54 protein-coding genes and 1 pseudogene (2 of these 55 cut by a window edge) are annotated in these 55,311 nt (G+C 72.3%); 23 read left to right on the top strand and 32 right to left on the bottom strand.

Going from position 1 to position 55,311, the window contains the following annotated elements; all coding sequences use genetic code 11:
* Window positions 1-1,316: the 5' portion of a sensor histidine kinase gene (locus ACH4G3_RS22025; RefSeq protein WP_397626092.1), read on the bottom strand. The gene continues 406 nt to the left of window position 1, outside the view; 1,316 of the gene's 1,722 nt are visible here — the first part of the coding sequence; the start codon lies at window positions 1,314-1,316; its stop codon lies off the left edge, out of view.
* Between the two features lie 247 nt (window positions 1,317-1,563).
* The gene (locus ACH4G3_RS22020; protein ID WP_397626091.1) at window positions 1,564-2,508 is read right to left on the bottom strand and encodes a GlxA family transcriptional regulator; all 945 of its coding nucleotides are present in this window, start codon (window positions 2,506-2,508) and stop codon (window positions 1,564-1,566) included.
* 72 nt (window positions 2,509-2,580) lie between these two features.
* Here ACH4G3_RS22020 and ACH4G3_RS22015 point away from each other — a divergent pair, with 72 nt between their 5' ends.
* A complete protein-coding gene (locus ACH4G3_RS22015; protein ID WP_397626090.1) occupies window positions 2,581-3,531 on the top strand; it encodes an NADP-dependent oxidoreductase in 951 nt (316 codons plus the stop codon).
* Window positions 3,532-3,637: 106 nt separating this feature from the next.
* Here ACH4G3_RS22015 and ACH4G3_RS22010 read toward each other — a convergent pair whose 3' ends face one another.
* Together ACH4G3_RS22010 and ACH4G3_RS22005 are read right to left on the bottom strand one after the other, a co-directional pair.
* Window positions 3,638-4,744 (bottom strand): NAD(P)-dependent alcohol dehydrogenase, encoded by a 1,107-nt coding sequence (locus tag ACH4G3_RS22010; protein ID WP_397626089.1) that lies wholly within the window; start codon window positions 4,742-4,744, stop codon window positions 3,638-3,640.
* Between the two features lie 24 nt (window positions 4,745-4,768).
* The gene (locus ACH4G3_RS22005; RefSeq protein ID WP_397626088.1) at window positions 4,769-6,223 is read right to left on the bottom strand and encodes an aldehyde dehydrogenase family protein; all 1,455 of its coding nucleotides are present in this window, start codon (window positions 6,221-6,223) and stop codon (window positions 4,769-4,771) included.
* Between the two features lie 103 nt (window positions 6,224-6,326).
* On the opposite strand from ACH4G3_RS22005, the gene ACH4G3_RS22000 reads away from it, so the two are divergent.
* The 3 genes from ACH4G3_RS22000 (at window position 6,327) to ACH4G3_RS21990 (ending at window position 8,143) form a co-directional block, all read left to right on the top strand.
* Window positions 6,327-6,764, top strand: coding sequence for a MarR family winged helix-turn-helix transcriptional regulator (locus ACH4G3_RS22000; RefSeq protein ID WP_397626087.1), 438 nt, complete (start codon window positions 6,327-6,329; stop codon window positions 6,762-6,764).
* A gap of 227 nt (window positions 6,765-6,991) precedes the next feature.
* Window positions 6,992-7,372 (top strand): anti-sigma factor antagonist, encoded by a 381-nt coding sequence (locus ACH4G3_RS21995; protein WP_397626086.1) that lies wholly within the window; start codon window positions 6,992-6,994, stop codon window positions 7,370-7,372.
* A 108-nt stretch (window positions 7,373-7,480) separates the two neighbouring features.
* Window positions 7,481-8,143 (top strand): DUF4230 domain-containing protein, encoded by a 663-nt coding sequence (locus ACH4G3_RS21990; RefSeq protein ID WP_397626085.1) that lies wholly within the window; start codon window positions 7,481-7,483, stop codon window positions 8,141-8,143.
* Here ACH4G3_RS21990 and ACH4G3_RS21985 read toward each other — a convergent pair whose 3' ends face one another.
* The 6 genes from ACH4G3_RS21985 to ACH4G3_RS21960 are packed head-to-tail and all read right to left on the bottom strand — an operon-like array spanning window position 8,144 to window position 11,927.
* Window positions 8,144-9,907 (bottom strand): complex I subunit 5 family protein, encoded by a 1,764-nt coding sequence (locus ACH4G3_RS21985; RefSeq protein ID WP_397626084.1) that lies wholly within the window; start codon window positions 9,905-9,907, stop codon window positions 8,144-8,146.
* Window positions 9,907-10,254 carry a sodium:proton antiporter gene (locus ACH4G3_RS21980; protein ID WP_397626083.1) on the bottom strand — a complete coding sequence of 116 codons (348 nt, stop codon included), beginning with the start codon at window positions 10,252-10,254 and terminating at the stop codon, window positions 9,907-9,909. The genes ACH4G3_RS21985 and ACH4G3_RS21980 overlap by 1 nt, the downstream gene beginning before the upstream one ends.
* 10 nt (window positions 10,255-10,264) lie before the next feature.
* Window positions 10,265-11,005, bottom strand: a complete 741-nt coding sequence (locus ACH4G3_RS21975) for an MnhB domain-containing protein (RefSeq protein ID WP_397626082.1) — start codon at window positions 11,003-11,005, stop codon at window positions 10,265-10,267.
* Window positions 11,002-11,262: a hydrogenase subunit MbhD domain-containing protein gene (locus ACH4G3_RS21970; RefSeq protein WP_397626081.1), complete on the bottom strand. Its 261-nt coding sequence runs from the start codon at window positions 11,260-11,262 to the stop codon at window positions 11,002-11,004. The genes ACH4G3_RS21975 and ACH4G3_RS21970 overlap by 4 nt, the downstream gene beginning before the upstream one ends.
* Before the next feature lie 24 nt (window positions 11,263-11,286).
* The gene (locus tag ACH4G3_RS21965; protein WP_397626080.1) at window positions 11,287-11,748 is read right to left on the bottom strand and encodes a monovalent cation/H+ antiporter complex subunit F; all 462 of its coding nucleotides are present in this window, start codon (window positions 11,746-11,748) and stop codon (window positions 11,287-11,289) included.
* The gene (locus ACH4G3_RS21960) at window positions 11,745-11,927 is read right to left on the bottom strand and encodes a hypothetical protein (protein ID WP_397626079.1); all 183 of its coding nucleotides are present in this window, start codon (window positions 11,925-11,927) and stop codon (window positions 11,745-11,747) included. The genes ACH4G3_RS21965 and ACH4G3_RS21960 overlap by 4 nt, the downstream gene beginning before the upstream one ends.
* Before the next feature lie 207 nt (window positions 11,928-12,134).
* On the opposite strand from ACH4G3_RS21960, the gene ACH4G3_RS21955 reads away from it, so the two are divergent.
* The gene (locus tag ACH4G3_RS21955) at window positions 12,135-12,680 is read left to right on the top strand and encodes a VanZ family protein (RefSeq protein ID WP_397626078.1); all 546 of its coding nucleotides are present in this window, start codon (window positions 12,135-12,137) and stop codon (window positions 12,678-12,680) included.
* Between the two features lie 50 nt (window positions 12,681-12,730).
* Here ACH4G3_RS21955 and ACH4G3_RS21950 read toward each other — a convergent pair whose 3' ends face one another.
* Window positions 12,731-12,967: a hypothetical protein gene (locus ACH4G3_RS21950; protein WP_029181226.1), complete on the bottom strand. Its 237-nt coding sequence runs from the start codon at window positions 12,965-12,967 to the stop codon at window positions 12,731-12,733.
* 42 nt (window positions 12,968-13,009) lie between these two features.
* Window positions 13,010-13,819 carry an SDR family oxidoreductase gene (locus ACH4G3_RS21945; RefSeq protein ID WP_397626077.1) on the bottom strand — a complete coding sequence of 270 codons (810 nt, stop codon included), beginning with the start codon at window positions 13,817-13,819 and terminating at the stop codon, window positions 13,010-13,012.
* A 124-nt stretch (window positions 13,820-13,943) separates the two neighbouring features.
* On the opposite strand from ACH4G3_RS21945, the gene ACH4G3_RS21940 reads away from it, so the two are divergent.
* From ACH4G3_RS21940 to ACH4G3_RS21925, 4 genes are all read left to right on the top strand, one after another.
* Entirely contained in the window at window positions 13,944-14,984 is a 1,041-nt protein-coding gene (locus ACH4G3_RS21940; protein ID WP_397626076.1) for a PHP domain-containing protein, read from the top strand.
* Between the two features lie 51 nt (window positions 14,985-15,035).
* Complete coding sequence (locus tag ACH4G3_RS21935) at window positions 15,036-15,701, top strand: HAD family hydrolase (protein WP_397626075.1); 666 nt, start codon at window positions 15,036-15,038, stop codon at window positions 15,699-15,701.
* A 532-nt stretch (window positions 15,702-16,233) separates the two neighbouring features.
* Window positions 16,234-17,382: an FUSC family protein gene (locus ACH4G3_RS21930; RefSeq protein ID WP_397626074.1), complete on the top strand. Its 1,149-nt coding sequence runs from the start codon at window positions 16,234-16,236 to the stop codon at window positions 17,380-17,382.
* A gap of 254 nt (window positions 17,383-17,636) precedes the next feature.
* Window positions 17,637-18,665 (top strand): SDR family oxidoreductase, encoded by a 1,029-nt coding sequence (locus ACH4G3_RS21925; protein ID WP_397626073.1) that lies wholly within the window; start codon window positions 17,637-17,639, stop codon window positions 18,663-18,665.
* An 81-nt stretch (window positions 18,666-18,746) separates the two neighbouring features.
* Here the strand turns inward: ACH4G3_RS21925 and ACH4G3_RS21920 are convergent, their stop codons facing one another.
* The 3 genes from ACH4G3_RS21920 to ACH4G3_RS21910 form a co-directional block, all read right to left on the bottom strand.
* Complete coding sequence (locus ACH4G3_RS21920; RefSeq protein WP_397626072.1) at window positions 18,747-19,019, bottom strand: hypothetical protein; 273 nt, start codon at window positions 19,017-19,019, stop codon at window positions 18,747-18,749.
* 90 nt (window positions 19,020-19,109) lie between these two features.
* Window positions 19,110-20,096, bottom strand: a complete 987-nt coding sequence (locus ACH4G3_RS21915; RefSeq protein WP_397626071.1) for a phosphotransferase family protein — start codon at window positions 20,094-20,096, stop codon at window positions 19,110-19,112.
* Between the two features lie 30 nt (window positions 20,097-20,126).
* Window positions 20,127-23,309, bottom strand: coding sequence for a cytochrome P450 (locus ACH4G3_RS21910; RefSeq protein WP_397626070.1), 3,183 nt, complete (start codon window positions 23,307-23,309; stop codon window positions 20,127-20,129).
* A gap of 151 nt (window positions 23,310-23,460) precedes the next feature.
* Here ACH4G3_RS21910 and ACH4G3_RS21905 point away from each other — a divergent pair, with 151 nt between their 5' ends.
* On the top strand, window positions 23,461-24,105 hold the full coding sequence (locus ACH4G3_RS21905; RefSeq protein ID WP_397626069.1) for a PAS domain S-box protein: 645 nt from the start codon (window positions 23,461-23,463) through the stop codon (window positions 24,103-24,105).
* On the opposite strand, the pseudogene ACH4G3_RS21900 reads toward ACH4G3_RS21905, so the two are convergent.
* A pseudogene (locus ACH4G3_RS21900) lies at window positions 24,045-24,218 on the bottom strand (DUF3626 domain-containing protein); the annotation flags it as partial. The gene ACH4G3_RS21905 and the pseudogene ACH4G3_RS21900 sit on opposite strands and share 61 nt — an antisense overlap.
* Before the next feature lie 113 nt (window positions 24,219-24,331).
* Between ACH4G3_RS21900 and ACH4G3_RS21895 the strand changes: the two are divergent.
* From ACH4G3_RS21895 to ACH4G3_RS21885, 3 genes are all read left to right on the top strand, one after another.
* Window positions 24,332-24,826, top strand: a complete 495-nt coding sequence (locus tag ACH4G3_RS21895) for an FBP domain-containing protein (RefSeq protein WP_397626068.1) — start codon at window positions 24,332-24,334, stop codon at window positions 24,824-24,826.
* 86 nt (window positions 24,827-24,912) lie between these two features.
* Window positions 24,913-26,166: an FUSC family protein gene (locus tag ACH4G3_RS21890; protein WP_397626067.1), complete on the top strand. Its 1,254-nt coding sequence runs from the start codon at window positions 24,913-24,915 to the stop codon at window positions 26,164-26,166.
* Between the two features lie 118 nt (window positions 26,167-26,284).
* Window positions 26,285-27,481 (top strand): lactonase family protein, encoded by a 1,197-nt coding sequence (locus ACH4G3_RS21885; protein WP_397626191.1) that lies wholly within the window; start codon window positions 26,285-26,287, stop codon window positions 27,479-27,481.
* On the opposite strand, the gene ACH4G3_RS21880 is transcribed toward ACH4G3_RS21885, so the two are convergent.
* Together ACH4G3_RS21880 and ACH4G3_RS21875 are read right to left on the bottom strand one after the other, a co-directional pair.
* Entirely contained in the window at window positions 27,449-28,180 is a 732-nt protein-coding gene (locus ACH4G3_RS21880) for a DUF2470 domain-containing protein (protein ID WP_354742985.1), read from the bottom strand. The two genes, ACH4G3_RS21885 and ACH4G3_RS21880, sit on opposite strands and share 33 nt — an antisense overlap.
* A gap of 85 nt (window positions 28,181-28,265) precedes the next feature.
* Complete coding sequence (locus ACH4G3_RS21875; protein ID WP_306969613.1) at window positions 28,266-28,874, bottom strand: TetR/AcrR family transcriptional regulator; 609 nt, start codon at window positions 28,872-28,874, stop codon at window positions 28,266-28,268.
* 109 nt (window positions 28,875-28,983) lie between these two features.
* On the opposite strand from ACH4G3_RS21875, the gene ACH4G3_RS21870 reads away from it, so the two are divergent.
* Window positions 28,984-30,480 (top strand): cytochrome P450, encoded by a 1,497-nt coding sequence (locus ACH4G3_RS21870; protein ID WP_397626066.1) that lies wholly within the window; start codon window positions 28,984-28,986, stop codon window positions 30,478-30,480.
* Here the strand turns inward: ACH4G3_RS21870 and ACH4G3_RS21865 are convergent.
* The 11 genes from ACH4G3_RS21865 to ACH4G3_RS21815 form a co-directional block, all read right to left on the bottom strand.
* Window positions 30,442-31,284 (bottom strand): pentapeptide repeat-containing protein, encoded by an 843-nt coding sequence (locus ACH4G3_RS21865; RefSeq protein ID WP_397626190.1) that lies wholly within the window; start codon window positions 31,282-31,284, stop codon window positions 30,442-30,444. The two genes, ACH4G3_RS21870 and ACH4G3_RS21865, sit on opposite strands and share 39 nt — an antisense overlap.
* Window positions 31,285-31,314: 30 nt before the next feature.
* Entirely contained in the window at window positions 31,315-32,211 is an 897-nt protein-coding gene (gene sigJ, locus ACH4G3_RS21860; RefSeq protein ID WP_397626065.1) for an RNA polymerase sigma factor SigJ, read from the bottom strand.
* Between the two features lie 33 nt (window positions 32,212-32,244).
* A complete protein-coding gene (locus ACH4G3_RS21855) occupies window positions 32,245-32,988 on the bottom strand; it encodes a PIG-L deacetylase family protein (protein WP_033308606.1) in 744 nt (247 codons plus the stop codon).
* A 28-nt stretch (window positions 32,989-33,016) separates the two neighbouring features.
* The gene (locus tag ACH4G3_RS21850; protein ID WP_397626064.1) at window positions 33,017-34,318 is read right to left on the bottom strand and encodes an alpha/beta fold hydrolase; all 1,302 of its coding nucleotides are present in this window, start codon (window positions 34,316-34,318) and stop codon (window positions 33,017-33,019) included.
* Between the two features lie 109 nt (window positions 34,319-34,427).
* Window positions 34,428-35,453, bottom strand: coding sequence for a LacI family DNA-binding transcriptional regulator (locus ACH4G3_RS21845; protein WP_397626063.1), 1,026 nt, complete (start codon window positions 35,451-35,453; stop codon window positions 34,428-34,430).
* Window positions 35,454-35,541: 88 nt separating this feature from the next.
* Window positions 35,542-36,966, bottom strand: coding sequence for a BNR repeat-containing protein (locus tag ACH4G3_RS21840; protein WP_397626062.1), 1,425 nt, complete (start codon window positions 36,964-36,966; stop codon window positions 35,542-35,544).
* Between the two features lie 17 nt (window positions 36,967-36,983).
* A complete protein-coding gene (locus tag ACH4G3_RS21835) occupies window positions 36,984-37,304 on the bottom strand; it encodes an L-rhamnose mutarotase (RefSeq protein ID WP_059414378.1) in 321 nt (106 codons plus the stop codon).
* Window positions 37,305-37,321: 17 nt separating this feature from the next.
* Window positions 37,322-38,407: a rhamnose ABC transporter substrate-binding protein gene (rhaS, locus tag ACH4G3_RS21830; RefSeq protein ID WP_397626061.1), complete on the bottom strand. Its 1,086-nt coding sequence runs from the start codon at window positions 38,405-38,407 to the stop codon at window positions 37,322-37,324.
* A gap of 30 nt (window positions 38,408-38,437) precedes the next feature.
* Entirely contained in the window at window positions 38,438-39,448 is a 1,011-nt protein-coding gene (locus ACH4G3_RS21825; protein ID WP_397626060.1) for an ABC transporter permease, read from the bottom strand.
* A complete protein-coding gene (locus ACH4G3_RS21820; RefSeq protein ID WP_397626059.1) occupies window positions 39,441-40,481 on the bottom strand; it encodes an ABC transporter permease in 1,041 nt (346 codons plus the stop codon). Before ACH4G3_RS21820 ends, ACH4G3_RS21825 begins: the two co-directional genes overlap by 8 nt.
* Window positions 40,478-41,995, bottom strand: a complete 1,518-nt coding sequence (locus ACH4G3_RS21815; RefSeq protein ID WP_397626058.1) for a sugar ABC transporter ATP-binding protein — start codon at window positions 41,993-41,995, stop codon at window positions 40,478-40,480. The genes ACH4G3_RS21820 and ACH4G3_RS21815 overlap by 4 nt, the downstream gene beginning before the upstream one ends.
* Window positions 41,996-42,265: 270 nt before the next feature.
* On the opposite strand from ACH4G3_RS21815, the gene rhaI reads away from it, so the two are divergent.
* The 8 genes from rhaI (at window position 42,266) to ACH4G3_RS21775 (ending at window position 52,249) form a co-directional block, all read left to right on the top strand.
* On the top strand, window positions 42,266-43,426 hold the full coding sequence (gene rhaI, locus ACH4G3_RS21810) for an L-rhamnose isomerase (RefSeq protein ID WP_397626057.1): 1,161 nt from the start codon (window positions 42,266-42,268) through the stop codon (window positions 43,424-43,426).
* 111 nt (window positions 43,427-43,537) lie between these two features.
* Entirely contained in the window at window positions 43,538-45,577 is a 2,040-nt protein-coding gene (locus tag ACH4G3_RS21805) for a bifunctional aldolase/short-chain dehydrogenase (RefSeq protein WP_397626056.1), read from the top strand.
* The gene (locus ACH4G3_RS21800; protein ID WP_397626055.1) at window positions 45,574-47,022 is read left to right on the top strand and encodes a rhamnulokinase; all 1,449 of its coding nucleotides are present in this window, start codon (window positions 45,574-45,576) and stop codon (window positions 47,020-47,022) included. The genes ACH4G3_RS21805 and ACH4G3_RS21800 overlap by 4 nt, the downstream gene beginning before the upstream one ends.
* A gap of 71 nt (window positions 47,023-47,093) precedes the next feature.
* Window positions 47,094-47,849: a (Fe-S)-binding protein gene (locus ACH4G3_RS21795; RefSeq protein WP_397626054.1), complete on the top strand. Its 756-nt coding sequence runs from the start codon at window positions 47,094-47,096 to the stop codon at window positions 47,847-47,849.
* Window positions 47,846-49,324, top strand: a complete 1,479-nt coding sequence (locus ACH4G3_RS21790; protein ID WP_397626053.1) for a LutB/LldF family L-lactate oxidation iron-sulfur protein — start codon at window positions 47,846-47,848, stop codon at window positions 49,322-49,324. Before ACH4G3_RS21795 ends, ACH4G3_RS21790 begins: the two co-directional genes overlap by 4 nt.
* Window positions 49,321-49,968, top strand: a complete 648-nt coding sequence (locus ACH4G3_RS21785) for a LutC/YkgG family protein (protein WP_397626052.1) — start codon at window positions 49,321-49,323, stop codon at window positions 49,966-49,968. The genes ACH4G3_RS21790 and ACH4G3_RS21785 overlap by 4 nt, the downstream gene beginning before the upstream one ends.
* Window positions 49,969-50,036: 68 nt before the next feature.
* Window positions 50,037-50,894: an AAA family ATPase gene (locus tag ACH4G3_RS21780; RefSeq protein WP_397626051.1), complete on the top strand. Its 858-nt coding sequence runs from the start codon at window positions 50,037-50,039 to the stop codon at window positions 50,892-50,894.
* Window positions 50,891-52,249, top strand: coding sequence for a vWA domain-containing protein (locus tag ACH4G3_RS21775; RefSeq protein WP_397626050.1), 1,359 nt, complete (start codon window positions 50,891-50,893; stop codon window positions 52,247-52,249). The genes ACH4G3_RS21780 and ACH4G3_RS21775 overlap by 4 nt, the downstream gene beginning before the upstream one ends.
* A gap of 103 nt (window positions 52,250-52,352) precedes the next feature.
* Here ACH4G3_RS21775 and ACH4G3_RS21770 read toward each other — a convergent pair whose 3' ends face one another.
* The 3 genes from ACH4G3_RS21770 to ACH4G3_RS21760 form a co-directional block, all read right to left on the bottom strand.
* A complete protein-coding gene (locus ACH4G3_RS21770) occupies window positions 52,353-52,712 on the bottom strand; it encodes a cupin domain-containing protein (RefSeq protein WP_354742942.1) in 360 nt (119 codons plus the stop codon).
* 146 nt (window positions 52,713-52,858) lie between these two features.
* Window positions 52,859-53,830, bottom strand: a complete 972-nt coding sequence (locus ACH4G3_RS21765; RefSeq protein WP_397626049.1) for a pyridoxal-phosphate dependent enzyme — start codon at window positions 53,828-53,830, stop codon at window positions 52,859-52,861.
* Window positions 53,827-54,519: a helix-turn-helix transcriptional regulator gene (locus ACH4G3_RS21760; protein ID WP_397626048.1), complete on the bottom strand. Its 693-nt coding sequence runs from the start codon at window positions 54,517-54,519 to the stop codon at window positions 53,827-53,829. The genes ACH4G3_RS21765 and ACH4G3_RS21760 overlap by 4 nt, the downstream gene beginning before the upstream one ends.
* A 175-nt stretch (window positions 54,520-54,694) precedes the next feature.
* On the opposite strand from ACH4G3_RS21760, the gene ACH4G3_RS21755 reads away from it, so the two are divergent.
* Window positions 54,695-55,311: the 5' portion of a metal ABC transporter solute-binding protein, Zn/Mn family gene (locus ACH4G3_RS21755; RefSeq protein WP_397626047.1), read on the top strand. It continues 304 nt past the right edge of the window; the window shows 617 of its 921 coding nt (coding positions 1-617); it begins with the start codon at window positions 54,695-54,697; the stop codon falls past the right edge of the window.

Raw genomic sequence — 55,311 nt, 5'->3', positions numbered from 1 at the left:
CAGGGCGAGTCCGCGAAGGTGACCCGGATGCCGTAGCGGCGGGCGAGGGCGCCCACGACGCGCAGGCCGATGCTCGCGTCCTCGGTGATGCCGCCGAGGCCCGCGCCGGGCGCGGTGCCCGCGAGGGCGTGCTCGGCCTCGCGCTTCTTCTCCTCGCTCAGGCCCTTGCCGGAGTCCTGGATCTCGATGCCGACACCGTTGGGGACCTCCTTGCCGGAGATGAGCACCGGCTCGGTGGGCGGCGAGTAGCGGGCCGCGTTGTCCAGGAGGTGTGCCAGGATCAGCGTGAGGTGGTCGACGAGGCCGCCGTCGACGCCCAGTTCGGGCAGGTGGCGCACCTGGATCCGGTGGAAGTCCTTGATCCGGCCGATGCCGCCGCGCACCACGCTCAGCAGCCGCTGCGGCTCCTGCCACTGCCGGCCGGGCCGGTCCGAGCCGCCGAGCACACCGATGCTCGCGGCGAGCGAGTCGGCGGGGCCGAGTTCCTGGTCGAGCTCCATCAGGCCGCGTGCGACGGCCGGGAGCCTGCCGTGCTCGCCCTGCATCTCATGCAGCCGGCCGCGGAGCTTGCTGGTCAGGACGTGGATGCGGTTGCCGATGCTGATCACGGCCTGTTCGGCGGAGGTGGAGCGGTCGAACTCCGCCTCCAGGCCGATCAGCGAGGTGCGCAGCAGCTTGCGCAGCTCGGCCTGGAGTTCCGAACTGACCTTGGCGCACTGGTTGACGGTGGGCAGCAGGTCGTCGATGGCGTCGCCGGCCCGCAGCTTCTCCATCGCGTCGGGCAGCTGCTCGTCGGCGAGCCGGGCGACCGCGGCGAGCTGGTGGGAGAGCTGCTCCTGCCAGACCTCGGCCTGGTCGGCGAGCTGGGCCTCGTAGGATCTGGCCTGCTCGGTCAGCCGTTCCTCATAGGCCCGGGACCGGTCGGCGAGCTGCGCCTCGTACGTGGCGCTCTGCTCGGCGAGGCGCCGCTCGTACGAGGCGTTCTGCTCGGTGAGCTGGGACTCCAGGGTGGCGCGTTCGGCGGAGAACTTCCGTTCCAGGCCGGCGACATGCTGCTGCCACTGCTGGTTGTGCTCGGCCTGCGTGGTGCGGAAGGAACCCTCCGCCCGGTGCAGTTGGGCCCGGGTGCGCAGCAGCAGGCGTACACACATGGCACCGGCCGCCGTCGCCGCGACACCGGCGACGGCCGTGGTTATTCGCTCCGAGCTCATGAACGTGGCGGCAACGGTCCCGCCTCCCAAGCCCAGCGGCATCAACCACCAGCTGTACCAGGCGACAGGGGCCCGCGCCGCCGGTGGCGGAGTGGCGAGTTCCATCTGCATCCTTCGAGGCAACACGATCGAACGGGGGGTGTGGACCGCACTCATGAGTACGCACCGCGAGTCGACCGGACGCGATCGCGTCAACTCGCAGCGCCGTTCGGAACCTTATCGGGTTTCAACCCGAAAGGATCAACCTCGTCCACCGGTGGACGTGAGGGTTCCGTCACGCTCCGACAGAAAGCAACAGGTCGACAAATTGCTTTGCTGTCGGCCCAGTTGGCCGGACGCCGGTCCTGCCGGGTCAGCGGGTGGTCTGGAACGTACGGCGGTAGGCCTGCGGGGACACTCCGATCGCCGCGTTCAGGTGCTGGCGCAGGGAGGCGCCGGTCGCGAAGCCGACCCGGCCCGCGATCTGGTCGACGGTGAGATCGCTGGATTCCAGCAGATGCCGGGCCCGGGCCACCCGCTGCTGGATCAGCCAGCGGCCGGGGCTGAGGCCCACCTCGTCGTGGAAGCGGCGGGCGAAGGTGCGCAGGCTCATCCGGGCGTGGCCGGCGAGGTCGGCCAGGGTGAGCGGTTCACCGAGGCGTTCCAGGGCCCAGGAGCGGGTGGCCGCGGTGCTCGCGGCGCCCTGTTCGGGGACGGGCTGTTCGATGTACTGGGCCTGGCCGCCGTCCCGGAACGGCGGGACCACGCAGCGGCGGGCGACGGTGTTGGCCAGCAGGCTGCCGTGGTCCTTGCGGATCAGGTGCAGGCAGACGTCCACGCCGGAGGCGGCTCCTGCGGAGGTGAGGACCGGGTGGTCGTCGACGAACAGCACGTCGGGGTCGAGGTCGACGTGCGGGAACATGCGGCGGAAGCGGTCGGCGACCTGCCAGTGCGTGGTCGCCCTGCGCCCGTCGAGGAGCCCGGCGGCGGCGAGCACGAAGGCTCCGGTGCAGATGGAGACGATGCGTGTCCCGGGGCGGATGAGCCTGAGCGCGTCCAGGACGTCGCCGGGCACCCCGTCCGTCAGGTGGGCGGGCGCGACGGGCGCGATCACCACGGTGTCGGCCGTGGCCAGGGCACGCGGGCCGTGCTCCACGGTGACGCCGAAGTCCGCGTTCGTACGGACCGGACCGCCGTCGACCGAGCAGGTCAGCACCTCGTACCGGTCGTCGGCGGCGCCCAGGATCCGGCTGGGGATGCCCAGTTCGAACGGGTACACGCCGTCCAGGGCCAGGACCACCACTCGCTCACGTCGCATGGCACGATCCTATCGAAGGTTGACCATCCTGCCATTGGCGGGCCCGGGCGCGGGCGGGCACGCTGGATGACCATGAGCACACAGAACACGATGCGAGCCATCAGCCAGGACGTCCTCGGCGGTCCCGAGGTCCTGAAGGAAGTGGAAGTCGAGCGCCCGGCACCCCGGCCGAACGAGGTGCTGGTCCGGGTGCGGGCCGCCGGGGTCAATCCGACCGACTGGAAGCACCGCGCCACGGGCGGCTTCCTGGGCGAGCCGCCCTTCGTCCTCGGCTGGGACGTCTCCGGCGTGGTGGAGGCGGTCGGCATCGGCGTCGCGGCGTTCGCGCCCGGTGACGAGGTCTTCGGCATGCTGCCGTATCCGTTCGGGCACGGCTCGCACGCCGAGTACGTCATCGCTCCGGTTCGCGCCCTGGCGCGCAAGCCGGCCGGGATCGACCACGTCCAGGCGGGCGCGCTGCCGCTGGTGTCGCTGACCGCGTGGCAGGCCCTCGTCGAGCACGCGGACCTGAAGTCCGGGCAGCGGGTGCTGATCCACGCCGCGGCGGGCGGGGTCGGGCACGTGGCGGTGCAGATCGCGAAGGCGCGCGGCGCGTACGTGATCGGCACGGCGAGCGCGGGCAAGCACGAGTTCCTGCGGGAGATCGGCGTGGACGAGGCGGTGGACTACCGGGAGACGGACTTCACCGAGGCCGTGAAGGACGCCGACGTCGTCCTGGACACGATCGGCGGCGACAACGCGCTGCGCTCCCTGCGCGTGCTGCGCCCGGGCGGGATCGTGGTGTCGATCCTGCCGGGTGGTTCGGACGACTTCTACGAGGAGGCCGGGCGGCTCGGTGTGCGCGCGGTCCGGATGCTGGTCGACGCCGACCGCGCCGGCATGGAGACGATCGCGGAACTCGCCGGGACGGGCAGGCTCCGCGCCACGATCGCCGGAACCTTCCCGCTGTCCGCCGCCGCGGAGGCCCACGCCTCGGGCGACACGGGCCGGACGACGGGGAAGCTGGTCCTGGTGAACGACTGAGGCGAGCCCCGAAGGGGCGCGGGGAACTGCGCGACAAGCCACGGCAGAGCCGCACACGCCGGTCCCCCGCACCCCCGAGCTCTCATGCGAACCCGCACGACGGCCGTCAGAACACCAGAACCGGCTTGATCGTCTTGCCCGACCTCATGTCCTGCACGGCCCGGTCGATGTCCCCGAAGGGATACGTGCCGATCAGCCGGTGCAGCGGCAGCCGCCCGTCCTTCACCAGGCGGACCAGGGCCGGGATCATGGTCTGGGTCTCACTGTCGCCGAGGGTGAGGCCCACGATCCGCTTACCCCCGAGCAGCCCGTTCACGTCCAGGGCGACCTCGGTGCCGAAGGGCGGGGCCCCGACGACGACCAGGGTGCCGCGGGCGGCGAGCGCGTCGACGCCCTGGCGAAGGACGCCGACGTTGCCCGTGGTCTCCACGACACCGTCCGCGCCCTGGCCGCCGGTGATCTCGGCGAGGGCCGGGGCGAGGTCCGTCCCGCTCGTGTCGACGGTGTGCGTGGCGCCCAGTTCCGTCGCCAGGGAGAGGCGTTCGGCGACCCGGTCGACGGCGACGATCCGCGTGGCCGGGGTGAGGGCCGCCGCCATCACGGCCGACAGGCCGACCGCTCCGGCGCCCAGGACGACGACCGTGCTGCCCGTGTCCGGCTTCAGGACGTTCCAGACGGCACCCACACCGGTCTGTACGCCGCAGCCCAGCGGGGCGATGGACTCCAGCGGCACGTCCGGGTCGACCTTGACGAGGCTGCGCTCGTCGGCCAGGGCCCGCTCGGCGAAGGATGACTGGCCGAAGAAGTGCCCGCCCAGGGCCTGGCCCGCGCGGCTGATGGTGCTCGTGCCGTCGGCCCGGCTGCCACCGAGCAGGTTCAGCGGCAGCCAGGTCGCGCAGTACGCGGGGTGCCCGCCGCGGCAGTTGCGGCAGTCGCCGCAGGAGGTGAAGGAGAGCAGGACGTGGTCGCCTGGCGCGACGCCGGTGACGTCGGGACCGACGGCCTCGACGACGCCCGCGCCCTCGTGGCCGAGGACTCCGGGCAGCGGGAAGGGCAGTCCGCCGCTCGCCACACCGAGGTCGGTGTGGCACAGGCCGGTGGCGACCATGCGGACCAGCGCCTCGTGCGGGCCGGGCTCGTCGAGGACGACGTCGGAGAGGGTGAAGGGCGCGCCGCCGGACTCGACGACCGCGGCACGGGTGGTGGTGGGCATCGCAAGAACTCCTTGACGACTGTCTCAGTCGAGCGAGACGACGACGGACTTGACCTTGGTGTAACCGGCGAGGGCCTCGGGCCCGTACTCGCGGCCGTAGCCGGAGTCCTTCACGCCGCCGAAGGGCACCGCGGGGTCGAGCATCGCCCAGTCGTTGACCCAGACGATGCCGGCCTGGAGCCGGTCGGCGACCCGGTGCGCGCGGGCGAGGTTGGTGGTCTGGACGCCCGAGGCCAGGCCGTAGGGCGTGGAGTTGGCGAGGGCGACGGCCTCGTCCTCGTCGTCGAAGGGCTGGACGGTGAGGACCGGGCCGAAGATCTCCTCCTGGATCACGCGGGAGTCGTTCGACAGGTCGGCGATGACGGTCGGCTTGTAGTAGTAGCCGCCGTCCAGGTCGAGCCGCTCGCCGCCGCAGACGATCCGGGCGCCCTCCTTGCGGGCCAGGGCGACGTACTCCTCGACCTTCTTCAGGTGCTTCTCGGCCGCCATCGGGCCGATGACGGTGGCCGGGTCGCGCGGGTCGCCGACCGGTACGCCGGGCACGGCCTCGGCGAGGATGCCGAGCAGCGTGGGGTACACCGAGCGGGCCACCAGCAGGCGCGGGCCGCCCATGCAGAACTGGCCGGTGTTGAAGACGAAGCCCTTGATGACCGCGCCCACCGCCTTCTCCAGGTCGGCGTCCTCGAAGACGAGGTGGGCCGCGTTCCCGCCGAGCTCCATGGTGACGGGCTTGAGGGCCTCGCCGGCGACGCTCGCCACGTGCCGGCCGATCGCGGTGGAGCCGGTGAAGGCGACCTTGTCGACACCGCGGTGGCGCAGCAGCGCCTCGCCGGCCACCGGTCCGCTGCCGGTCACGACGTTGACCACGCCGTCCGGTACGCCCGCCTCCTGGAAGAGCCGGGCCATGTACAGGGCACTGAGCGGGGTCTCGTCGGCGGGCTTGTGGACGACGGTGTTGCCGGCCGCGAGCGCGGGGCCGAGCTTGCTGCCCGCGAGGATCAGCGGGAAGTTGAACGGCGTGATCGCGGCGACCACGCCGAGCGGCTCGCGCCTGGTGTAGGCGAGGGCGTTCATCGGGGTGTCGCGCAGGGCGCCGTCCTGGCTCTGGGCGAGGTTGGCGAAGTACTCGTAGTCGTTGGCCGCGTTCGTCACGTCGACCGCGCCGCACAGTGTGATCGGCTTGCCGACGTCGAGGCTCTCCAGTGCGGCGATCTCGTCGGCGTTCTCACGGATCAGCTGGGCGACGCGGTGCAGCACCCGGCCCCGCTCGCGGCCGCTCAGGCCGGACCAGGCGCCGTCGTCGTAGGCCTCGCGGGCGGCTCGTACGGCCGCGTCGACGTCGGCCGGGCCCGCCTCCGCGACGGTGGTGACGACCGTGCCCCGGGACGGGTCGACCACCTCGGTACGCGCTCCGTCGGCGGCCTCGCGCCACTGTCCCCCGATGAACAGCTGTCCGGGTTCCCTCTCGAAGGTGGTCATCGCCGCTCCTCAGCGTCGTCGCCAAGATTTCAACAAACAGGATTCCTGTTGGTTCGCAGTCTCATTACAGACAGGTTTCCTGTCAATGCTCTAACCTGCATCCATGCTCGACGCACAGGTGACCAAGGCGCCCCCTTCCCTGCTCTACATGGTCAAGCAGGTGGAGCTCGTCGTGCGCTCCCACCTGGACGACCTCGTCAGACCCTCCGGGATCACCGCTCTGCAGTACACCGCTCTGACCGTCCTGGAGCGGCACGACGGACTGTCGGCGGCGCAGCTGGCGCGCGACTCCTTCGTGACCGCGCAGTCGATCGCCGACCTCGTCCGCTCCCTGGAGGGCCGCGGGCTGGTGCGCCGGGAGCGCAACCCCCGCAACCGCCGCGAGCTGCTGATCCTGCTCACCGGCGCCGGGCGGGAGCTGCTCTCACAGTACGCCGGGCCCGTCCGGGAGCTGGAGGAGCGAATGGTGCGCGACCTCACGGCACACCAGACCGAGCAGTTCCGCCAGGCCCTGATCAAGGCCTGGCACGCCCTGTCGTAGCCCGAAGGCACTCTGTCGCGACCCGAGGCGCACGCCGAGAATCGCGCCCGCTCTCACTCCCGCGCACGCCCCGGCGCGAACCTCGGCCAACTCGGCCGCAATTCAGAGACATATGTCAATCGAACATGCTCAAATTCACTCGTTGGAGGGTAACTTGCAGTGCGGGGAACGGTTCGGAGGACCGCGGCCCCTCCCCACGCACGGAGCAGGCTGGAGGCGATCTCGTCGTGCGGCAGGAACCTGCACCGCTCACCCGGCATCTGCGCGTCCGCCAGGAACGGGGACACACGGTGCTGGAGTTCCGTGGCGAGATCGATCTCGCCGCGGCCACGGAGATCGCCCCGCACCTGGACCGGGAGACGAACCGCCGCGCCGCCCGGGTCGTGATCGACCTCAGCCGGATCGAGTTCTTCGACTGCTCGGGTCTGCGGCTGCTGTACCGGGCCAGGAGCCGGGTGCTCGACCGGAACGGGCAGCTCCTCCTCGTCTGCGCCCACCCGCTGACGCTGCGCATCCTGCGGATCACCGGCCTGTACCGGCTGCTGCCCCCGCAGCCGACGCTGGACGCGGCCCTGGAGCAGCCGGAGGCGGCGTCCGGCCCGGTGTGATGGCCGAGTGCGCCCTGCCGTGCTTCCGCTGACGACCTCCCGTCCTCAACCCGCCGGTCTGGCAAGGCCCGTGGCGGGCATCCGGACAGTAGGAAGGAGGGCCGTCGCATGACGACTCCCGTCAAGCGTCTCCCCCGGCGCGTGCCCGGCTGGGCGAAGGTGGTGGGCGCCCTCGTGCTGGTGCTCGTGGTGTTCTTCGCCGGGATCCGGCTGAGCGTGATCCCGGGCCTGAAGGACCTGTTCGGCACCGACACCCACGACCGGTCCGGCCCCGCGCTGCTGAAGTCCGTCCAGGACCTCAGCCGTTACGACGCCGCCTCCGGCAACTTCCAGGTCGTCGTGGACCTGGAGAAGGACGCCAAGTTCCTCCCCGACGCGATCCGCGGCACCCGCACCCTGTACGTCGGTGCGGGCACCGTCGACGCCTATGTCGACCTGGGCAAGGTCGGCGACGACGACGTGCAGGTCAACGGCGACCGCACGTCCGCCACGCTCCGGCTGCCGCACGCTCGACTGGGCAAGCCGGCCCTGGACCCCGACCGTTCCTACGCGGTCTCCAAGCAGCGCGGTCTCTTCGACCGCCTCGGCGACCTCTTCTCGGACAACCCCAACGGTGAACAGGCCGTGCAGAAACTCGCGGTACGACACATCGGCGACGCGGCGAAGGAGAGCGAGCTGACCGCCCGCGCCGAGACCAACACCAGGGCCATGCTCGAAGGCCTGCTGCGTTCCCTGGGCTTCAAGGAGGTGCGCGTCTCGTACGGGAGCTGATCAGCCACCGAGGATTCCGGGCAGGGCCAGCGCGCCCAGCAGCGTGGTGCCCACCAGCAGCCACGCGACGTAGTCCCCGACGTGCCCGGACTGCAGGCGCCGCAGCGCCAGCGCCCGGTCCGGCGCGGCGAGCAGCCGCGGCCGGGTGACGGCCACCGCCGCGAGGGCCAGCGCCAGCGCGGTGGAGGCGAGGCCGAGCAGGACGCCGAGCGGGGTCCAGTGCACGCGGACGTGCACCAGGCCGCCGGTCCCGGCCTCCTGCACGGCGTGCCCGACCGCCGCGGCGAAACCAGGGACCACGCCGACGGCGAGGGATCCGGCGAGCAGCACCGCCGGCACCGCCGTCATGGTGTCCGGGACCCGGCTCAGCCGGTGCCGGGTCTCGGGCTCCTCGCCGGAGCCGGTCGTCTCGTACGCGTCCCCTTCCTCCGGCCGGGGACCGAGGCCGAGGAACACGCGCGCGGCGACCCGCAGGACCGCCCCGGCGGTCACCGCGCTCGCCAGGACGTACAGCACGGTGAGCGGGCCGCCCACGGCCTCCTCGGTGACCGACTTGCCGAGCGCCGTGCCGAAGGGCGGCAGCCCGGCGAGGCCGAGACCGCCCAGGGCGAACAGCACGGCCACCGCGCGCAGCCGCCGGGCCCGGCCGTACAGCGCGTGCTCGTCGACCGAGCCGTACCGGTCGAGGAGGATGCCCGTGCAGGCGAACAGCGCCGCTTTCACACCGGCGTGCCCCAGGACGTACAGGGCGACCCCGTCGTCCGCCTCCGGGGTGAGGGTGCCGATGCCGGTGAGGAACAGCCCCATGTGGGCGACGGTCGAGTAGGCCAGCAGCCGTTTGATGTGCCGCTGGTACCAGCACATGACCGCGCCGACGACCGCCGTCAGCGCGCCGAGCGCCACCAGGGCCCGCTCCACATCGGCGGCGGGCAGCCCGCCCGGGCCGGAGAAGACGGTGTCGTAGACCCGCCACACGCCGAAGGCGCCGAGCTCCACCATGACGCCCGACAGCAGCATGCAGACCGGGGTGGGTGCCACCGCGTGCGCGTCCGGCAGCCAGAAGTGGAACGGGACCGCCGCGCCCTTGACCAGGAGCCCGGTCAGGACCAGGACGAATCCCGCGAGGACCGTCGCGTCGGGCGGACCGTGCGCGTCCAGCCCCTGCCCGATCCGCGTCATGCCCAGCTCGCCGGTGCGGGCGTACAGCAGCCCGATGCCCATCAGCATCGCGTACGCGCCCAGCGAGTTGACCACGCCGAAGGTGAGCGCGCCCTGCACGGCCCGGGCCTCCTCGACCCGGTGGCCGGTCAGCGCGTAGGCCACGACGCTCATCAGCTCGAACCACACGAACGCGTTGAACAGGTCGCCCGCGATCGCGAAACCGCACATGCCCGCCTGGAAGAGCAGCAGCAGCGCCGGGAACGATCCGGAGTGCCCGCGCGGCGGTTCGTCGAAGTAGTGCCAGGAGTACACCAGGGCGGCCAGGGTCAGCGTCGAGGCGAGCGCTGCCATGCCGAGCCCCGGCCCGTCCCCCACCAGGACGATCCCGACGCTCTCGCCGCGCACGGGCACCCAGCCGCCCACCCAGTCCACCCGCGGTGGCGAGGAGTCGAGCAGGAGCACGACCGCGAGGGCCAGGGTTCCGGCGGAGACCGCGCAGCCGGCGGACTCGGCGGCGGCCCGGGGCATGCGACGGCCCGCGGCGGCCAGCAGGGCGGCCCCGAGCAGCGGGACGGCGACGAGGAGCGGCAGCAGGTGGTGCATCAGCCGCGCAGCTCGGAGAGTTCGTCGGGGTCGACGGTGCCGTGCCGCTTGGAGACCTGCACGACGAGGGCGAGGAGCAGTGCGGTGACGGTGGCACCGACGACGACATCGGTGAGGGCCAGGGCCTGTACGACCGGGTCGACGACGGGCCGCGCGCCGGGTGCCAGGTCGGAGTAGACGGGCGCGGTGGCCCCGTCCCGGTAGCCGACGGCCAGCAGCAGTACATAGGTGGCGGACTGGCACACCGACAGACAGCCGACGGCGTGGATGAGATTGCGGCTCGTGGCCAGGCCGTAGCAGCCGGCCAGGAAGACCCACGCGGCGACCAGGTAGGCGAACACGTCCATCACAGCGGCCTCACGTTCCGCTCTCCTCCTCGATCTCGACGGCCTGGTCCAGGAAGCGGGCGAGCAGCACGACGACGGCGCAGGCGACCTCCATGCCGACGGCCGCGTTGAGCAGCGGCACGGTGCCGCCGGAGGACAGCGTGTTGAACGTGCCGTGCGGCAGCAGCGTGTTGGCGAGGAAGGCGGCGCCGCCGAGCAGCGCCGCGACGCCCGTGACGAGGTAGGCGCAGACGGCGACCGCGTCGCCGACCTCGTACAGGCCGACCGGCCGGACGCGCTCCAGGGCGCGGTAGTCGGCGCCCAGGTAGAGCAGGTGGAGGGCGGTCGCGGCGGCCACGCCGCCCTGGAAGCCGCCGCCGGGGCTGAGCTGCCCGTGTGCGATGACGTAGAGGCCGGTGAGCAGGGCGACGGGCAGCACGAGCAGGGCGTAGCGGCGTACGGGCGGGGCGACCTCGGCGGGTTCGGGCCGGGCCCGGTGCTCGTCGCGGGTCTGGCGCAGCAGGACGACGCAGCCGAGCACGGCCGCGAACAGGATGGTCAGCTCGCCGAGGGTGTCGAAGGCCCGCTGGTCGAAGTTGACGGAGGCGATGGTGTTGGCGGTGCGGTGGGCCAGGGACGCCTCGACGGCCCGGTCGCCGTAGGGGTGGTGGTCGCCTCCGAAGGCCGGCAGGCCGAAACAGGCCGCGACGAGCAGCGCGGCGACGCCCGCGCCGCCCACGGCGACCAGCCACAGCCGCGTGCGCGGGCTCACTTCCCGCTCCGCTCGCGTTGCCCGCGCCGTCGCACCTTGCGGACCGTCAGCAGCAGCAACAGCGGCGTCAGCGCGGAGCCGACCGCGAGCTGCGACAGTCCGACGTCGGGGGCCTGGAGCACGGTGAACAGCACGGCGAGCACGACACCGAGGACGGACAGCACGAGGGCCTGACGGACGGGGTCACGGGTGGCCACGGCGACGGTCGCGGAGGCGGCGACCAGCACCAGCGCGACGGCGATCACGGCTTGGTCCACGGCTGCCCTCTCCCCTGCCCGGCGCTATCCACGGCCTGTCCCTCCGGTCTCTCCGGCCGCGCCGGTCAGCGCCCGCGAGGCGACGAGGTTGCCGCCGATCAGCAGGGCGCCCGTCACCAGGAGCTTGGCCATCGCCCGGCCCGGCCCGGTGACCGCGCACAGCGCCAGCACGACCACGGCTGCGAGACCGGCCGCCGCCCAGGTCACGCCCCGGGCGCGGGGCGGGTCCGCGGCCAGCTCCCCGGCGAGCAGCCGGGCGAAGACGAGCGTGCCGACCGGGCCGAGCAGGGCGAGGACCAGCGCGAGATCGACGTAGGACGGCCGATCGTAGCCCTGGGCGAGGAGCAGCAGGCCCGGGCAGGCCACCGCCGTCGACAGGTTCTGGGCGACGACCCGGCGCCGCAGCGGTCCGGTGGCTACACCCCACAGGGCCGCCGTCAGGCCTGCGGCGAGGGTGAGCGTCGCGGCGAGGATCCAGCCGTTCACCGTCCGGTCACCGCCCGTCGCGCGCCGCGCGCCGCGAGCGCCCCGAGGAGGGCCGCGCCCGCGCCGACCGCGAGTTCCAGCGGGTCGACGGTGGTGACGAACACCAGCCACAGCGCGGTGAGCGCGGCCCACCACAGCGGTACCTCGGCCATGGCGCGGAGCGTCGTACGCCGGTTCACACGCCACCTCCACGGGCGCTGATCGTTGTGGCGGTCATCCAAGCACCGCCCCGGCTGCGGGACGCGACGGCGCGCGGCGGCTCCCAGGGCGGAGTGCCCCGGCGGACGGCGGGGAAACCGTGGCCGGTAACGGCCCCCGGCGGCATCGTCGGGGCGCCCGTGGGTAACCGCCTTATCACGCAGGGAAGTTGAAGACTGGAGGACACAATGGCCGGTGCAGCCTCACGTCCCCGTACGGCCGGCTCCGGCCGCGAGCGACGCCGGTTGCCGCTGCCCGTGCGGCTGCTGGCGATGCTGTGCGCCTTCACGTTCATGGTGGCCTTCGCCGTGGTGCTGGCCCGGCTCACGCTCCAGCCCTCGCCCGCGTCGGAGGCGCTGACCCACACCAATCTGCATCCGGGCCGCTCGCTGAGGGCCTATCTCGACCAGCCGGAACTGCGGGACGCCGTCCGGCAGATCGGCGGCAACATCCTGCTGGGCGTCCCCTTCGGCGTGCTCGTGCCCGTCGTCGCCCCGCGCACCCGCGGCATCCTGCGCGTGCTGCTGCTGACCGCCGTGGTGATGCTGCTGGTGGAGTTCGCCCAGGGCGCGCTGGTCACCGGCCGCGCCTTCGACATCGACGACGTCATCCTGAACACCGCGGGGGCGCTGATCGGTTACCTGCTCCTGGGCCGCCGGCTGAGCCGCGTGGTCCACGCGCGCGGGCCGCGCGGCGGCCGGGCGGGGCGGAAGCGGGCGCCCGGGAAGTCCTAGCGCACGGTCCAAGCCTGATGCACGGTTCGGGCCTGGTGCACGGTTCGGGCCTAGTGCACGGTCCAGGTGAACTTGTCGCCGCCGACCCAGCGGACCACGTCCGGGTCGTCCAGGTCGTGGACCGTGATGCCGAACGCGGCGGCGGCCGCCAGAACGTCGGTGAGGGCCTTGGCCTCCCCGACCACCTGGCCGTCGATCTGCACGATCCGGAACGGCGGTGTGCCCGGCTGTACCCCGAGCACCATGATCCGAGGGTGGGATATGTAGGGGCTCGCGCTTTCGGTCATGCATCGAGCCTAGAACGCAACCGGCGGTAGTGCGGGGTTCAGTCAGGGGCGGCGCCAGTCGTCGCTCGTCAGGTGCGAGCCGGCCTGCGGGCCCATGCGGAGCATGCCGCCGTCGACGCTCCAGGATGCGCCGGTGACGTACGAGGCGTCCGGGCCGGCGAGGAAGGCGATGACGGCGGCGACCTCGCGGGCGTCGCCGGGCCGTCCCAGCGGCACGCCGGGGCGGTTCTCGGTGTGCGGGTCGGTGTCCTCCTGCCCGGTCATGGGCGTGGAGATCTCACCGGGGGCGACGGCGTTGACGGTGATGCGGTACTCCGCGAGTTCGAGCGCCATGACCTGCGTGAGCAGACCGAGACCGCCCTTGGCCGCGCAGTACGGGGCGGCTCCCACGCGCGGCTGGTGCTCGTGCACGGACGTGACGTTGACGATCCGCCCGCCGTCGCCCTGCCGGATCATCTGCCGGGCCGCCTTCTGCCCGCACAGGAACGGCCCGACCAGATCGACGTCCAGGACCTCGCGTACGTCGGACAGCTCCAGGTCGAGGAAGGGCGTCATGGTGCCGGTGCCGGCGTTGTTGACCAGCACGTCGAGCCGGCCGAGGCGCTCGCACAGCTCGTCGACGGTGTCGGCGGCGTCGGGCAGCCGGGTGAGGTCCATCCGGGCGACCTCGGCCCGCTGCCCGTGCGCCCGGACCTCCTCGGCCGTCTCCTCCGCTCCCTTGTGGTCGCTGTGCCAGGTGATGCCGACGTCCATGCCCGCCTGGGCCAGCCGTACGGCGGTGGCCCGGCCGATGCCGGAGTCGGCGCCGGTGATCACGGCGACCTTGCTGGGCGGCGCGGTGGGAGCGGACATGGCGGGGCCTCCTCGTCGGGGCGTTCGGGACGAGGCATCGCAGTACCCGGGTGCGTACCGGGCAAACCGCGCGCCCGTCGTGCGGCCCGCCGGGCGCTGGGGAACCCTTGAGGTGGAGGTGGCGATGGATCCCGTCGAGGCACTGGACCGGATCGCCTTTCTGCTGGAGCGGTCCCTGGCGCCGACGTACCGCGTGCGCGCCTTCCGTACGGCGTCCCGGGTGCTGAGGGAACTGGGCGAGGACGAGGTGCGCCGGCGGGCGGACGCCGGGTCGCTGGAGTCGCTCAGAGGGGTCGGTCCGAAGACCGCGCAGGTGGTGCGGGAGGCACTGGCCGGTGAGGTGCCCGGCTATCTGCGGAAACTGGAGGGCGAGGCGAAGGAGCCGCCGGCCGTCCGGGGCGGCGAGAAGCTGCGGGCTCTGCTGCGCGGCGACTGCCATCTGCACTCCGACTGGTCGGACGGCGGCAGCCCGATCGAGGAGATGGGCCGGGCCGCGGCGGCGCTGGGGCACGAGTGGGCGGCGCTGACCGATCACTCGCCGCGCCTGACGGTGGCCCGCGGGCTGTCGGCCGACCGGCTGCGGGAGCAGCTGGACGTGGTGGCGGAGCTGAACGAGACCTGGGCCCCGTTCCGGCTGCTGACCGGCATCGAGTGCGACATCCTCGAGGACGGCTCGCTCGACCAGGAGCCGGAGCTGCTGGACCGGCTCGACGTCGTGGTGGTGTCCGTGCACTCCAAGCTGCGCATGGACGCCCGTTCGATGACCCGGCGGATGGTGGCCGCCGTCCGTGATCCCCACTCGGACGTGCTCGGGCACTGCACGGGGCGGCTGCTGACCGGGCGGGGGCGGCCCGAGTCGGAGTTCGACGCGGACGAGGTGTTCGCGGCCTGCGCGCAGACGGGCACGGCCCTGGAGATCAACAGCCGGCCGGAGCGGCTCGACCCGCCGCGGCGGCTGCTGCGCCGGGCGGTGGAGGCGGGCGTGCTGTTCTCCGTCGACACCGACGCGCACGCGCCGGGGCAGCTGGACTGGCAGATCAACGGGTGCGCGCGGGCGGAGGAGTGCGGGGTGCCGCCGGAGCGGGTGGTGACCACGTGGTCCATGGAGGAACTGCTGGCCTGGACCCGTGAGCGGCGGGTGCCGTCCGGCGTGGCGGGCGGCTGACGTGGTACCCGGGCGGGCCTCGGAGCGGGCCGACACGAAGGGATCGTACGCATGGCGAAGTCGGAACGGGCGGCCGTGTTCGACGTCGACGGCACACTGGTCGACACCAACCACCTGCACGTCGTGACGTGGTGGGAGGCCTTCCGGCAGGCGGGCCACGACGTGCCGATGCACGCCGTTCACCGGGCCGTGGGCCTGGCCTCCACCGACCTCGTCGCGCACCTGCTCGGCGAGGACCGGGACACGGACCAGGACGCGGAGATCAGCGCCGCGCACAAGGCGCTGTACGGGCAGTACTTCGACCGGCTGCCGGCGCTGCCGGAGGCGGGAGCGCTGCTGCGGCGGCTGCACCGGGACGGCTGGACGGTGGTGCTGGCCACCTCTGCCGGTGGCGCGGAGCTGAGCGCGCTGCGCCGGGCCATCGACGCGGACGACGCCATCACCGCCACGGCCAGCGCCGACGACGTGGACGCGGGCAAGCCCGCGCCCGAGCCGGTCGAGCACGCCCTCGGTCTGGCCGGGGTGCCGGCGGAGCGGGCGGTCTTCGTCGGGGACACCGTGTGGGACATGCGGGCGGGCAGCCGCGCCGGGGTGCGCTGTGTGGGCGTCCTGTGCGGCGGCATTCCGCGCACCGACCTGGAGAAGTCCGGCGCGGACGCCGTCTACGCCGACCCCGCGCACCTTCTGTCGTCCCTGCGGGACGGTCCGCTCGCATGAGGCGGCGTGAAACCCCCGGTCACGCGGATACTCGCCGCGCATGACGCGTGTGAGGAGTGTGGTTCGACGGGCGGCTCACGTCTTCGGCCGCCGAAAGGACGAATGCGCAACGGCGAACGACACCGGCCCCTCCGGGGGGCCGACCCGGGGGGCGGGACCCGACGAGGCGACGGACAGCCGGCCGGCACGAGGGAAGGGGGCCGATGGGCCGGAGGACGGCCCGTCGGCCCGGGAGGCGGGGCCTGACGAGACGAGCGACAGCCGGACGACCCGGCAGGAACGGCCGGACAGAGCGACAGCCAACCCCCCGGCCCGGAAGACCGGACCCCACCAGACGAGCGACAGCCGGGCTGCCCAAGGGACACGGCCCCACAGCGAGACGGACGGCCGGGCGGCCCGCGGGGCGCCGTCCGGTCAGGGGACGGACATCCCGTCGGCTCGTGAGGGGCGTGCGCGGACGGCGGCGGACAGCCGGGTGGCCGCCGATGCGTTGCGGGCCCGTATGGGGGATCTCGGGCAGGGGGTCCGCTCCATGCGGCCGCTGGATGCCGTGCGGCGGGAGGCGCGGACGGCCGTGGATGCCGTGCGGGCCGCCTGGCGGAGGCCCGGGCGGGAGCGGGACCTGGTCGTCCAGTCGCTCAAGGCCGCCGCGGCGGCGGTGATCGCCTGGCTCGTGGGCGGCGTCTGGATGGGTGACCCGCTGGCCCTCATGGCGCCGTGGGTCGCGCTGGTGCTGGTGCAGGCCACCGTCTACAGCTCGCTGGTGCAGGGCGCACGGCAGTTCGGGGCTGTCTGCGTCGGCACCGTGCTGGCCTCGGCGGCGCTGGCCCTCACCGGCGACACGACGGGTGCGCTCGCCCTGTCCATCCCGGTGCTGATGCTGCTCTCGAACTGGCCTCGCTTCGGCGACCAGGGCATCTACGCGGCGACCACGGCCCTGTTCACCCTCACCTCGGGCATGGCCGGGCTGGACGGCGTCGGGCACCGGGTGGGGCAGGCGGCTCTCGGCGCGGTCATCGGCGTGGCCGTCAACGCGCTCGTGCTGCCGCCGATCCACCTCCGGGACGTCCGCGAGAACCTGGCGGCCCTCCCCCGGGAATCGGGCGACGTGCTGCGCTCCGTCGCCGCGGACCTGTACGACGGCGACTGGGACGCACAGACCGCCGCCGGCTGGCTCAACGCCTCGGCACGGCTGGAGCACCGGCTGGACGCGTTGCGCCAGGCGCGCCGCTGGAGCCAGGAGAGCCTGCGCCTGACCCACGGCCCGCTGCGCGCCCTGCACCGCGTTCCGCACATGCCCCTGCCGCCGCCGGACGAGGACGAACGCCTCGGCCGCGTCATCGGGCACGTCACCGCCCTGACCCGGGCGCTCGCGGTGGCCGTGGACGACAACCGCACGCCCGCCCCGCCCGAGGGCGCGGCCCTTCGCTCGTACGCGGATCTGCTGGACCTGCTCGGGGGCGTCTGCGACGCGGAGGCCGACCGCCTGCTCAACGGCAGCGTGGATCCCCACCCGGACGGCCGGCGGGAGGAGAGGATGCGGGAGCTGCACCGGTACCTGCAGGACAGGCTGCGCGAACACGCCGGGCTGGGCGCCGAGCACACGGCGGTGCTGGGCACGCTGCTGCTCCAGGCCGAGAACCTGTGGGCCGAGATCCTTCCGGGGCACGAGGAGCGGTGACACACATCACCGCCAAGGAGGTTCGAGCCCGGAACACCCAAAGGTAGTTCCTCGTTGAACAACACGTGGGTGTGGCCGGGACGGTGTCCCGGGCCTCACGCCCACCTCCGGAGCCGCCCCGGCCGTGATTCCCCCGTCCGGCCGGGGCTTTCCTCTGCCCGCGCCTGCCCGGCTGCCCGGCTGCCCAGGTGCATTCGGCCCGGTCCGGGTACTCGGTCATCTCTGAGGACGGTCGCGGCCGAGAGGAGCGGATGGTGAGCAGCGGAACGGGCATGAGGATCGTCGTCACGGGCGCCACCGGCAACGTGGGCACCAGCGTCGTGCGCCGCCTCTCGGAGGATCCGGAGGTCACCTCCGTGCTGGGCCTGGCCCGGCGGATCCCCGACTGGTCGCCGCCGAAGACGGACTGGTCGGCGGTCGACCTGGCCTCCGAGGAGTCCGAGCTGGCCGAGCAGTTCCAGGGCGCCGCCGCGGTGGTCCATCTGGCCTGGGCGTTCCAGCCGACGCACGACCCGGCGGCGACCTGGCGCACCAATGTGCTCGGCAGCATGCGGGTGTTCGAAGCGGTGGCCGCCGCAGGTGTGCCGGCGCTGGTGCACGCCTCGTCGGTCGGCGCGTACTCGCCGGGCCCGAAGGACCGGGCGGTGGACGAGTCGTGGCCGACGCACGGCTGGCCGGACGCCGCGTACTGCCGGGAGAAGGCCTATCTGGAGCGCGCGCTGGACACGTTCGAGCGCGACCACCCCGAGACGCGGGTGGTGCGGATGCGGCCCGCCTTCCTCTTCAAGCGGCAGTCCGCGAGCGAGCAGCGCCGGATCTTCGGCGGGCGTTTCCTGCCCGGCCCGCTCATCCGCCCGGAACTGCTGCCCTTCCTGCCCGACATCCCGGGGCTGCGGGTGCAGGCGCTGCACACGGACGACGCGGCGAACGCGTACCGGCTGGCCGTGCACTCCGACGCCCGGGGGGCCTTCAACCTGGCGGCCGAGCAGTCGGTCGACGCACAGGTGCTGGGCGAGATGCTCGGTGCGCGTCCGGTACGGCTGCCGCGCACCGCGGCCCGTTCGGCGATCGCCGCCGCCTGGGGCCTGCACCTGCTGCCCGCCTCCCCGCATCTGTTCGACGCGGTGCTGCGGCTGCCCCTGATGGACTGCACGCGTGCGCGTGCGGAACTCGGCTGGCTGCCGGAGCGTACGGCGACGGAGGTGCTGGAGGAGTTCTTCCAGGGCCTCCAGCAGGGCGCGGGCGCCCGCACGGAACCGATGCGGGGACGCAAGGTGGGCTGACCGCGGGCCCCCCAGCGAGACGACCGATGGCCGCAGCCGGCCCCCACGGTCGGCTGCGGCCATCGGCGCTCAGGCGGAGGATCAGGCGGAGGACTCGTCCGGCGTCGGATGCTCGGGGTGGACGGTTCCCGAGCGCGGTTCTCCCTGCCGTCCCGTCCCCGCTTCGTCGGTGTCGGGGACATCGTCGACAGGCTCGCCGGCCTCGTCCTCGTCGTCCTCGCGGTCCTTGCCGGTGCCCGTGAAGCGCGGGGCGACCTCCCACGGGTCCTCGCCGGCGTCGGCCTGCTGGTCCGGCATGTCCCGCGGCACGGGGTCACCGTTCTCGCCGGGTCCTTCGAGGCGGTGGTCGGTCACGGCGTGCTCCCTTCACTGGTCCGGGCGCCACGCGAGTACCTCCGCGGTGACCTGAGAAACCTCAGCGCGCAGCCCGCTCCGGCAGGGTGTTCACGATGTGCGCCCACGGGGAGGCCGAGAGGCCCCCTCGATCTCGTCCAGAGCCGCGACCAGTTCCGGAGCGACCGCCTCCTGCACCCAGCGCTCCTGTTCCTCTCCGACCTCGCGCGGAATCGTCTCGGTGAGCATGATCAGGTACAGGTAGGCGCGGTACAGGGCCAGCCGGAGGCGGGCCGGGGTGTCGAAGCGGGCCCTGCCGCCGGCCTCCCGGTAGCCCGCCAGGAACGCCTCGTCCTGCCTGATGTCCCCCAGCAGCGCCAGGGAGACGAAGTCGGCCAGGGGGTCGCCCCAGAACATGCGCTCCCCGTCGATGAGGCCGCCGATGCGGGCGCCGCCGCCCGAGCGGTCGACCAGGATGTTGCCCCGCCACAGGTCGAAGTGCACGAGGCACGGGACGGTGACCTCGTCGAGGGCGTCGTACGCGGACCGGGCGGTTCGGGCCACCGCGTCGACGGGGCGGGGCAGCCGCGCCCCGTAGCGCCGGGCGTCGTCGAGGACGGCGTCAAACATCGTCGTGAACGCGGTCCGCCAGTCGGGGGCGAGCGGGCCGAGGGCGCCGGAGGGATAGCCGAAGCCGGGGCCGGTCACGCGGTGCAGCCGGGCCGTCCGGCTTCCCAGCTCCCTGCGCAGTGCGGTCTGTTCCGCGTCGGTGAGCGTGCCGTCCCAGGTGTCGCCCGGGCAGGCCGTCATGAGCAGGAAGTCCTCCCCCATGGACACCAGCTGCGGTGCGGGGACTCCGGCCTGGGCGGCCGAGTGGTAGAACTCGGCCTCCGAGACGAGGAGCCGGCGCTCGTGCCGGAGGCCGGGGACTGCCGCGGCGGGCGGGATCTTGAGCACATAGCGGGTGCCGTCGGTGAGGCGGAGTTCCTCGACGGTGTTGTACGTGCCCCCGGTCAGCGGGGCGAGGTGGGCGAGGTGGCCGGGATCCAGGCCCGCCGCCTCCAGGATGTGCCGGGCCCGTTCCCAGGAGTCCACCACCGTGTGCCCACCCCTCCCCGTCGCCGTCGGTCAGCCGGCCGCGTACACGTCCTCGACGTAACGCCCGTCCGCGACCAGCCCGTCGAGCCACTGCCCGGCGGCCGGCTCGTCGGCGCCCGGCGTGTGCTTCAGGTACAGGGTACGGAACGCCTCCCGCACACCGGGCGCCATCCGCGAACCGTCACCGCAGACGTACACCCGCGCTCCGGCGGCCAGCAGGGCCCAGACCTCCTCGGCCTCGGCGGCGATGCGGTGCTGCACGAACCGCACCTCGCCCTCGGGGGCCTCGCTGAAGGCGGGGCGGAGCGCGACGGCTCCGGCGGTCTCGGCGGCCCGCAGTTCACCGGCGTGCAGGAAGTCGGCGTCGGGCGCGTCACAGCCGAAGTAGCAGACGGCGGGGGCGAGTTCGGCACCTGCCGCGAGTGCGGCCGCGCGGTCGGCGATGGCGCCGCGGAACGGGGCGAGGCCGGTGCCCGCCGCCACCATGACGACCGGTGCGGATCCTGCGGTGGCGTCGATGCGGAAGGCCTCGCGGCACGGCTGCACGCGCGCGTACACCGTGTCGCCGGGCTCGACGCCGGCCAGGTAGCCGGAGCCGGTGCCCCGGTAGACGCCACGGCCCGAGCGAGCCGGTGCCTCCAGCAGCGACACCATCAGGTCCACGTGGCCGGAGTCGACGGCGGGCGAGGAGGAGATGGAGTAGTGGCGCGGGCGCAGCGGGGTGAGGAGGTCGAGGAGTTGCGGCCAGTCCAGGGCGCCGCGCAGGGCCGGGTGGTCCTCGATGACCTCCACGAGGGTGCGCGGGTCGTCGGTGAGGGCGGCCAGGGCCGTGCGCTCCGGCGGGCACGGGTTGGCGGCGGCGAGCGCGGCCAGTTGCCCGGCGCTCGGGCGCTCCTGCAACTCCACGTGGTGGGTGAGGAGCTGGCGTACCGTCACGGGCCGGTCGACGGCGACTCCGTCGCGGCGCGGGCGGGTGGCCCGGATGTCCAGGACGGTGTCGAGGTCGGCGCCGAGCGCCGCGGCGGCGCGGGTGACGAGATCCGGGTGGTTGGCGGGCAGCACGGTGAGGTGGTCGGCCGTGCGGTAGGTGACGCCGTCCGGGAGCGCGACGCGGACGAACCGCTTGCGGCGTGCGTAGCCGGGCGCGGTGAGGTCGTACGCCTCGGTGACCCGCATGGGGACGAGCTCGTGCCGCTCGGCGAGGGCGTCCAGCGGGCCGCCGGTCAGGGCGCGGACCTCGTAGGCGGCCGTCGGCCGGGGTTCCGGGGTCGTGGCGTCCGGGTCGCCGTACCGCTCCAGCAGGGCGACGCGGAGGGCCGTCGTGAACTCCCGTACCGTGCCGGTCAGGTCGCCGGAGGCGTCGGCGGCGGCGCGGTCGAGCAGCCGGGCGGCGCCGAGCTGCGCGAGCCGCTCGTCGATCCGGGTGGGGACGTGCTGGTAGGTCGCGGCCCAGTTGCGGTCGCCGACGCCGAGGACGGCGTACGTCACGCCGGACAGGTCGTGGGTCTCCTCCAGCCGGGCGGCGAAGGCGGTGGCGTCGTCGGTGGGGCGGCCGTTGTAGGAGGCGGCCGTGATGACGACGGGCCGGTCGGTGGGCAGGCCGTCCGCGTAGGCGTCCAGGGGCGCCACCTGGGTCTCGCAGCCGACGGCGGCGGCCTCGTCGGCGAGCCGGCCGGCGAAGTCGCGGCAGGTGCCGTAGTTGCTGCCGTGCAGGAAGAGGGCGGCGGTGCCGGGGCGGACGCGGGCGGGCAGGCCCTGCGGTTCGGCCGACCGGGAGTCCCGGACCGGGGCGGCGCCGGGCAGCGGCGTGTGGACGCGGTCGGCGGTCGTGCGCGGGGTGAGCGTGAGGGTGAAGCCCTCCGGCTTGAGGGTGAGGGTCTCCTTGACGTGGAGCCGGTAGTCGGCGTGGTCGCTCAGCCGGTAGCGGTGGACGAGCATGGCCAGCAGCATGGTCGCCTCGTGCAGGGCGAACTGCCGTCCGATGCAGGCACGCTCACCGGTGCCGAACGGCTTGAAGGCGTGCACCGGGCGCTCCGCCTCCGCCTCCGCGGTGAAGCGGGAGGGGTCGAACAGCTCGGGGTTGTCGCCCCAGACGGGCCGGCGGTGCAGCATCGGCGTGAGCACCAGGGCGGACTGCCCGGCGCGCAGCGGGATGCGGCCGCCGAGCAGCGTGTCCTCGCGGGCCTCCCGGGCGAAGACGGCTGCCGTGGGCCACAGCCGGAGCGCCTCGTTGAGGACCTGGCGGGTGTAGGTGAGCCGGCCGATCTCGTCGTACGCCGGTTCGGGGTCGGCCTGGTCGCCCCAGAGATCGTCGACCTCGCGCTGCACCAGCTGGAGTGCGGTGGGGTGCTTGGCGAGGTAGTACAGGGCGAAGGACATGGCGCCGGAGGTGGTCTCGTGGCCGGCGATGAGGAAGGTGATGACCTGGTTGCGGATGTTGGCGCTGTCGAGTGTGCTGCCGTCGGCGGGGTGCTCGGCGGTGAGCATGAGGCCGAGCAGGTCGTCGGCCTGGCTCTGGTCGGTGCCGGTGCGGGCGGCGATGACGTCGTCGACGACCTGGGCGAGGTAGGCGGCGTCGTCACGGAAGGCCGCGTCCCGCGCCGAGTAGTCCTGGCCCGGGACGCGCGCGAGGCGGGTCATGCTCCATTCCAGGCAGCGGACCATCGACTCGACGAAGGGGTGCGGTTCGGAGCGCTCGAAGGAGCCGAAGTCGTAGCCGAACCCGGCCAGTCCGATGGTGTCGAGGGTCATGCGGGTCATGTCGCCGGGCACGTCGACGGGGCGTCCGGCGCGGGCGTCGCGGTCCCAGGACGCGACGAGCCGGCGGGCCACCTCCAGCATCACGGGGTGGTAGGTCCGCATCGAGCCGAGCGCGAAGGCGGGCATGAGGATGTCGTGCGCCTTGGCCCAGTTGGGCTCGTCGTTGTACGCGGTGAACAGACCGTCGGCGGCGAACTCGCGGACGTTCTCCAGGCCGGGCCCGATGTGCTTGGCGAACCGCTGCTCGTCCGCGAGCTCGGCCACGAGGTCCAGGTCGCCCACGAACAGGGTGTCGCGTCCGTACAGCCGCCGCACGAACACGGGCCCGTGCTCGCGCATCAGGTCCATCGCTTGCTGGATGGGTGCGTCCCCGGGTCCGGTGCCGGAGATGTCGGCGACGGGGACGCCGGTGAGGCCGTCTGCGGGCCGGGGGGTCGGTGCGGTGGGGCGCATGACGCGACAACTGCCTTTCGCGGTACGGAAGTACTGCGATCCAGCGTGATCCACGGGACCCGGCGGGCCGCGCCGCACCCCTACATGATTGTGTAGTACAAGCAGATGCGTCGCTCTTGCGCGGGGCGACCCGGCATGGCAGGAGAAGCTCGTGGACCAGGCGCGACAGGAGGCCGTCACATGGCGCAACCGCGCGCTGCTCCTCTTCGACCGGGTCGCGATGCCCGTCGCGGTGTGCGACGTGTACGGCGCGGTGCTGCTGGCCAATCCGGCGATGGCCGCGGAGTGCGGTACGACGCCGGGGCGGCTGCGCGGCCGTGACGTGCTGGACCTGTTCAGCCCGCGGGAGGCCACACAGGTGGAGCGCATCGCCGAGGCCCTGCGGCTGCGGCACCGCTCGCGCTACCAGGTGTCGGTTCGCTGGGAGGCACCCGGCGGCGCGGAGCGGTACGGGGAGCTGACGGCGGACCCGGTGAGCGACACGGTGGAGGACACGCCGGCGCTGCTCGTGATGCTGCGCGTGGACGGCGAGCGCGTCCCCTCCCCCGCCCCGCCCGCCGGCCAGGCCCGGGTCACCCCCATGGAGGCCCGCATCCTGGCCCTGCTGGCCGCCGGCGCCACCACGGCCCGGGCGGCCCGCGAGACCGGCCTCACCACCGACGGCGTCACCTACCACCTGCGCCGGCTGTCGTCCCGCTGGCACGCCGCCAACCGCACCCAACTGGTGGCCCGCGCCTATGCGCTGGGGGTGCTCACCCCGGGGGTCTGGCCACCGGAGGCCCCGGCCGCGGAGTAGGCGGTGCCCGCTCCCTCGGGGGCTCCGAAGCGGGCGAGGGTGTGCCACACCTTCTTCAGGTCCTGGAGTTCGAATCGGCCCGTCCGGGCGGCATCGCCGATGACCCGCGGGTCCGAACCGAGGCGACCTCACGGAAATCCACTGGCTCCCCCTTCGTCGATACTTCTAACCTGAACCCGAAACCTAGGGACCCTAGGTTTCAGTGACGACGACCAGGAGCCCTCCCATGAGATCACTCACCGAACACGACATCCGCAACTCGTTTGTCAACTGCTCCAAGGGAGAGGCCAAGCGTCTGAGCGTCCCGCGGGACCTCGCCGAGCGGCCCTGGGACGATCTCGACTTCCTGGGGTGGCGGGATCCGGGGGCGCCCGACCGGAGCTATCTGGTCGCCGAGCGCGAGGGGCGGCTCGTCGGGCTGGCGATGCGGTTCCAGGCGGCGCAGCGGGGCTTTCTGCAGCGCAGCATGTGTTCGCTGTGCCTGACGACGCATCCCCGCGGCGGTGTGTCGCTGATGACCGCCCGCAAGGCGGGAGCGGCCGGACGTGAGGGCAACTCCGTCGGGGCGTACATGTGCACCGACCTCGCCTGCTCGCTGTACCTGCGCGGGAAGAAGGTGCCGGAGAGCGGGACCCGCTTCGACGAGAGCCTCACCCTTCAGGAGCAGATCGAGCGGACCCGGGGCCATCTGGCCGCCTTCCTCGACAAGGTGTACGCCTGAGGCCCTCGGTCGCCCGTGGTTTCCCCCGGCGCTAACGTCCTTCATGAACGCGTTCGATGCGCCAGGGGAAGGGGAACAGCCCGAGGATGCGAGAGGTACGTGAGTGGACGGCGCACGCCAGACGGATCCTGCACAAGCGCCGGGACCCGGTGGTCGTCCAGACGCTGCGGTCCGCGTTCGCGGCGACGATCGCGTACGTCATCGCGCTCCGGCTGAGCCCCGAGGCGGCACCGCTCACCGCTCCCCTGACGGCACTGCTGGTCGTCCAGGTGACCCTGTACGCCACGCTCACCAACGGCTTCCGGCGGGTGAACGCCGTGGTGACCGGCGTCCTCGTCGCCATCGCGTTCAGCCTTCTGGTGGGCCTGACCTGGTGGAGCCTGGCACTGCTCCTCGTGGCCTCGCTGGCCGTGGGACGGCTGGTCCGGGTGGAGGAGTACGTACCCGAGGTCGCGATCAGCGCGATGCTGGTGCTCGGGGTCACCACGGTCGGGGACACCGCCTGGGCCCGGGTGGTGGAGACGCTGATCGGCGCGGTCGTCGGGCTGGGCTGCAATCTGCTGCTGGCTCCCCCGGTGTGGGTGGAGGAGGCGGGCGAGTCGATCGAGGGGCTGGCGCGCCGACTGCGGCAGCTGATGCTGCGCATGGGCGAGGAGGCCGCCGGCGGTACGCCCCCGGACCAGGCGGCGGAGCGGCTGCACGAGGCGCGGCGGCTGGACCACGACATCGTCGAGGTGGACGCGGCGCTCCGGCAGGCGGAGGACAGCCTGCGGCTCAACCCGCGCGTGCGGGAGGGCCTGCTGCACCGGGTGGTGCTGCGCACCGGCCTGGACACGCTGGAGATCTGCACGGTCGTCCTGCGCGTGCTGGCCCGCTCCCTCACCGACCTCGCGAAGGAGCGCGAGCCGGAGCCGCTGTTCGAGGCGGAGACGGGCGCCGCGCTGGAGCAGCTGCTGTCGGAGATCGCCGACGCCGTGGTGAGTTTCGCGGTACTGGTGACCACCCACCTCAGTGCGAGCGCCGAGTCGGCGGAGGAACGTCTCACCGCGGAACTGCGCACCGCGGCGGGCACCCGCGACAAGCTGGCCCTGCTGCTGCGCGAGGAGGCCGAGCGCGAGACGGAGCACTGGCAGTTGCTCGGTGCCGTCCTGACGGAGGTCAACCGGATCCTCGACGAGCTCGACACCGAGCACCGCACCCGGCGCCTGTTCGAGGAACTGGACCGTGTGTCGCGGGAGCAGCGGGTGCGGCTGCCGCGCCTGACGCGGCTGCGGGAGCGCCTCGGCGTTCAGGAGCAGATGTGGCGGAACCGTACGGGGGTCGGCGGGCGTTACCGCTGAGCGGCCACCTGGAGTGGATTGCGTCTCGCGCAACGCCCGGTGCCGTTGTTGCACCTGGCGGGTGATCCACGCCAAGGTGGCTGTCGCGGCGGGGACGAGTGACGACCTGAGGGGCGACATGGGCAGTGGTGGCTGGAGCAGGCGCAGGTTCGTCGGCGCGCTGGCGGGCGGAGCCGCCGCGGCGGCGCTGCCCGGCTGTGACGACGCGCCCGCGCCGGCGGACCCGACGAGTCCGACGGCACCCGGGGCGGGCGTGAGCCCGTCCCGCGAGGCCCGGCGGCCGTCCGGCCCGCGTCCTCTCTACCTCGGCACCTACACCTCCGTCGAGGGCGGCGGCAAGGGCATCGGCGTGGCCACGTACGACGCGGCGACGGGCCGGATCAGCGGCACCGGCACACTCACCGGCGTCGGCGACCCGTCGTACCTCGCGATCCACCCGGACCGCCACACGCTGTACGCGGTGAACGAGCGCGACGACGGCGCCGTGACGGCTGTCCGGCTGTCCGACCGGAAGATCCTGGGCAGCCGGAGCACCGGCGGCGCGGGCCCCTGCCATCTGTCGGTGCATCCGGGCGGGCGCTGGCTGTTCAGCGCGGACTACGGCTCGGGCAGTGTGGCGGTGCATCCGATCGACGCCTCGGGCGGCCTCGGCGAGCGGACCGATCTCGTCCGGCACGCCCGTCCGGCCCCGGGACCGGGCCAGGAGGGCCCGCACGCCCACCAGATCTTCACCAGCCCCGACGGCGGGCATGTGCTCGCCGTGGACCTGGGCACGGACACCGTCTACACGTACCGGCTCGACGAGAAGGCCGGCACGCTCGCTGAGGTCGCCCAGGCGCGGACCCGGCCCGGTGCGGGCCCGCGTCACCTGACGTTCCACCCCGGCGGGCGGTACGCCTACCTCGCGAACGAGGTCGACAACACGGTGGCGGTCTGCGCGTACGACCCCGCCTCCGGCCGCGTCACGGTCGGCGAGCCGCAGTCCACGGGCACCGGCCCGGGCACCAACTACCCGGCGCAGTTCGTGGTGACCCCGAACGGCCGTTACGCCTTTCTCGCCAACCGCGGCGACAACAGCCTCACGCGTTACGCCGTCGAGGCGGACGGCGCCCGGCTGAAGCTGCTGGACACCGTGCCGGTGGGCGGGGACTTCCCGCGCCAGATCGCCCTCTCGCCGGAGGGCACGCTGCTGTTCGCGGCGAACCAGAAGTCCGGCACGGTGACCGTCTTCAGCGTGGACGGGGCGAGCGGCGCGCTGCGGCGCACCGGCGAACCGTTTCCGTCACCGGTCGCCGTCTGTGCGCTGCCACTGTAGGGCCCGCGGGCAGGCCGCGGCGGTCGCCTGGCTGAGCAGGACGTGCATGCGCTCGGTGAGCTGCGAGACGTCGTCGGCAGGTGTGTGGAAGGCGAGTCGTACGTCGCCGTGGGCGCGGGCGCGTTCGATGCGCAGGGTCAGTCCGTGCCGGTCCACGGCGAGCGGCTGGACGCGGACCGCGCCGTGCAGGCTGTCGGAGTCCACGAGCCGGGTGAGCCGCTCGACCGCGTCCGCGTGGCAGTCGGCGAGGTGCGTCAGCAGCCGGGCCTCGGCCGTGGTGAGCGGGTCGGGGGCGGCGGCGGCGAAGTCGTCGAGGTCCACGACCACGGCCCCGGACGGCTGCCGCAGCACCACGCGCGTGGCCCGGAAGGCCAGCCGGCCCTCCTCCTCGACGGTGAACCAGCCCGCGAGCCACAGCCGGGCGCGGATCCGGCTGCGCACGGGGACGGGCGCCACGTCGGCGAACTCCAGCACCGCGGACGGCTCGCCGCGGGGCGCGCAGATCGCGGCCCCGAGCAGGGCACTGTCCCCGGGCACGTCCACCAGCACCCGGCCGTCCTCGGTCACCGTGTGCGCGCCGACCAGCTCCTCCCGCGTGCCTTCCGCGGTCACCGAGCAGGACCACGCGGCGGCGAGCACCGAGCGCGCCCGCTCCGCAGCGGCAGGGGCCGCCGTCCAGCTGTGGCTGTCGTCACCCATCCCAGACCTCCTTAGGTAAGCCTTGCCTAACCTATCGAAGATCTGGGCGTGCGCCAACCACGTCACGTGATCTTTACGAGGCCTTTCAGGGAGTGAGGACGCCCAGCAGGGCACGGGCGCACAGCTCGCGCACCTGATCCCGGCTCAACTCCGTGCCGCGCAGCCACTCCAGACAGACGGACGTGGTGAACGCCAGCCAGCCGCGCACGGCGAGCCGCACCTCCGGCCGCTCCTCGAAGGCCGGGCCGAACTCGGGGTCCGCGGCGAGCGCCGCGAGGATCTGCCGCTCCTGCGCGGCCAGGGCCCGCTGGTAGACCCGGCGCACCGCCTGGTCCCCGGCCGCGTCGGCGCGGTGGAAGGCACGGTAGCCATGGGCATGGGCCCGGACGTACTCCAGGAACGTGTCGAGGCCGCCCGCGAGCTGCTCGCGCACCGGGACGCCGGGCACCGCCGCCGTCATGCGCAGCATCCGCTCGCTCTCGCGCTCGACGACCGCCGCGAAGAAGTCCCGCTTGGTCGGGAAGTAGTGGTACAGCAGCCCGCGCGACACCCCGGCGATCTCGGCGACCTGCTCGATCCACACGTCGTCGTACGGACTCTCCGAGAACAGCCGCGCCCCGACCGACAGAAGCTGCTCCCGGCGCTCCTCGGTGCTGAGCCGGCGGCGCGTGCGCCCGCTCTGGTTCGCGGCCATGCCCGCACTTTACTTGACGCCGGTTCAACAACGGGACCAGACTGAACGGCGCTATTGAACCCACGTACAACACGTGCGAACCCGCCGCTGGATCAAGGGAGATCGCGTCATGACGGAGGCGCCGACACGGGACGGGCTGCCCAAGGGTTTCCGCAGTGCCGAGCTGGGCTGGCCGGAGCTGGAGCGCATTCCGCATCCGCCGCGCCGGATCCCGCTGCTCGGCGACGTGGTGGGCGTGAACCGGCGCACTCCCCTGCAGGACTCGCTGCGGTACGCCCGCGAACTGGGCCCGGTCTTCCGCCGGAAGGCCTTCGGCAAGGAGTTCGTGTTCGTGTGGGGCGCCCGGCACGCGGCCGACCTCGCGGACGAGTCGCGGTTCGCCAAGCACGTGGGTCTTGGCATCGCGAACCTGCGGCCGGTGGCCGGGGACGGTCTGTTCACGGCGTACAACCACGAGCCGAACTGGCAACTGGCGCACGACGTGCTCGCCCCGGGGTTCAGCCGTGAGGCCATGGCCGGCTACCACCCGATGATGCTGGCCGTCGCGCGGCGGCTGACCGAGCACTGGGACCGGGCGGCGGCGGCCGGCCGGGCGGTGGACGTGCCCGGCGACATGACGAAACTGACGCTGGAGACGATCGCGCGGACCGGCTTCGGCCACGACTTCGGGTCGTTCGAACGCTCCCGGCCGCATCCCTTCGTGACCGCGATGGTCGGCACGCTGACGTACGCGCAGCGGCTCAACACGGTGCCCTTCCCGCTGGCCCCGCTGCTGCTGCGGAGCGCGAGCCGCCGCAACGCCGCCGACATCGCCCATCTCAACCACACGGTCGACGAACTGGTCCGGGCCAGGCGCGCCTCCGGCCGCGGGGACGGGGACCTGCTCGACCGGATGCTGGAGACGGCCCACCCCGAGACCGGGGAGCGGCTGGAGCTGCGGAACGTCCGCCGTCAGGTCATCACGTTCCTCGTCGCCGGCCACGAGACGACGTCCGGCGCGCTCTCCTTCGCGCTGCACTACCTCTCCCGGCACCCCGAGGTCGCGGCCCGGGCGCGTGCCGAGGTGGACCGGGTGTGGGGCGACACGGCGGAACCGCCTTACGAGCAGGTGGCCAGGCTGCGCTACGTGCGCCGGGTGCTGGACGAGTCGCTGCGGCTGTGGCCCACCGCACCCGCCTTCGCCCGGGAGGCGCGGGAGGACACGGTGCTCGCCGGGGAGCATCCCATGCGGCGCGGGGCGTGGGCGCTGGTGCTGACGCCGATGCTGCACCGGGACCCCGAGGTGTGGGGCGCGGACGCCGAGCGGTTCGACCCGGACCGCTTCGAGGCGCAGGCCGTACGGTCCCGGGCCCCGCACACCTTCAAGCCGTTCGGGACCGGGGCGCGGGCCTGCATCGGACGCCAGTTCGCCCTGCACGAGGCGACGCTGGTGCTCGGCCTGCTGCTGCGGCGCTACGAGCTGCGGCCCGACCCGGCGTACCGGCTGCGCGTGACCGAGCGGCTGACGCTGATGCCGGAGGAGCTGCGGCTGCACCCGGAGCGCCGGACGCCGGTCCGGGAGGCGGCCTCAGACTTGCGCTGCCCAGTGCCCGGGGCGGGTGACTGACTCGGGCAGCCGGGTCCCGGCACTCCCCCGGGCCGCGTTCAGCTGCGGCTGGGTGAGGAAGAACGCCCCGGTCAGGTCGGCGTCCGTGAGGTCCGCGTCGCGCAGGTCGGCACCGATCAGGTCCGCGCCCCGCAGGTCCGCGCCGGTGAGGTCGGCGGCGATGAGGTAGGCGCCGCGGAGGTTGGCGCCGCGCAGGTCGGCCCCCTTGAGGCGGGCGCCCATGAGGTCCGCGCCCCGGCGGTTCTTCTTACGCCCCTTGGTGCCGGCCCGGGCCAGCTCGCTCGTCCTCAGCAGCAGGACGTTGACCTCCTGGCGGTGCGCCGCCACGTCCAGCGCGGCGAGCTCCTCGGGGGTCAGCCCGGTCAGCTCCTCGGTCTTGTCCAGGGCCTCCCGCAGATCGGCGTGGACGGGACGGGCCGCCGGCAGGGCGAGCGCCTCGGTCAGGTACCAGAGCAGCTCGTGCAGCTGCCTGACCACCGGGAACACCTCGAACATGCGGCGGGCGTCCTCCCGCGGCCCGGTGCGCCAGTCCCGCCCGCCGAAGGTGATCTGCGAGACCTGCTGCCCGGCGCCGAAGCAGTCGTAGACCGTGCAGCCGGTGAATCCCTTCTGCCGGAGCCGGGCGTGGATGCCGCAGCGGTGGTCCTCCTGGAGGTTGCGGCAGGGCGTGCCGGCGGCCTTGTCCACCGCGAAGTCGGCCGAGGCGGCGAAGGGCAGGGCGACACAGCACAGCCCGAAGCACTGATTGCAGTCGCCGCGCAGTTCCGCCTGCCCGGCCTCGTGTTCTCGCATGCCGTTCAGCATACGGAACGACAACTGACGGGCGTTTTCCGGTCACACCGCCGGCCGGGGCACCTCCAGACGCTCCAGCCGCTCGGGGTCGGCCAGGATGTACATGTCCGTGATGCGGCCGTCGACGATCGTGACGCCCATGACCGACTGAACGCGGCCCTCGTGCGCGTTGACCATTCCGACCGAGCCGTTGACCAGGACCAGCTCCGCGCCCTGCGTGAACGGGGCGAACATGAGCGCCTGCTCCGCCACCGCCTTCGCGCCCTGGACGACCTTGGAGGCGGCCGCGCCCCGCACGAGCGCGCCCGAGTCGGCCCGCAGCAGGACATCCGGGTGCAGTACGGCCACCAGCGCCTCGAAGTCACCGGCGCGCGAGGCCGCCAGGAAGGCGTCGAGCACCTGCTTCTGCCGGCCGAGGTCCGGCTCGGCCGACGGGGTGGCGCCGCGCACCCTGCGCCGGGCGCGGCTCGCGAGCTGCCTGGTCGCGGCCGGGCTGCGCTCCACGATCGGCGCGATGTCGTCGAACGGCACGGCGAACATGTCGTGCAGCACGAACGTGAGCCGCTCGTCGGGCGCCAGGTTCTCCAGGACGACGAGCAGGGCCAGGCCCACGGAGTCGGCCTGGAGCACTTCCTCCGCCGGGTCGACGACCTGCGCCAGGGGTCTGAGCACCGGGTCCGGGACGAAAGCGTCGCCCATCGGTTCCTCGCGCCGTGCGGCGCGCGAGCGCAGCAGGTTCAGGCAGATGCGGCCGGTCACCGTCGTCAGCCAGCCGCCCAGGTTTCCGATGCCGTCCGTGTCGGAGCGGCTCAGCCGCAGCCAGGCCTCCTGGACGGCGTCCTCCGCCTCGGCAAGTGACCCCAGCATGCGGTACGCGACCGCCTTCAGATGGCCGCGGTGCTCCTCGAACCGCCCGGCCAGTTCCTCGCTGCCTGTCATGGTCTCCCCCGTCGTCTGTCGATCAGCCGCTGATCATCTGCTGAACAGTTCGAACGTCACCGCGGGCCTGCCCCCGAACCGCTCCCCCATGGCCTCGGCGTGCCCGGTCAGGAAACCGCGGACGTAGGTCTCCGGGTCCTCGTCGGTCAACACCTCGATGTAGCTGCGGTGTTCCAGCAGGGAGGCCACCGCGCGCTCCATGCCGGCCGTCGCGTCGACGGCGTGGGTGGGGGTGCTGGAGCCCGCGACCGCGACCCAGCGCACGCCGTCCCAGGGGTCGAGGCCTTGCTCGACCAGCTCGGGGAAGATCCAGCGGTTTCCGGCGTCGCCGGCCGCGTCGAGCGTGGCCCGGCCCACGGCCACGTGGTCCGGGGTGTTCCAGGCGACGCCGCCCCAGGTGTCGCGGTGGTTGAGCGTGATGACCAGCTCGGGCTTGTGCCGGCGGATGGCGGCGGCGATGTCGCGGCGCAGGGCGGTGCCGTACTCGATGACGCCGTCCGCGTGGTCGAGGAACTCCACCTCCGACACGCCGACCACCGCCGCGCTCGCCCGCTGCTCGCGCTCGCGCAGCGGCCCGCACCGCGCGGGCTCGATGGTGTCGATGCCCGCCTCGCCCCGGGTCGCGAGGACGTAGGCGACCTCGCGGCCTTCGTCGGTCCAGGCCGCGATCGCTGCGGAGCAGCCGTACTCGAGGTCGTCGGGGTGGGCCACGACCGCGAGGGCGCGCCGCCAGTCGCCGGGCATGGGCTGGAGTTGAGTGCTCGTCGGCTCCGTCATGTCGGCAGGTTAGTCCGCGCCACCGGCGTCACGCCTCGTCCCGCACGAGGGCCAGCAGCCGGTCCAGGACCCGCTGGCCGCCGGTCCGTACGCCGTCGTGCTCGAACTCGTCCGTTACCCAGGTGCGCAGGCCCCGGATGGCGCGGGCGGTGCGCAGGGAGTGGGCCGTGTCGACGTACATGTCGTCGTGGTAGACGGCGGCGACGACGGGTACGTCGTTGGCGGCGAGGCGGGCGGGGTCGTACAGGGGTGTCCAGTCGGTACGGGCGGCGAGCAGGTCGGCGGTCTCCCGCAGGGGACGCAGCGCCGGGTCGCAGTCGAACATCCAGGGGTGGATCGACTCGCCGGTGAACAGCAGCGGTTCGTCGCCCGCGAGGGCCTTCGCGGCGTCGAACTGCGGGAACTCGGCGCGGACCCGCTCGGCCGACCAGGCGGTGGGCCGGGCGTCCTGGCCGTAGATCGACTCGTGGATCAGGGCGTACAGCGGGTGGCGGGCGTAGGACAGCATGCCCTGCGCCTGCTCCTGGAAGGCGTCGGAGAGCGTGAAGCCCTGCGGGGTGCGGACGAAGGCGTTCTCCAGGAGGTAGTGGAGGCGGTGGGTGCCGTCGCCGGTGCCGAGGACGATGCCCAGGGACTGGAAGGCCTCGGCGGTGAGCCGGTAGCCGTTCGGCAGGACCACGTCGTGCGTCAGGAGGTGGTCGGCGATCCGGCGGGCGCGTTCGGCGTCCTGCGGGTAGCGGGCGTAGTGCGCGGTGACCTTGCGTTCGATGCGCGGGAAGGCGGCCCGGTAGACGTCGTCGGCGTGGGCGTCCAGGGAGGGCAGTCCGCCGGTGATCACGGCGGTGGCCAGGCCCTCGGGCGCGAGGGACAGGTAGGTGGTCAGGCAGAAGCCGCCGAAGCTCTGGCCGAGGACGGTCCAGGGGGCGCCGCCGGTGACCTGCGCGCGGATGGCCTCGCAGTCGCGGACGATCGAGTCGGCGCGGAAGTGTGTGAGGTGGTCGGCCTGTTCGGCGGGGCCGCCGCGCAGCGGCAGTGTCTGCCGGTTGGCGGGTGTGCTGTGGCCGGTGCCGCGCTGGTCGAGGAGGAGGACGCGGTACTCCTTGAGCGCGCGGCCGAGCCAGCCGGGCCTGCCGACGGAGCGGTCCGCGCCGAAGCCGGGCCCGCCCTGGAGGTAGAGCAGCCACGGCAGGTCCTGGTGCGCCTTGTCGCTCGCGACGACCTCGCGGGCGTACAGCTCGATCGTCTCGCCCTCGGGGCGGCCGTGGTCGAGGGGGACGGTGAAGCGGCGGTCGGTGAGGACGACTCCGGGCTGGCGGTAGCTGAAGGTCAACAGGGCTCCCGGGACGGACGGATTTTCGGACCGCGTCCCAGTTCATCACAGCGGGCGTCCGCTGGTGGCCCCTTCGGATCATGAAATCTTCCTGAACGGCGATTCAGGCTCAGCGGGCGGACAGACTGGAGCGGCGGACCACCAGCTCCGGCTGGAGGACCACCCGCCGGTGCTCGTGCGGCCGGGCCGGGCTCTCCTCCTCCGTCTCCTCCAGGAGCAGGTCGGCCGCCATGGCGCCCATGGTGACGGCGGGCTGCCGTACCGAGGTGAGCGGGACGGCGGCGGCCGCCGCGAACTCGATGTCGTCGTAGCCGACGATGGCGAGGTCGTCCGGGACGCCGACACCGGCCGCGTACATGGCCTGGAGGACACCGAGTGCCAGCAGGTCGTTGGCGCAGAACACGGCGGTCGGCCGGTCGGCGAGGCCGAGCAGGCGGGCGCCGGCGTCCCGGCCCGCGGCGACGTCCAGCCGTTCGGTGGGCAGCTCGCGCAGCGTGTCGGGACCGAGACCGGCCTCCGAGAGCGCTTCGAGGGCGCCCGTGCGCCGGTCGCGGACCTGGTTGAGGCCGGGCGGGCCGCTGACGTAGGCGATGGAGCGGTGCCCGGCGTCGACGAGATGGCGCACTGCCAGGGCGCCGCCCGCGACGTCGTCGACGGAGACCGAGCACTCGGTGGTGCCCTCGGCGACCCGGTCGACCAGGACGAACGGGATGCCGTGCCGGCGGAACGCCTCGATGTTGCGGCCGGTGGCGTCGGCCGGGGTGAGCAGCACGCCGCGCACGCGCTGCTCGGCGAAGAGCGACAGGTACTCGGCCTCCTCGCCCGGGTTCTGGGCGCTGTTGCAGACCATCACGCCGAGTCCGGCCTGGCGGGCGGCACGCTCGGCGCCGCGGGCGACGTCGACGAAGAAGGGGTTGCCCATGTCGAGGACGAGCAGCCCCATGATGCGGCTGCGGCCGGCGCGCAGCTGGCGCGCGGACTCGCTGCGGACGTAGCCGAGCCGGTCTATCGCGGACAGCACGCGGGCCCGGGTCTCGGTGGCGACCGTGTCCGGGCGGTTGATCACGTTCGAGACCGTGCCGACGGAGACTCCGGCGGCACGGGCGACGTCCTTGATACCCACCGACTGGGCCATCGGGCAGGGACCTCCAGGGGGAGACGAGGGGGGCGGCGGCCGGGGCGGCTTCACACTACCGGCACGCCGCCCCGGGAACCGGGCGCGGTCAGGCGGGCAGCCGGAAGTCGGTGACGTGCAGCGCCGAGGGCGTCGTACCGCTGGACTTCTCCTGGTACATGAAGGACAGCACCCCGTCCTGCGCGACGCGCATCTCGTCGATGACGACCTCGCCGAAGGCGTTGAGGCCGCTGCCGTCGAAGAGGATCTTCCAGTCGGTGTAGCCGGAGGCCGCCGAGGCGCCGGCGATCCGCCCGAAGGGGAAGATCGCGTAGGCGTTGTCGTACTTGTCCAGGATCAGCTTGGTGCGCTGGCTGGAGTTCAGCGGCACCGGGATCTCGGTCTTCTGCCAGGTGCCGGAGGCGTTCCTGCGGACGTGGAAGGCGCGGCCGTTCCTGGTCCGGTCGGCCACGTAGTTCGTGGTGCACTGGCCGAAGCGGCCGGGGACGTAGGAGATGATCGCGTGCGGTCGGCCCGCGGAGTCGGTGAACTGGCTCTCCTGGTTCATCAGGGAGTGGTCCGGGTTGAGCGGGTCGACGACCAGGCCGGCGTCGGTCACGGACACCTTGTCGGAGCCGCCGGTGACGCCGACGACGGTGCCCGCGTTGTTGCGCCAGGTGCGGCCGCGGTCGTCGGAGTAGACGTAGCCGGTGTCGTGGTTGGTGATGCCGCCGCCGTTGCACATCACGGCGCCGTTCTGCTCGCGCCAGGTGAAGAAGGAGTGCAGCCGGCCGTTGCGGTCGTAGTCGATGCCGTGCAGGTACATGTTGCGGGCGGTCGAGGAGCCGTGCTCGCTGGTGTACGTGCCGGTGGAGCTGGACCACTCCCCCAGGTTGGTCCACCGGGTGCCGTCGTACTCGGCGAGCGCGTTGCGGCCGTTGCCGGAGACGGCCACGCGGTAGCTCAGCTGGAGCTTGCCGTCGGGCGTGGACACGAACTGCGGGTAGGTGAACTGCGAGGTCAGCGCGAGGCCGTCCAGGGTGGACTGGGGTGCGCCGAAGCGGCTCGCGGTCCAGCTCAGCCCGCCGGGGTTGTCCAGGAGCCCGGCGGCCGACTTGACGTAGGTGAAGCCGTCGCTGTGGGAGTCCATGTTGAGGTGCAGCCGGCCGTCGACCTTCGAGACGCCCATGGAGATGACGTTGTGGGAGTCGTTCGCCTTGAGGGTGTGACCGACCTTGACCGTCGACCAGGTGCTGCCGCCGAGTACCCGTCGTCCGACGACGGCGCCCCGGTCGGCGGTGTACCAGACGGCGTACTGGTAGCCCTTGTAGGTCAGCAGGCCGTTCTTCTGGAACGAGTTGTTGTTGACCAGGCCGTCGTACGACACGAAGAAGATGGCCTGGCTGTCGAGAGTCGTGGTGCCCGTGCGGGTGACGGAGGGGCCCGGGTCGGCGGCCCGGGCGGTGCCGGAGGCCAGGGCGGGGGTCACCACGGCTCCGGCCAGGGCGGCGGCCAGCAACGTACGTCTGTGCATCTCATGAACTCCATCGTTCAGGCGAGGTGGAACACTTCCGTGAGCGGTTTCATGGCCTCGTCGGGCCGGGCGCCGTCCAGCGACTCGAAGAACGGCGCCATCTCCGCCTGCCAGCGGGCGTTGACGTCGGTGGCTTCCATTCCGGCCTGGGCGGCTGCGAAGTCCTCGGTCTCCAGGTAGCCGACGAGGAGTCCGTCCTCGCGCAGGAAGAGCGAGTAGTTGTGCCAGCCGGTGTCCGAGAGTGCCTGGAGCATCTCGGGCCACACGGCGGCGTGCCGCTCGCGGTACTCGTCGAGGCGGTCCGCCCTGACCTTCAGCAGGAAGCACACGCGCTGCATCAACAACCCTCCGGGAATCAGAAGTTGAACTGGTCGATGTTCTTGGCGTCGAACACGGTCGGCTTGCCGAGGCTGATCACGCCGTCCTTGCCGATGGTGTACTCGCCCATGGAGCCGGCCTTGAAGGTCTCGCCCTCCTTGCCGGTGATCTGCCCGGAGGACAGGGCGACGGCGGTACGGGCGGCCAGCTCGCCGAGCTTCGCCGGGTCCCACAGCTCGAACGCCTCGACGGTGCCGTTCTTGACGTACTTGCGCATGTCGTTCGGGGTACCGAGGCCGGTCAGCTTGACCTTGCCCTTGTACTTGGAGCCCGACAGGTACTGGGCCGCGGCCTTGATGCCGACGGTGGTCGGGGAGATGATCCCCTTCAGGTTCGGGTACTCCTGGAGCAGGCCCTGGGTCTGCTGGAAGGACTGCTGGGCGTCGTCGTTGCCGTACGCGGTCTTCACCAGCTTCATGTTCTTGTACTCGGGCTTCTTCAGCTCGTCCTTCATGAAGTCGATCCAGGTGTTCTGGTTCGTCGCGGTCTGCGCGGCGGACAGGATCGCGATCTCGCCCTTGTAGCCGATCTGCTTGGCGAGCAGCTGCACCTCGGTACGGCCCAGGTCCTCGGCGGAGGCCTGCGAGACGAACGCGTTACGGCAGTCGGCGGTGGTGTCCGAGTCGTACGTGACGACCTTGATGCCGTTCTTCATGGCCTGCTTGAGCGCGGTGCACAGGGCGCCCGGGTCCTGCGCGGACACGGCCATCGCGTCGACCTGCTGCTGGGTGAGCGTGTTGACGTAACTGACCTGACCGGCGGTGTCGGTGGCGCTGGACGGACCGACCTCCTTGTACTTGGAGCCCAGCTCGGCCAGGGCCTTCTCGCCGCCCTTGTCGGCGGTCGTGAAGTACGGGTTGTTGACCTGCTTGGGCAGGAAGCCGACGGTGAGGCCCTTCTTGGTGGCCGCGTTCGGGTCGGCCTTGCCGGCGGTGGCGGCGGACCCGCCCTCGTTCGCGACGTCCTTCTTGGTGGTGCCCCCGCCGCAGGCGGTGAGCGCCAGGGCGAGCGAAGTGGCGGTGGCGAGGGCCGCGCAGCTGCGGCGGAGGGTCGACTTGCGCATGGCGTTGGTCCTTTACGAGGAAGGGCTGGGTTATGAGGTGGGAGTCGAGGCGGCTCTGCGGCCCGCCCTCGCTGTGGAGATCTGCCGCACGACCCGGGGGCCGAGCACGGACAGAACGAGCAGGACGCCGGTGACGACGATCTGGGACTGGGCGGACACGTCCTGGAGGCTCATCACGTTCTGCAGCGCGCCGAGGAGGAACACCCCGGCGATCGCGCCGCCCAGCGTGCCCTTGCCGCCGTCGAAGTCGATGCCGCCGAGCAGCACGGCGGCCACGACGGACAGTTCGAGGCCGGTGGCGTTGTCGTAGCGGGCGCTGGCGTAGTGCAGCGCCCAGAAGATGCCGGTGAGGGAGGCCATCAGGCCCGTCACGGTGAACAGGATCAGCTTCTGCCGCTTGACGCGGATGCCGGCGAAGCGGGCGGCCTCCTCGCTCGCCCCGATCGCGAACAGCGACCGGCCGAACGGTGTGGCGTGCAGCGCGACCACGGCGATGGCGAGCAGGACGAGGAACGGCAGCAGGGCGTACGGGATGAACGTGTCGCCGATGCGCCCGGCCGCGAAGTCCAGGTACTGCGTCGGGAAGTCGGTCACCGCGTCGGAGCCGAGCACGATCTGCGCGATGCCCCGGTAGGCGGCCAGCGTGCCGATGGTGACGGCGAGGGACGGCAGCCCCAGCCTGGTCACCAGCAGTCCGTTGATCAGCCCGCAGACGACGCCCAGCAGGAGACAGATCGGGATGATCGTCTCGATGGCCATGCCCTGGTTCCACAGGGCGCCCATCACGGCACCGGACAGACCCGCCGTCGAGGCCACCGACAGGTCGATCTCGCCGGACACCACCAACAGCGTCATCGGCAGGGCGATCAGCGCGATCGGCAGCGTGTTGCCGATCAGGAACGACAGGTTGAGCGCGTTGCTGAACCCGTCGACGAAGCCGAAGGAGAGCAGCAGGACCACGATCAGCAGGGCGCCGACGGCGGAATCCCACCTTTTCAAGGCGGACCAGCGGACCGCTCGGCTCAGGGAGATGTCAGCCATGGCGGGCGTTCCTCTTCTTCAGGGCGGAGGCCACGCGCAGCGCGACGATCCGGTCGACCGCGATGGCGAGGATGAGCAGGATGCCGTTGATGGCGAGCACCCACACGGAGCTGACGCCGAGGGCGGGCAGCACACTGTTGATCGACGTCAGCAGCAGCGCGCCGAGGGCCGCCCCGTAGACGCTGCCGGAGCCGCCGGTGAAGACGACTCCGCCGACCACGACCGCGCTGACGACGGTCAGTTCGTAGCCGTTGCCCGTGCCGGAGTCGACGTTGCCGAACCGGGCGAGGTACATCGCGCCGGCGAGTCCGGCGAGGGCGCCGCAGAAGGTGTACGCGGCGAGGATCCGCTTGCGCACGGGGATGCCGGCGAGGCGGGCGGCCTCGGGGTTGGAGCCCAGCGCGTAGAGCTCTCGGCCGCTGGCGAAGTGCTTGAGGTAGTAGGCCGTCGCCACCAGCACCGCCAGCGCGATCAGCGCCAGGTACGGCACCGCCGAGATGCCTCCGGAGCCGAAGTCGACGAAACCGCCGGGCAGATCGGCCGCGGTGATCTGGCTGGAGCCGACCCAGATCGAGTCGATGCCGCGGATGATGTAGAGCGTGCCCAGGGTGACGACGAGCGCGGGCACCTGGCCGAGGCTGACGAGCAGGCCGTTGAGCAGCCCGAAGGCGATGCCGAGCAGGACCGCCAGCGCGATCGCCAGGACCGCGTTGCCGCCGCCCTGGAGATACGTGCCGGCGGCGAAGGCACTGATACCGAGCGTGGACCCGACGGACAGGTCGACGTTGCGCGTGATGACGACGAGGGACTGGCCGGTGGCGACGAGCACCAGGATCGTCGCGTTCAGCAGCAGGTCCTTGATGCCCTGTTCGGAGAGGAACTCGCTGTTGCCGGCCTGGGTGACGGCGATCATCACCAGGAAGACGACCAGGATGGCGAGTTCGCGCATCTTGAAGACGCGGTCGACGAGGCGGGTGCCGCTCGACTTGGGCACGTCGGCCACGGGGGCCTCTTGTGGGGTGACGACCGTCATGCGGCGGCCCTCCCGGTGGCTGCGGCCATCACGGTTTCCTCGGTGGCGTCGGAGCGTGGGATCTCGGCGGTGAGGCGGCCCTCGTGCATGACCAGCACGCGGTCGGCCATGCCGAGGATCTCGGGCAGGTCGGAGGAGATCATCAGGACGGCCACGCCGTCGGCGGCCAGCTGGGACAGCAGCCGGTGCACCTCCGCCTTGGTGCCGACGTCGATGCCGCGGGTCGGCTCGTCGACGATCAGCACCCGGGGCGCGGTGGCGAGCCACTTGGCGAGCACGACCTTCTGCTGGTTGCCGCCGGACAGGGTGTTGACGGTGTCGGCGATCCGGGCGTACTTGACCTGGAGCTTGACGGCCCAGTCGAGGGAGCGGCTGCGCTCGGCGCCGCGGTCCATCAGGCCCGCCTTCACCGTCGTGCGCAGTCCCGTGAGCCCGATGTTCCGCTCGATGGACATGTCCATCACCAGGCCCTGGGCGCGCCGGTCCTCGGGGACCAGGGCGAGTCCGGCGGACATCGCGGTGGACGGGGCGCCGTTGACCAGGGCCTTGCCGTCCACCGAGACCTCGCCGGCGTCCCAGCGGTCGATGCCGAACACGGCCCGGGCGACCTCCGTACGGCCAGCGCCGACGAGTCCGGCGAGGCCGACGATCTCGCCGTGCCGTACCTCGAAGGAGACGTCGGTGAACACACCTTCGCGGGTCAGGCGGCGCACGCTCAGGGCGACCTCGCCCGGCCGCACGTCCTGCTTGGGGTAGAGCTCGTCGAGGTCACGGCCGACCATGCGGCGCACGAGGTCGTCCTCGGTCATGCCCTCCAGCGGCTCGCTGCCGACCAGCGCGCCGTCGCGCAGGGTGGTGACCCGCCGGCAGATCTCGAAGATCTCCTCCAGCCGGTGGGAGATGAACAGCACGGCGGCGCCCTGTTCGCGCAGGGTGCGTACGACGCCGAAGAGGCGGGCGACCTCGCTGCCGGTGAGCGCTGCGGTCGGTTCGTCCATGATCAGGACGCGGGCGTCGAAGGAGAGGGCCTTGGCGATCTCGACGATCTGCTGGTCGGCGATGGACAGGCCGCGGGCGGGCCGGTCGGGGTCGAGTTCGACTCCGAGGCGCTCCATGAGGGCGGCCGTCGCGTTGTGCGTGGCCTTGTGGTCGATCCGGCCGAGGGCGCGCCGGGGCTGGCGGCCCATGTAGATGTTCTCGGCGATCGACAGGTCGGGGAAGAGCGTGGGCTCCTGATAGATCACGGCGATGCCGGCGTCGCGGGCGTCGCCGGGACCGTGGAAGGCGACGGGCGCACCGTCGAGCAGCACCTGGCCGGCGTCCGGCCGGTGCACCCCGGCGAGCGTCTTGATGAGGGTCGACTTGCCGGCACCGTTCTCACCGGCGAGGGCGTGCACCTCCCCGGGGAACAGCTCCAGGGAGACGTCCCGCAGTGCGCGGACCGCGCCGAAGGACTTGGAGACGTCCCTCAGTGCCAGAACCGGGGCCGGACCCGTGGTGGACGGGTGGGTCATGGGGGCTCCTCGACGACGCCGGCGGGACGGCCTCTCGGCGTCGTGGGCGTCGTGAAAGGTTTCAACTGGATTGCCGGGACGTTAGGCGGGTCGCGCATGTCACGTCAATGGGTTCCGGTCGAAAAAGTTTCGAGGACAGAAGGTCACACCCTGATCACGGGAAACCGTGTCGGCCGGAGGGGTTGACACCCCTCCGGGGGGCCCATAACTTCGCGTACTGAATCGTTTCATTCAGTGGTCGTTATGACCCGATGCCTCAGGAGCCCTGACGTGACCGAGCTCGCCGCGGTGAAGGCCGCTCTCAAGACCCAGGCAGTCGAGACGCCGTCGTGGGCGTACGGGAACTCGGGCACGCGCTTCAAGGTGTTCGCGCAAGCGGGTGTGCCGCGCGATCCGTACGAGAAACTGGACGACGCGGCGAAGGTGCACGAGTTCACGGGGGTCGCCCCGACGGTCGCCCTGCACATTCCGTGGGACAAGGTCGACGACTACGCGGCGCTGGCGAAGCACGCGGAGCAGCGCGGGGTGAAGCTCGGCGCGATCAACTCCAACACGTTCCAGGACGACGACTACAAGCTCGGGAGCATCTGCCACCCCGAGGCTTCTGTGCGCCGCAAGGCCGTCGACCATCTGCTGGAGTGTGTCGACATCATGGATGCGACCGGGTCCAGCGATCTGAAGCTGTGGTTCGCCGACGGGACGAACTATCCGGGGCAGGACGACATCCGGGCCCGGCAGGACCGGCTCGCCGAGGGGCTCGCGGAGGTCTACGAGCGGCTGGGCGACGGGCAGCGGATGCTGCTGGAGTACAAGTTCTTCGAGCCGGCCTTCTACTCGACCGATGTGCCGGACTGGGGCACCGCGTACGCCCACTGCCTGAAGCTCGGGCCGAAGGCACAGGTCGTCGTCGACACCGGGCATCACGCGCCGGGCACCAATATCGAGTTCATCGTGGCGACGCTGCTGCGGGAGGGGAAGCTCGGGGGGTTCGACTTCAACTCGCGGTTCTACGCGGATGACGACCTGATGGTGGGGGCAGCGGATCCGTTCCAGCTGTTCCGGATCATGTACGAGGTGATCCGGGGCGGGGGGTTCTCGCCCGAGGTCGCGTTCATGCTCGACCAGTGCCACAACATCGAGGCGAAGATTCCGGCGATCATCCGGTCGGTGATGAATGTGCAGGAGGCCACGGCGAAGGCGTTGCTGGTCGACGGTGACACGCTGGGTGCGGCGCAGCGCAGCGGGGATGTGCTGGAGGCGAATGCCGTGCTGATGGATGCGTACAACACGGATGTGCGGCCGTTGCTGCGGGAGGTGCGGGAGGAGATGGGGTTGGACCCCGAGCCCATGGCGGCGTACCGGCGGTCCGGCTGGGCCGAGCAGATCGTGGCCGAGCGGGTTGGTGGGCAGCAGGCCGGTTGGGGGGCGTGAGCGTCTGCCGGGTTCTGTTCGATTCGGGCTGCGGGCCGGTTGTGGCTGGTCGCGCAGTTCCCCGCGCCCCTGAGTAAGTCACCCACCGTCCCTTGAGAGGAACTCGTATCCATGGCAACCCATCCCGAAGCCGCCGCTCTCCTGGCCCGTTCGCATCGGCTCGGCTCCGATCCCCGTAACACCAACTACGCGGGAGGCAACGCCTCCGCCAAGGGCACCGAGACCGACCCCGTCACCGGTGGTGACGTCGAGCTGATGTGGGTCAAGGGGTCCGGTGGGGATCTCGGGACGCTGACCGAAGCCGGGCTGGCCGTGCTCCGGCTGGACCGGATGCGGGCGCTCGTCGACGTCTACCCGGGCGTGGAGCGCGAGGACGAGATGGTCGCCGCGTTCGACTACTGCCTGCACGGGAAGGGCGGTGCGGCTCCCTCCATCGACACGGCCATGCACGGGCTCGTCGAGGCCGCCCACGTCGATCACCTCCACCCGGACTCCGGCATCGCGCTCGCCTGTGCCGCCGACGGGGAGAAGCTGACCGCCGAGTGTTTCGGCGACAGTGTCGTGTGGGTGCCGTGGCGGCGGCCCGGATTCCAGCTGGGGCTGGACATCGCCGCCGTGAAGGTGGCCAATCCGCAGGCCATCGGGTGCATCCTCGGCGGGCACGGGATCACCGCCTGGGGTGACACGTCCGAGGAGTGCGAGCGGAACTCGCTGCACATCATCCGGACCGCGGAGAAGTTCCTCGCCGAGCGCGGCAAGGACGAGCCCTTCGGGCCGGTGATCGAGGGGTACGCCGCGCTGGGTGCCGGGGAGCGCCGGGAGCGGGCCGCCGCACTCGCGCCGTACGTCCGTGCCCTCGCCTCCCAGGACCGGCCTCAGGTCGGCCACTTCAACGACTCCGAGGTCGTCCTCGACTTCCTCGCGAGCGCCGAGCATCCGCGGCTGGCCGCGCTGGGCACCTCCTGCCCGGACCACTTCCTGCGGACCAAGGTCCGGCCGCTGGTCCTCGACCTGCCGCCGACCGCTCCGCTCGACGAGGCCGTCGCCCGGCTGAAGGAGCTGCACGCGGAGTACCGCGAGGAGTACGCCGCCTACTACCAGCGGCACGCCCTGCCCGACTCCCCCGCCATGCGCGGCGCCGACCCGGCGATCGTGCTTGTCCCGGGCGTGGGCATGTTCAGCTTCGGCAAGGACAAGCAGACCGCCCGGGTGGCCGGGGAGTTCTACGTCAACGCCATCAATGTGATGCGCGGCGCCGAGGCCGTGTCCACGTACGCGCCGATCGAGGAGTCCGAGAAGTTCCGCATCGAGTACTGGGCCCTCGAAGAGGCCAAGCTCCAGCGGATGCCGAAGCCCAAGGCGCTGGCCACCCGGGTGGCGCTGGTGACCGGTGCCGGCAGCGGGATCGGGAAGGCCATCGCGCACCGGCTCGCGGCCGAGGGAGCGTGTGTGGTCGTCGCGGACCTCAACGGCGTAAACGCCCAGGCCGTCGCCGATGAGCTGGGCGGGCCGGACAAGGCCGTCGCCGTGACGGTGGACGTCACGTCCGAGGAGCAGATCGCCGAGGCCTTCAAGGCTGCCGTGCTGGCGTTCGGCGGTGTCGATCTCGTGGTCAACAACGCCGGTATCTCGATCTCCAAGCCGCTGCTGGAGACCTCGGCGAAGGACTGGGACCTCCAGCACGACATCATGGCGCGCGGGTCCTTCCTCGTGTCGCGGGAAGCGGCGCGGGTGATGATCGCGCAGGAGCTGGGCGGCGACATCGTCTACATCGCGTCGAAGAACGCCGTGTTCGCCGGGCCCAACAACATCGCCTACTCGGCCACCAAGGCCGATCAGGCCCATCAGGTGCGGCTGCTCGCCGCCGAGCTGGGCGAGCACGGCATCCGCGTCAACGGCGTCAACCCCGACGGTGTCGTGCGCGGCTCCGGGATCTTCGCCGGCGGGTGGGGCGCCAAGCGGGCCGCCGTGTACGGGGTCGAGGAGGAGAAGCTCGGCGAGTTCTACGCCCAGCGGACCATCCTCAAGCGTGAGGTGCTGCCCGAGCATGTCGCGAACGCGGTCTTCGCCCTCACCGGCGGCGACCTGACCCACACCACCGGGCTGCACATCCCGGTCGACGCCGGCGTCGCGGCCGCCTTCCTGCGGTGAGCGCGGCCGTGAAGTCGTACGCCGCGGTCGATCTCGGCGCGTCCAGCGGGCGCGTCATGGTCGGCCGCGTCGGCCCCGACAGCCTGGAGCTGGCCGAGGCGCACCGCTTCCCGAACCGGCCCGTGCGCGTGCCCGAGGGGCTGCGCTGGGATGTGCTCGGTCTGTACGCGGGGGTGCTGGAGGGGCTGAAGTCGGCCGGGCAGGTCGACTCCGTCGGGATCGACAGCTGGGCCGTGGACTACGGGCTGCTCGACGCGGACGGGGCGCTGCTCGGCAATCCCGTGCACTACCGGGACTCCCGGACGGAGGGGGTCGCGGAGAAGGTGTGGGCGACCGTCCCGGCTCAGGAACTGTACGCGGCGACCGGATTGCAGTACGCGCCCTTCAACACCGTGTACCAGCTGACGGCGGCTCGCTCCTCGGCCCAGCTGGCCTCCGCCCGGCGGCTGTTGCTCATCCCCGACCTCCTGACGTACTGGCTCACCGGCGAGCAGGGCACCGAGCTCACCAACGCCTCGACGACCCAGCTGATCGACCCCCGCACGCGCGACTGGTCGTACGACATCGCCTCGCGGCTGGGGATCGACCTGAGTCTGTTCGCGCCGCTGCGGCAGCCCGGTGATCCGGCGGGTGTGCTGCGGGAGGCGGTGCTGGAGGAGACCGGGCTGAGCGGGCCCGTGCCCGTGACGGCGGTCGGGTCGCACGACACCGCGTCGGCCGTGGCGGCCGTGCCCGCCGGGCAGGAGCGGTTCGCGTACATCTGCACCGGCACCTGGTCCCTGGCCGGACTGGAGCTGGACGCGCCGGTGCTGACCGAGGAGAGCCGGGCGGCCAACTTCACCAACGAGCTGGGGCTGGACGGCACGGTCCGGTATCTGCGCAACATCATGGGGCTGTGGCTGCTCCAGGAGTGCGTGCGGGCCTGGGGCGACCCGGACCTGGGCGCGTTGCTGCTGGAGGCGTCCAAGGTGGAGGCGCTGCGGTCGGTCGTGGACGCCGGTGACCCGGCGTTTCTCGCGCCGGGGCGGATGCCGGAGCGGATCGCCGAGGCGTGCCGGGTCTCGGGGCAGCCGGTGCCCGAGTCGCCGGCCGAGGTGACGCGCTGCATCCTCGACTCCCTCGCCCTCGCCCACCGCAAGGCGATTCAGGACGCGCAGCGGCTCGCCGGGCATCCGGTCGACGTGGTGCACGTGGTGGGCGGCGGTACGCGCAACGCGCTGCTGTGCCAGTTGACCGCCGACGCCTGCGGACTGCCGGTGGTGGCGGGGCCGACCGAGGCCGCCGCCCTGGGGAACGTGCTCGTGCAGGCGCGGGCCCACGGTCTGGCCGGTGATCTGGCGGGGATGCGGCGGCTGCTCGTCCGCACGCAGCCGCTCACGCGGTACGAGCCGCGCGGCGGGCCCGAGCGGTGGCGCGCCGCGCAGGACCGGCTCGCCGGGCACTGACGGGGTCTCCCCCGGGCCCCGTCTCCGCACTACGCTGCAACTCATCCGATGATCGACCACAAGGAGCCGCGATGCGTGTCGCCCTGTTCCTGACCTGCGTCAACGACACGCTGTATCCGGACACCGGGCGGGCCGTGGTGAAACTGCTGACCAGACTGGGCGTCGACGTCGACTTCCCGATGGCGCAGACCTGCTGCGGCCAGGCGCACTACAACACCGGATACCGTCACGAGGCCGAACCGCTCGCCCGGCACTTCTCCGATGTCTTCGGCGAGTACGAGGCGATCGTGACGCCGTCCGGGTCGTGCGGGGCGATGGTGCGGGAGCTGTATCCGCGGATGGGCGAGCGGGCCCGGGCCGAGGGGCGCGGGAACACCCTCGCGGCCACGCTGGCGCCGGTGGCGCCGAAGACGTACGAGCTCACGGAGTTCCTGGTCGACGTGCTGGGCGTGACGGACGTCGGGGCGTACTACCCGCACAAGGTGACCTACCACCCGACCTGTCACGGCCTGCGCGGGCTGGGCCTCGGCGACCGGCCGCGGCGGCTGCTCCAGGCCGTGAAGGGGCTGGAGCTGGCCGAGCTGCCGGGGGCCGACGAGTGCTGCGGGTTCGGCGGCACCTTCGCCCTGAAGAACGCCGACGTCTCGGCGGCGATGGGCGCCGACAAGGTGCGCAACGCCGAGTCGACGGGCGCCGAGGTGCTGTGCGCGGCCGACAACTCCTGCCTGATGCACATCGGCGGGACGATGACCCGGCTGCGGACCGGCATGCGGCCGGTGCACATCGCGGAGATCCTGGCGAGCACGGAGGAGGAACCGGCCGTATGAGCGGGACGTTCGTCGGGATGCCGGCGTTTCCTGAGGCTGCGCGGGAGGCCGTGGGCAACGAGACCCTGCGCGGCAATCTGCGGCACGCCACGCACACGATCCGCGCCAAGCGGGCCAAGGCCGTGGCGGAGGTGTCCGACTGGGCCGAGCTGCGCGAGGCGGGCAAGCGGATCAAGGACCACACGCTGCGCCATCTGGACCGCTATCTGGAGCAGTTGGAGGAGGCGGTGACGGCGGCCGGCGGCATCGTCCACTGGGCCGCCGACGCGGCCGAGGCCAACGAGATCGTCACCCAGCTCGTGAAGATGACCGGCGAGTCGGAGGTCGTCAAGGTCAAGTCGATGGCCACGCAGGAGATCGGGCTCAACGAGGCGCTGGAGGCCGAGGGCATCCGGGCCTACGAGACGGACCTCGCCGAGCTGATCGTGCAGTTGGGCAAGGACCGGCCCTCGCACATCCTCGTCCCGGCGATCCACCGCAACCGGGGCGAGATCCGGGACATCTTCCGCAACGAGATGAGCGAGTGGGGCCGCCCGGCTCCGGAAGGCCTGACCGACACGCCCGCCGAACTCGCCGAGGCGGCCCGGCTGCACCTGCGGGAGAAGTTCCTGCGCGCCAAGGTCGGCATCTCCGGGGCCAACTTCATGGTCGCCGAGACGGGCACGCTGGTCGTCGTCGAGTCGGAGGGCAACGGGCGGATGTGCCTGACGCTGCCCGAGACGCTGATCTCGGTCGTCGGCATCGAGAAGATCGTGCCGACGTGGCGGGACCTGGAGGTGTTCCTCCAGACCCTCCCCCGCTCGTCGACGGCGGAGCGCATGAACCCGTACACGTCGACGTGGACCGGCACGACCGACGGGGACGGGCCGAGCACCTTCCATCTGGTGCTGCTGGACAACGGTCGCACCGACACCCTCGCCGACGAGGTCGGCCGGCAGGCGCTGCGCTGCATCCGCTGCTCGGCGTGTCTCAACGTGTGCCCGGTGTACGAGCGGGCCGGCGGCCACGCCTACGGCTCGGTGTACCCGGGCCCGATCGGTGCGATCCTCAGCCCCCAACTGCGGGGCACGGCCAGTGAGATCGACGCCTCGCTGCCGTACGCGTCCTCGCTGTGCGGGGCGTGCTACGAGGTGTGCCCGGTCGCCATCGACATCCCCGAGGTGCTGGTGCACCTGCGGGAACGGGTCGTGGAGGGCGGGGAGGTCACCCGGGAGGGCAACAAGGTCGTGCTGCGGCCCGCGAAGGGGCATGCCGCCGAGCGGGCGGCGATGCGCGCGGCACGCTGGGCCTTCACGCACCCGGGCGCGCTGCGCACCGGCCAGCGCGCCGCCTCCCGTACCCGGCGCTTCCATCCCCGTACGCTGCCGGGCCCGGGCAGGGCGTGGAGCGGGACCCGGGATCTGCCGCCGGTGCCGGCCGAGCCGTTCCGGGACTGGTGGCAGCGCACGCGTGGTGGGAAGGGCGGGGCCGAGTGAACAGCAAGGAACGGATTCTGGGCCGGGTGCGGCGCGCGCTGGCGGACGTCCCGCGGGACGATCCGCCCTACGAGCAGGCGGTTGCGCGTGACTATGCGCGCGAGCACGGGGACCGGAGTGCCGAGGAGACCGTCGAACTGCTCGCCGAGAACCTGGCGGACTACCGGGCGATCGTGCACCGTACGGACACCGAGGGGCTGGCCGGGCTGATCGCCGGGCTGCTGGAGAAGCGCGGGTCGGCATCGGTGCTCGTGCCGCCCGGGCTGGACGAGGGGTGGCTGGCGGCGACCGGTGTGACGCGGGTTGCGGACCGGGCGGAGAGCACGCCGCACGAACTCGACCGGGTGGACAGCGTGGTGACGGCCTGTGCGGTCGCGATCGCGGAGACCGGGACGATCGTGCTGGACGGCTCGCCCGACCAGGGCCGCCGCCGGATCACTCTCGTCCCCGACCATCACATCTGTGTCGTGCGCGTCCCCGGCCAGGTCGTGTCGTCCGTACCACAGGGCCTGGAACGCCTGGACCCGGCGCGGCCGTTGACCTGGATCTCGGGGCCGTCGGCGACCAGTGACATCGAACTGGACCGGGTCGAGGGGGTGCACGGGCCGCGCACGCTGGAGGTGATCCTGGTGGGAGAGGCGTGACAGCCTCGCTGAACAAGCGCTTAGATAGGTACTCCGTCCGCTGGCGCCGCCGACCCGGGAGGCCCCCGTTGTTCAAAACCGTCGACGACGTCTCCGCACGTCTGGCCGAGACCGGCTATCTCGCCTCGCCCGCCGTCGCCACGACCGTCTTCCTCGCCGACCGGCTGGGCAAGCCGCTGCTGGTGGAGGGCCCGGCCGGCGTCGGCAAGACGGAGCTCGCCAAGGCCGTGGCCGAGGTGGCGGGGGCGCGGCTGGTGCGCCTCCAGTGCTACGAGGGGGTCGACGAGTCCCGGGCGCTGTACGAGTGGAACCACGCCAAGCAGCTCCTGCGCATCAGCGCCGGCCGCGACGAGACGTGGGACGAGAAGCGCACCGACATCTTCAGCGAGGAGTTCCTGCTCACGCGGCCCCTGCTGACCGCCATCCGGGGCGACGACCCGAAGGTGCTGCTGATCGACGAGACCGACAAGGCGGACGTCGAGGTGGAGGGCCTGCTCCTGGAGGTGCTCAGCGACTTCCAGGTGACCGTGCCCGAGCTGGGCACCATCACCGCGACGCGCCGCCCCTTCGTCGTTCTCACGTCCAACGCCAGCCGGGAGCTGTCCGAGGCACTGCGCCGCCGCTGTCTCTTCCTCCACATCGGCTTCCCCGAGGAGGAGTTGGAGCGCCGGATCGTGCGGCTGAAGGTGCCGGGCCTCGACGAGACGCTGGCCCGCTCGGTCGTCCGGGTCGTGGGCGCGCTGCGGGCGATGGACCTGCGCAAGGTGCCGTCGGTCGCCGAGACCATCGACTGGGCGCGCACGCTGCTCGCACTCGGCGCGGACACCCTGGACGAGACGGTCGTGCGGGCCACCCTCGGTGTGCTCCTCAAGCACCAGGACGACGTGCTCAAGGCGACCGCCAAGCTCGACCTGGACGCCCTGTGACCACGGAGGCGGGCGTCGCGGAGCGACTGACCTCCCTGGTCGGGGCGCTGCGCGCGCACGGCATCCGGATCGGCACCGGCGAGACGGTCGACGCGGCGCGGGCGGTCGAGGCCCTCGGCCTCGCGGACCGGGAGCTGCTGCGCGAAGGGCTCGCGGCGACCCTGCTGCACGGCAACGGGCAACGGCAGGTGTTCGACCCGGTCTTCGACCTGTACTTCCCGCGCGGCGTCGGCGGCCCGGAGCAGCGGGCCGCGGGACGGGAGGATCTGCGCGACCGGCTGGCGGCCGCACTCGCCGCCGACGACCAGGCGCTGCTGGGACGGCTGGCGGTCGAGGCGGTCGACGGTTTCGGCGGCTACGGTTCCGCGCCGGAGTCGGACGGTTGGTCGTCGTACCAGACGCTGGAACGGCTGCGCCCGCAGACCCTGCTCGCCCGGGTCCGCGACGACGTGCGCGGTCGGGGCGGGAGTGAGGGGTTCGCGGACCGGCTGCTGGAGGACGAGATCCGGCGGCGGATCGAGACCTTCCGCGCGCTGGTGGCGGCGGAGGCGCGGCGCCGGGTCGCCGAGCGGCGCGGCCGGGACCAGATCGCCCGGCGGGCGGTGGCCCCGACCGCCGACCAGGTCGAGTTCCTGTTCGCCGGGAAGGCCCGGCTGGCCGAGCTGCGCAGGACGGTTCAGCCGCTCGCCCGCAAGCTCGCGACCCGGCTCGCGGCCCGCCGCCGCCGTGCCTCCCGGGGCGCGATCGACCTGCGGCGGACCCTGCGCGGTTCGCTGTCGACGGGCGGCGTGCCGATGAAGCCGGTGCTGCGCAGACGGCGTCCCGCCCGTCCCGAACTGGTGCTGCTGTGCGATGTGTCGGGATCGGTGTCCGGCTTCTCCGACTTCACGATGCTGCTGGTGCAGGCGGTGCACGACCAGTTCGGCAAGGTGCGGGTGTTCGCCTTCGTCAACCGGATCGACGAGGTGACCGGACTCCTCCGGCACGGCACAGCGGACCCGGAAGGACTCAGCGCCCGCATCCAGGCGGAGGCCACGCTCACGGGCTGGCACGGCAGCAGCGACTACGGCATGGCGCTGGGTGAGTTCGCGGAGCGTTACGGCGACGCGGTCGGCCCGCGCACGACCGTGTTCGTCCTCGGTGACGCACGTACGAACATGAGCGATCCGAACCTGCCGGCCGTACGGCAGATCGCCGAACGGGCCCGCCGCGTCTACTGGTTGAACCCCGAGCAGCGTTCACGCTGGGGCACGGGCGACTCCGCCGCACCCGCCTACGCCGAGCTGGTCGAGATGCACGAGTGCCGCACCGCCCGGCAGCTGAGTGCCCTGGTGGGGCGGCTGCTGCCGGTGTGATCACGGTGGCTGCCACGACGGACACCACACACATCAGAAGCCGATCGGTTTCCCATCGGAGGGTGGGAACCGATCGGTTTCTCAGAGCAAGGGCCGACAAGGGCTACTGCTTCTTCGCGAACTCCCTCGCCGTCTGCCCCTGGAAGTCGTAGACCACGGCCTGCTCGTCGCCCACCACCCAGGCGTCGTGTCCGGGCGAGACGACGTAGACGTCGCCGGGGCCGACCTCGGTCTCGCCGCCGTCGTCCATGCGGATGTGCATGCGGCCTTGGAGGACGTAGCCGTTGTGGTGCATCTGGCAGGTGGCGGTGCCCGCGATCGGGGCCACGGATTCGGTCCAGCGCCAGCCGGGCTCGAACGTCGCCACGGCGAAGTCGAGATCCGTCATGTGGACGGCTTCCATGTGACCGCGGGGGAAATCACGCCGCTCGTCCGGCTTGTCGAGCGTCTTCACTTCCAACATGACGGGCTCCCTTCAGGCCGCGGTGCCCCGCGGCCGGGCCCGGTCACCCGGCGGCCCTGGACGCCGCCGTCGGCGGCCGGCCCCCTACTCCTCAATCGTCCGCCGGTCCATCCGGGGCCGCCAACCGGGGCAACGCTCGCTCAGGCCTAGCTTCCGCAGAGCTCGGCGAAGCGCTCGGCGTCGATGTTGCCGCCGGAGAGGATGACGCCGACGCGGTGCGGGAGAGGGCCCGCGCGGCCGGTGAGCAGGGCCGCCAGCGGGGTGGCGCCGCTCGGCTCGACGACGATCTTCAGGCGTTCGAAGGCGAACCGCATCGCGTCCCGGATCTCGTCGTCGGTGACCAGGACGACATCGTCGACGAGCCGCCGGTTGACGGAGAAGGTGAGTTCGCCGGGTGTGTGCAGGGCCTGTCCGTCGGCGATGGTGTGCGGCACCGGGATACTGATGCGCCGGCCTGCCTCCAGCGAGCGCTTGGTGTCGTCCCCGGCCTCCGGTTCGACACCGATCATGCGGATGCCCGGGTGCAGGCCCTTGGCCGCCGTGGCACTGCCGGCCATGAGCCCGCCACCACCGACCGGCGTCAGCAGCGCCCCCAGCTCCCCCGCCTCTTCGAGAAGTTCGAGCGCCGCCGTGCCCTGTCCGGCCATGACATGCGGATGCTCGTACGGTGGGATGACGGCGAGCCCCCGCTCGGCGGCCAGGGCCTCGGCGATGGCGACGCGGTCGCCGGTGTAGCGGTCGTAGGTGACGATCTCGGCACCGTAGCCGGCGGTGGCCGCCCGCTTGGAGGGCGGGGCGTCCTCCGGCATGACGATCACGGCGGTGGTGCCGAGCTCGCGGGCGGCCAGGGCGACGGCCTGGGCGTGGTTGCCGGAGGAGTAGGCGGCGATACCGCGGGACAGCTGGTCGGGGGCGAGGCGGGAGGCGGCGTTGTAGGCCCCGCGGAACTTGAAGGCGCCGACGCGCTGGAAGTTCTCGCACTTGAGGTGGATCTCGGCGCCGGCGAGCGCGTCCAGGGTGCGGGAGCGCAGGACGGGCGTGCGGTGGGCGACGCCCTGGAGCCGGGCGGCGGCGTCCCGGACGTCGTCGAGGGTGACCGGTGGGGTGGTGGTCGTCACGCGTGTCCTCCAGCGGAAGTGCCGGCGGCCGCACTGCGGGCGGCCCGGGCCTGGGAAAGGTAGTTGTAGGCGGAGGCGCGGGAGATGCCGAGCCGGGCCGCGACCTGCTCGACCGCGCCGCGCACGGCGAAGACCCCGCGTGTGTCGAGTCCGCCGAACAGTTCAAGGCGCTCGGCGCGGTCGAGCTCCGCCCAGCTGCCCCGCTGTTTCGACTGGTGGGCGTCGACGAGGGCGTCGACGACGGAGTCGATGTCGTTGCCGAAGGTGGTGGTCGGCGGCTCCGCGGGGGCCGCGCCGAGTCCGGCGAGGGCGCCGAGCAGGCCGTGGACCTGGCTGACGGCGCCGACGTCCACGTTGACGCAGAGCGCGCCGAAGACGGCTCCCGTGGAGTCCCGCAGGACCATCGTGGAGGACTTGACCAGCGTCCCGTTCCGGGTGCGGGTGACGTAGTTCAGTTCGTCGGCCGCCTCGTCCCCGTGGGAGAGGACGCGCATGCCGATCTCGCTCATCGCGCCGCCCACCGTCCGCCCGGTCACCGATCCGGCCACGGCGACGACCGACTGCTCCGGCTTCCGGTAGTCGTGCAGCACGACTTCGCAGACCGGCCCGAAGGTCGCGGCGATCCCGTCGACGACCGGTTTCAGCGCGGCGAGGATCGCGTCCCGTTCCGCGGTCAGAGCCTCTCTCATGCATCTAGACTACAGATCCAGCTCCTGGACTACCAGTCCAGCCCAGGATCTCTCCCAACAATTGGCAATGGTTTTCACATGACTTCGGCCAGAACCCGCTCTTGACATTCATTCCCATCTAGCGTGGCGCCTGCCGAACACCGGCACCCCTCTGCACATCCGTCATGGAGGAGCCATGCCCCTGTCCACGTCCCGCCGCCTGGCGCTGCTGACCAGCGCGTCACTGGCCCTTCTCGCGGGCTGCGGCAGCTCTGCGGACTCCGCCGACGCCAGGAACACCTCGGCCAAGGTGCCCGTCGTCGCCTCCACGAACGTCTACGGCGACATCGTGCGCAGCATCGGCGCCGACAAGGTCGACGTCACCTCGGTCATCAGCGACCCCGACCAGGACCCGCACTCCTACGAGGCCGACACCCAGAACCAGCTGGCCCTCTCCAAGGCGAAGGTCGTCGTCGAGAACGGCGGCGGCTACGACGACTTCGTCGACCGCATGCTGAAGAGCGGCCACAACGACTCCGCCCAGGTGATCAACGCCGTGCGGGTGTCCGGCAAGACCGCACCGAAGGGCGGCGAGCTGAACGAGCACGTCTGGTACGACTTCCCCACCGTCGCCCGCGTCGCCGACCGCATATCCGCGGCCCTCGCCAAGGCCGACCCGGCCGACGCGTCCGCCTTCAGGAAGAACGCCACCGCCTTCAAGGCCGGGCTCACGCCGTTGGAGGCGAAGGAGGCGCAGATCAAGAAGGAGCACGGCGGTGCGGCGGTGGCGATCACCGAGCCCGTCCCGCTGTA

It is taken from the genome of Streptomyces afghaniensis, assembly GCF_044327915.1.
GTDB lineage: Bacteria > Actinomycetota > Actinomycetes > Streptomycetales > Streptomycetaceae > Streptomyces > Streptomyces afghaniensis.
Note: the sequence above shows the minus strand (reverse complement) of the source record. Positions and strands in the feature narration are given on the sequence as shown.

What these genes read in the sequence shown, in the direction of transcription:
- ACH4G3_RS21910 (WP_397626070.1), bottom strand. Translation starts at nt 23,309, where the DNA reads ATGCGCCCCACCGCACCGACCCCCCGGCCCGCAGACGGCCTCACCGGC.
- ACH4G3_RS21870 (WP_397626066.1), top strand. Translation starts at nt 28,984, where the DNA reads ATGACGGAGGCGCCGACACGGGACGGGCTGCCCAAGGGTTTCCGCAGT.
- ACH4G3_RS21885 (WP_397626191.1), top strand. Translation starts at nt 26,285, where the DNA reads ATGGGCAGTGGTGGCTGGAGCAGGCGCAGGTTCGTCGGCGCGCTGGCG.
- ACH4G3_RS21940 (WP_397626076.1), top strand. Translation starts at nt 13,944, where the DNA reads ATGGATCCCGTCGAGGCACTGGACCGGATCGCCTTTCTGCTGGAGCGG.
- ACH4G3_RS21935 (WP_397626075.1), top strand. Translation starts at nt 15,036, where the DNA reads ATGGCGAAGTCGGAACGGGCGGCCGTGTTCGACGTCGACGGCACACTG.
- ACH4G3_RS21990 (WP_397626085.1), top strand. Translation starts at nt 7,481, where the DNA reads ATGACGACTCCCGTCAAGCGTCTCCCCCGGCGCGTGCCCGGCTGGGCG.
- ACH4G3_RS21945 (WP_397626077.1), bottom strand. Translation starts at nt 13,819, where the DNA reads ATGTCCGCTCCCACCGCGCCGCCCAGCAAGGTCGCCGTGATCACCGGC.
- ACH4G3_RS22015 (WP_397626090.1), top strand. Translation starts at nt 2,581, where the DNA reads ATGAGCACACAGAACACGATGCGAGCCATCAGCCAGGACGTCCTCGGC.
- rhaS (WP_397626061.1), bottom strand. Translation starts at nt 38,407, where the DNA reads ATGCGCAAGTCGACCCTCCGCCGCAGCTGCGCGGCCCTCGCCACCGCC.
- ACH4G3_RS21955 (WP_397626078.1), top strand. Translation starts at nt 12,135, where the DNA reads ATGGCCGGTGCAGCCTCACGTCCCCGTACGGCCGGCTCCGGCCGCGAG.
- ACH4G3_RS21985 (WP_397626084.1), bottom strand. Translation starts at nt 9,907, where the DNA reads ATGCACCACCTGCTGCCGCTCCTCGTCGCCGTCCCGCTGCTCGGGGCC.
- ACH4G3_RS21770 (WP_354742942.1), bottom strand. Translation starts at nt 52,712, where the DNA reads ATGTTGGAAGTGAAGACGCTCGACAAGCCGGACGAGCGGCGTGATTTC.
- sigJ (WP_397626065.1), bottom strand. Translation starts at nt 32,211, where the DNA reads ATGACAGGCAGCGAGGAACTGGCCGGGCGGTTCGAGGAGCACCGCGGC.
- ACH4G3_RS21890 (WP_397626067.1), top strand. Translation starts at nt 24,913, where the DNA reads ATGCGAGAGGTACGTGAGTGGACGGCGCACGCCAGACGGATCCTGCAC.
- ACH4G3_RS21950 (WP_029181226.1), bottom strand. Translation starts at nt 12,967, where the DNA reads ATGACCGAAAGCGCGAGCCCCTACATATCCCACCCTCGGATCATGGTG.
- ACH4G3_RS21895 (WP_397626068.1), top strand. Translation starts at nt 24,332, where the DNA reads ATGAGATCACTCACCGAACACGACATCCGCAACTCGTTTGTCAACTGC.
- ACH4G3_RS21795 (WP_397626054.1), top strand. Translation starts at nt 47,094, where the DNA reads ATGCGTGTCGCCCTGTTCCTGACCTGCGTCAACGACACGCTGTATCCG.
- ACH4G3_RS21930 (WP_397626074.1), top strand. Translation starts at nt 16,234, where the DNA reads ATGCGGCCGCTGGATGCCGTGCGGCGGGAGGCGCGGACGGCCGTGGAT.
- ACH4G3_RS21845 (WP_397626063.1), bottom strand. Translation starts at nt 35,453, where the DNA reads ATGGCCCAGTCGGTGGGTATCAAGGACGTCGCCCGTGCCGCCGGAGTC.
- ACH4G3_RS21760 (WP_397626048.1), bottom strand. Translation starts at nt 54,519, where the DNA reads ATGAGAGAGGCTCTGACCGCGGAACGGGACGCGATCCTCGCCGCGCTG.
- ACH4G3_RS21835 (WP_059414378.1), bottom strand. Translation starts at nt 37,304, where the DNA reads ATGCAGCGCGTGTGCTTCCTGCTGAAGGTCAGGGCGGACCGCCTCGAC.
- ACH4G3_RS22005 (WP_397626088.1), bottom strand. Translation starts at nt 6,223, where the DNA reads ATGACCACCTTCGAGAGGGAACCCGGACAGCTGTTCATCGGGGGACAG.
- ACH4G3_RS22020 (WP_397626091.1), bottom strand. Translation starts at nt 2,508, where the DNA reads ATGCGACGTGAGCGAGTGGTGGTCCTGGCCCTGGACGGCGTGTACCCG.
- ACH4G3_RS21815 (WP_397626058.1), bottom strand. Translation starts at nt 41,995, where the DNA reads ATGACCCACCCGTCCACCACGGGTCCGGCCCCGGTTCTGGCACTGAGG.
- ACH4G3_RS21980 (WP_397626083.1), bottom strand. Translation starts at nt 10,254, where the DNA reads ATGGACGTGTTCGCCTACCTGGTCGCCGCGTGGGTCTTCCTGGCCGGC.
- ACH4G3_RS21825 (WP_397626060.1), bottom strand. Translation starts at nt 39,448, where the DNA reads ATGGCTGACATCTCCCTGAGCCGAGCGGTCCGCTGGTCCGCCTTGAAA.
- ACH4G3_RS21865 (WP_397626190.1), bottom strand. Translation starts at nt 31,284, where the DNA reads ATGCTGAACGGCATGCGAGAACACGAGGCCGGGCAGGCGGAACTGCGC.
- ACH4G3_RS21790 (WP_397626053.1), top strand. Translation starts at nt 47,846, where the DNA reads ATGAGCGGGACGTTCGTCGGGATGCCGGCGTTTCCTGAGGCTGCGCGG.
- ACH4G3_RS21805 (WP_397626056.1), top strand. Translation starts at nt 43,538, where the DNA reads ATGGCAACCCATCCCGAAGCCGCCGCTCTCCTGGCCCGTTCGCATCGG.
- ACH4G3_RS21820 (WP_397626059.1), bottom strand. Translation starts at nt 40,481, where the DNA reads ATGACGGTCGTCACCCCACAAGAGGCCCCCGTGGCCGACGTGCCCAAG.
- ACH4G3_RS22010 (WP_397626089.1), bottom strand. Translation starts at nt 4,744, where the DNA reads ATGCCCACCACCACCCGTGCCGCGGTCGTCGAGTCCGGCGGCGCGCCC.
- ACH4G3_RS21840 (WP_397626062.1), bottom strand. Translation starts at nt 36,966, where the DNA reads ATGCACAGACGTACGTTGCTGGCCGCCGCCCTGGCCGGAGCCGTGGTG.
- ACH4G3_RS21875 (WP_306969613.1), bottom strand. Translation starts at nt 28,874, where the DNA reads ATGGCCGCGAACCAGAGCGGGCGCACGCGCCGCCGGCTCAGCACCGAG.
- ACH4G3_RS21880 (WP_354742985.1), bottom strand. Translation starts at nt 28,180, where the DNA reads ATGGGTGACGACAGCCACAGCTGGACGGCGGCCCCTGCCGCTGCGGAG.
- ACH4G3_RS22000 (WP_397626087.1), top strand. Translation starts at nt 6,327, where the DNA reads ATGCTCGACGCACAGGTGACCAAGGCGCCCCCTTCCCTGCTCTACATG.
- ACH4G3_RS21855 (WP_033308606.1), bottom strand. Translation starts at nt 32,988, where the DNA reads ATGACGGAGCCGACGAGCACTCAACTCCAGCCCATGCCCGGCGACTGG.